At 32.5% G+C, this 57,671-nt stretch carries 63 protein-coding genes (1 of these 63 running past the window's edge); 41 read left to right on the top strand and 22 right to left on the bottom strand.

Features of this window, described 5'->3' with window-relative positions; translation table 11 throughout:
• The 5 genes in view from MK851_RS09855 to MK851_RS09835 are tightly spaced (at most 55 nt apart) and all read left to right on the top strand, a layout consistent with a single transcriptional unit that may run on beyond the window.
• Positions 1–193, top strand: partial view of a hypothetical protein gene (locus MK851_RS09855; RefSeq protein ID WP_320243545.1) — the 3' end only. It extends 419 nt beyond the left edge of the window; the window shows 193 of its 612 coding nt (coding positions 420–612); its start codon lies beyond the left edge, outside the window; it ends in the stop codon at positions 191–193.
• The gene (locus MK851_RS09850) at positions 166–915 is read left to right on the top strand and encodes a sensor histidine kinase (RefSeq protein WP_320243543.1); all 750 of its coding nucleotides are present in this window, start codon (positions 166–168) and stop codon (positions 913–915) included. The genes MK851_RS09855 and MK851_RS09850 overlap by 28 nt, the downstream gene beginning before the upstream one ends.
• A 55-nt stretch (positions 916–970) precedes the next feature.
• Entirely contained in the window at positions 971–1,615 is a 645-nt protein-coding gene (locus MK851_RS09845) for a response regulator transcription factor (RefSeq protein ID WP_320243541.1), read from the top strand.
• 21 nt (positions 1,616–1,636) lie between these two features.
• Positions 1,637–2,032 carry a 30S ribosome-binding factor RbfA gene (gene rbfA / locus MK851_RS09840; RefSeq protein ID WP_115899957.1) on the top strand — a complete coding sequence of 132 codons (396 nt, stop codon included), beginning with the start codon at positions 1,637–1,639 and terminating at the stop codon, positions 2,030–2,032.
• A gap of 38 nt (positions 2,033–2,070) precedes the next feature.
• A complete protein-coding gene (locus MK851_RS09835; protein ID WP_320243538.1) occupies positions 2,071–3,273 on the top strand; it encodes an ABC transporter permease in 1,203 nt (400 codons plus the stop codon).
• Positions 3,274–3,278: 5 nt separating this feature from the next.
• On the opposite strand, the gene dusB is transcribed toward MK851_RS09835, so the two are convergent.
• Complete coding sequence (gene dusB, locus MK851_RS09830; RefSeq protein ID WP_303507916.1) at positions 3,279–4,280, bottom strand: tRNA dihydrouridine synthase DusB; 1,002 nt, start codon at positions 4,278–4,280, stop codon at positions 3,279–3,281.
• Positions 4,281–4,345: 65 nt separating this feature from the next.
• Here dusB and MK851_RS09825 point away from each other — a divergent pair, with 65 nt between their 5' ends.
• The 4 genes from MK851_RS09825 to lepA all read left to right on the top strand — a co-directional run bounded on the left by MK851_RS09825 (position 4,346) and on the right by lepA (position 8,649).
• Positions 4,346–5,098 (top strand): prolipoprotein diacylglyceryl transferase, encoded by a 753-nt coding sequence (locus tag MK851_RS09825; protein WP_303507915.1) that lies wholly within the window; start codon positions 4,346–4,348, stop codon positions 5,096–5,098.
• A complete protein-coding gene (locus MK851_RS09820) occupies positions 5,079–6,470 on the top strand; it encodes a radical SAM protein (RefSeq protein WP_320243536.1) in 1,392 nt (463 codons plus the stop codon). Before MK851_RS09825 ends, MK851_RS09820 begins: the two co-directional genes overlap by 20 nt.
• Positions 6,471–6,479: 9 nt before the next feature.
• On the top strand, positions 6,480–6,677 hold the full coding sequence (locus MK851_RS09815; RefSeq protein ID WP_303507913.1) for a hypothetical protein: 198 nt from the start codon (positions 6,480–6,482) through the stop codon (positions 6,675–6,677).
• 175 nt (positions 6,678–6,852) lie between these two features.
• Positions 6,853–8,649: a translation elongation factor 4 gene (gene lepA / locus MK851_RS09810; RefSeq protein ID WP_320243533.1), complete on the top strand. Its 1,797-nt coding sequence runs from the start codon at positions 6,853–6,855 to the stop codon at positions 8,647–8,649.
• Positions 8,650–8,750: 101 nt separating this feature from the next.
• Here lepA and MK851_RS09805 read toward each other — a convergent pair whose 3' ends face one another.
• Positions 8,751–9,449, bottom strand: coding sequence for a zinc metallopeptidase (locus tag MK851_RS09805; protein WP_320243531.1), 699 nt, complete (start codon positions 9,447–9,449; stop codon positions 8,751–8,753).
• A gap of 94 nt (positions 9,450–9,543) precedes the next feature.
• Between MK851_RS09805 and MK851_RS09800 the strand changes: the two genes are divergently transcribed.
• The 6 genes from MK851_RS09800 to MK851_RS09775 all read left to right on the top strand — a co-directional run bounded on the left by MK851_RS09800 (position 9,544) and on the right by MK851_RS09775 (position 13,865).
• Complete coding sequence (locus MK851_RS09800; RefSeq protein ID WP_320243528.1) at positions 9,544–10,575, top strand: asparaginase; 1,032 nt, start codon at positions 9,544–9,546, stop codon at positions 10,573–10,575.
• Positions 10,576–10,827: 252 nt separating this feature from the next.
• Positions 10,828–11,541: a MotA/TolQ/ExbB proton channel family protein gene (locus MK851_RS09795; RefSeq protein WP_115899965.1), complete on the top strand. Its 714-nt coding sequence runs from the start codon at positions 10,828–10,830 to the stop codon at positions 11,539–11,541.
• 9 nt (positions 11,542–11,550) lie between these two features.
• A complete protein-coding gene (locus MK851_RS09790) occupies positions 11,551–11,988 on the top strand; it encodes a hypothetical protein (protein WP_303507908.1) in 438 nt (145 codons plus the stop codon).
• Positions 11,989–11,994: 6 nt separating this feature from the next.
• Positions 11,995–12,621 (top strand): ExbD/TolR family protein, encoded by a 627-nt coding sequence (locus MK851_RS09785; protein ID WP_115899967.1) that lies wholly within the window; start codon positions 11,995–11,997, stop codon positions 12,619–12,621.
• A 17-nt stretch (positions 12,622–12,638) separates the two neighbouring features.
• Positions 12,639–13,109 (top strand): ExbD/TolR family protein, encoded by a 471-nt coding sequence (locus tag MK851_RS09780; RefSeq protein WP_115899968.1) that lies wholly within the window; start codon positions 12,639–12,641, stop codon positions 13,107–13,109.
• An 87-nt stretch (positions 13,110–13,196) separates the two neighbouring features.
• Positions 13,197–13,865: a porin family protein gene (locus MK851_RS09775; RefSeq protein ID WP_320243524.1), complete on the top strand. Its 669-nt coding sequence runs from the start codon at positions 13,197–13,199 to the stop codon at positions 13,863–13,865.
• Here MK851_RS09775 and MK851_RS09770 read toward each other — a convergent pair.
• From MK851_RS09770 to MK851_RS09720, 11 genes are all read right to left on the bottom strand, one after another.
• On the bottom strand, positions 13,860–14,459 hold the full coding sequence (locus MK851_RS09770; RefSeq protein WP_303507906.1) for a hypothetical protein: 600 nt from the start codon (positions 14,457–14,459) through the stop codon (positions 13,860–13,862). The genes MK851_RS09775 and MK851_RS09770 overlap by 6 nt on opposite strands.
• Positions 14,459–15,922: an RNA polymerase factor sigma-54 gene (rpoN, locus tag MK851_RS09765; RefSeq protein ID WP_320243522.1), complete on the bottom strand. Its 1,464-nt coding sequence runs from the start codon at positions 15,920–15,922 to the stop codon at positions 14,459–14,461. The genes MK851_RS09770 and rpoN overlap by 1 nt, the downstream gene beginning before the upstream one ends.
• 83 nt (positions 15,923–16,005) lie before the next feature.
• Complete coding sequence (gene asnS / locus MK851_RS09760; protein WP_303507904.1) at positions 16,006–17,439, bottom strand: asparagine--tRNA ligase; 1,434 nt, start codon at positions 17,437–17,439, stop codon at positions 16,006–16,008.
• A 153-nt stretch (positions 17,440–17,592) separates the two neighbouring features.
• Entirely contained in the window at positions 17,593–19,956 is a 2,364-nt protein-coding gene (locus tag MK851_RS09755) for an efflux RND transporter permease subunit (protein WP_320243520.1), read from the bottom strand.
• Positions 19,957–20,054: 98 nt separating this feature from the next.
• A complete protein-coding gene (frr, locus tag MK851_RS09750; RefSeq protein ID WP_320243518.1) occupies positions 20,055–20,609 on the bottom strand; it encodes a ribosome recycling factor in 555 nt (184 codons plus the stop codon).
• 47 nt (positions 20,610–20,656) lie between these two features.
• Positions 20,657–21,367 carry a UMP kinase gene (gene pyrH / locus MK851_RS09745; RefSeq protein WP_115899975.1) on the bottom strand — a complete coding sequence of 237 codons (711 nt, stop codon included), beginning with the start codon at positions 21,365–21,367 and terminating at the stop codon, positions 20,657–20,659.
• A gap of 110 nt (positions 21,368–21,477) precedes the next feature.
• Positions 21,478–22,446, bottom strand: a complete 969-nt coding sequence (gene tsf / locus MK851_RS09740; protein ID WP_320243515.1) for a translation elongation factor Ts — start codon at positions 22,444–22,446, stop codon at positions 21,478–21,480.
• 91 nt (positions 22,447–22,537) lie between these two features.
• Positions 22,538–23,290, bottom strand: a complete 753-nt coding sequence (gene rpsB, locus MK851_RS09735; protein WP_115899977.1) for a 30S ribosomal protein S2 — start codon at positions 23,288–23,290, stop codon at positions 22,538–22,540.
• A 144-nt stretch (positions 23,291–23,434) separates the two neighbouring features.
• Entirely contained in the window at positions 23,435–23,821 is a 387-nt protein-coding gene (gene rpsI / locus MK851_RS09730; protein ID WP_115899978.1) for a 30S ribosomal protein S9, read from the bottom strand.
• Between the two features lie 2 nt (positions 23,822–23,823).
• Positions 23,824–24,279: a 50S ribosomal protein L13 gene (rplM, locus tag MK851_RS09725; RefSeq protein ID WP_303507899.1), complete on the bottom strand. Its 456-nt coding sequence runs from the start codon at positions 24,277–24,279 to the stop codon at positions 23,824–23,826.
• A gap of 192 nt (positions 24,280–24,471) precedes the next feature.
• Positions 24,472–25,320: a flagellar motor protein MotB gene (locus MK851_RS09720; RefSeq protein WP_303507898.1), complete on the bottom strand. Its 849-nt coding sequence runs from the start codon at positions 25,318–25,320 to the stop codon at positions 24,472–24,474.
• Between the two features lie 131 nt (positions 25,321–25,451).
• Between MK851_RS09720 and MK851_RS09715 the strand changes: the two genes are divergently transcribed.
• Entirely contained in the window at positions 25,452–26,423 is a 972-nt protein-coding gene (locus MK851_RS09715; RefSeq protein ID WP_320243512.1) for an FAD:protein FMN transferase, read from the top strand.
• Here MK851_RS09715 and MK851_RS09710 read toward each other — a convergent pair.
• The 6 genes from MK851_RS09710 to MK851_RS09685 form a co-directional block, all read right to left on the bottom strand.
• Positions 26,420–27,190 carry a class I SAM-dependent methyltransferase gene (locus tag MK851_RS09710; protein WP_320243510.1) on the bottom strand — a complete coding sequence of 257 codons (771 nt, stop codon included), beginning with the start codon at positions 27,188–27,190 and terminating at the stop codon, positions 26,420–26,422. The two genes, MK851_RS09715 and MK851_RS09710, sit on opposite strands and share 4 nt — an antisense overlap.
• Before the next feature lie 3 nt (positions 27,191–27,193).
• Positions 27,194–28,012, bottom strand: coding sequence for a type I methionyl aminopeptidase (map, locus tag MK851_RS09705; RefSeq protein WP_320243508.1), 819 nt, complete (start codon positions 28,010–28,012; stop codon positions 27,194–27,196).
• A 29-nt stretch (positions 28,013–28,041) separates the two neighbouring features.
• Positions 28,042–28,572, bottom strand: coding sequence for a thioredoxin family protein (locus MK851_RS09700; protein ID WP_303507894.1), 531 nt, complete (start codon positions 28,570–28,572; stop codon positions 28,042–28,044).
• 16 nt (positions 28,573–28,588) lie between these two features.
• Positions 28,589–30,106, bottom strand: a complete 1,518-nt coding sequence (gene gpmI / locus MK851_RS09695; protein ID WP_320243505.1) for a 2,3-bisphosphoglycerate-independent phosphoglycerate mutase — start codon at positions 30,104–30,106, stop codon at positions 28,589–28,591.
• Positions 30,107–30,154: 48 nt separating this feature from the next.
• Positions 30,155–30,424 (bottom strand): hypothetical protein, encoded by a 270-nt coding sequence (locus MK851_RS09690; protein WP_320243503.1) that lies wholly within the window; start codon positions 30,422–30,424, stop codon positions 30,155–30,157.
• A gap of 64 nt (positions 30,425–30,488) precedes the next feature.
• Positions 30,489–31,256: a M48 family metalloprotease gene (locus MK851_RS09685; protein WP_320243501.1), complete on the bottom strand. Its 768-nt coding sequence runs from the start codon at positions 31,254–31,256 to the stop codon at positions 30,489–30,491.
• A 115-nt stretch (positions 31,257–31,371) separates the two neighbouring features.
• Between MK851_RS09685 and MK851_RS09680 the strand changes: the two genes are divergently transcribed.
• Positions 31,372–33,129, top strand: a complete 1,758-nt coding sequence (locus tag MK851_RS09680) for an aromatic amino acid hydroxylase (protein WP_320243499.1) — start codon at positions 31,372–31,374, stop codon at positions 33,127–33,129.
• Between the two features lie 34 nt (positions 33,130–33,163).
• Entirely contained in the window at positions 33,164–33,445 is a 282-nt protein-coding gene (locus MK851_RS09675; protein ID WP_320243497.1) for a rhodanese-like domain-containing protein, read from the top strand.
• A gap of 11 nt (positions 33,446–33,456) precedes the next feature.
• On the opposite strand, the gene MK851_RS09670 is transcribed toward MK851_RS09675, so the two are convergent.
• On the bottom strand, positions 33,457–34,407 hold the full coding sequence (locus MK851_RS09670) for a GSCFA domain-containing protein (protein ID WP_320243495.1): 951 nt from the start codon (positions 34,405–34,407) through the stop codon (positions 33,457–33,459).
• Between the two features lie 111 nt (positions 34,408–34,518).
• Between MK851_RS09670 and MK851_RS09665 the strand changes: the two genes are divergently transcribed.
• The 17 genes from MK851_RS09665 (at position 34,519) to MK851_RS09585 (ending at position 48,540) form a co-directional block, all read left to right on the top strand.
• Positions 34,519–35,412, top strand: coding sequence for a MerR family transcriptional regulator (locus tag MK851_RS09665; protein ID WP_320243493.1), 894 nt, complete (start codon positions 34,519–34,521; stop codon positions 35,410–35,412).
• 214 nt (positions 35,413–35,626) lie between these two features.
• A complete protein-coding gene (locus tag MK851_RS09660) occupies positions 35,627–36,586 on the top strand; it encodes a fasciclin domain-containing protein (RefSeq protein ID WP_320243491.1) in 960 nt (319 codons plus the stop codon).
• Positions 36,587–36,665: 79 nt separating this feature from the next.
• Complete coding sequence (locus MK851_RS09655) at positions 36,666–38,147, top strand: phytoene desaturase family protein (RefSeq protein ID WP_320243488.1); 1,482 nt, start codon at positions 36,666–36,668, stop codon at positions 38,145–38,147.
• On the top strand, positions 38,131–38,973 hold the full coding sequence (locus tag MK851_RS09650) for a phytoene/squalene synthase family protein (RefSeq protein ID WP_303507883.1): 843 nt from the start codon (positions 38,131–38,133) through the stop codon (positions 38,971–38,973). The genes MK851_RS09655 and MK851_RS09650 overlap by 17 nt, the downstream gene beginning before the upstream one ends.
• Positions 38,970–39,416, top strand: a complete 447-nt coding sequence (locus MK851_RS09645) for a hypothetical protein (RefSeq protein WP_320243486.1) — start codon at positions 38,970–38,972, stop codon at positions 39,414–39,416. The genes MK851_RS09650 and MK851_RS09645 overlap by 4 nt, the downstream gene beginning before the upstream one ends.
• Positions 39,413–39,868: a sterol desaturase family protein gene (locus tag MK851_RS09640; RefSeq protein WP_320243484.1), complete on the top strand. Its 456-nt coding sequence runs from the start codon at positions 39,413–39,415 to the stop codon at positions 39,866–39,868. Before MK851_RS09645 ends, MK851_RS09640 begins: the two co-directional genes overlap by 4 nt.
• A complete protein-coding gene (locus MK851_RS09635) occupies positions 39,865–40,566 on the top strand; it encodes a lycopene cyclase domain-containing protein (RefSeq protein WP_303507880.1) in 702 nt (233 codons plus the stop codon). Before MK851_RS09640 ends, MK851_RS09635 begins: the two co-directional genes overlap by 4 nt.
• The gene (locus tag MK851_RS09630) at positions 40,553–41,026 is read left to right on the top strand and encodes a TspO/MBR family protein (protein ID WP_303507879.1); all 474 of its coding nucleotides are present in this window, start codon (positions 40,553–40,555) and stop codon (positions 41,024–41,026) included. Before MK851_RS09635 ends, MK851_RS09630 begins: the two co-directional genes overlap by 14 nt.
• Positions 41,027–41,029: 3 nt before the next feature.
• The gene (locus MK851_RS09625; RefSeq protein WP_303507878.1) at positions 41,030–41,683 is read left to right on the top strand and encodes a TetR family transcriptional regulator C-terminal domain-containing protein; all 654 of its coding nucleotides are present in this window, start codon (positions 41,030–41,032) and stop codon (positions 41,681–41,683) included.
• On the top strand, positions 41,680–42,990 hold the full coding sequence (locus MK851_RS09620; protein WP_303507877.1) for an ABC1 kinase family protein: 1,311 nt from the start codon (positions 41,680–41,682) through the stop codon (positions 42,988–42,990). The genes MK851_RS09625 and MK851_RS09620 overlap by 4 nt, the downstream gene beginning before the upstream one ends.
• Positions 42,990–43,604: a flavin reductase family protein gene (locus tag MK851_RS09615; protein ID WP_320243481.1), complete on the top strand. Its 615-nt coding sequence runs from the start codon at positions 42,990–42,992 to the stop codon at positions 43,602–43,604. The genes MK851_RS09620 and MK851_RS09615 overlap by 1 nt, the downstream gene beginning before the upstream one ends.
• The gene (locus MK851_RS09610; RefSeq protein ID WP_320243479.1) at positions 43,601–45,019 is read left to right on the top strand and encodes an SDR family oxidoreductase; all 1,419 of its coding nucleotides are present in this window, start codon (positions 43,601–43,603) and stop codon (positions 45,017–45,019) included. Before MK851_RS09615 ends, MK851_RS09610 begins: the two co-directional genes overlap by 4 nt.
• 2 nt (positions 45,020–45,021) lie before the next feature.
• Positions 45,022–45,699, top strand: a complete 678-nt coding sequence (locus tag MK851_RS09605; RefSeq protein WP_320243476.1) for an SDR family oxidoreductase — start codon at positions 45,022–45,024, stop codon at positions 45,697–45,699.
• An 11-nt stretch (positions 45,700–45,710) separates the two neighbouring features.
• Positions 45,711–46,235 carry a CIA30 family protein gene (locus tag MK851_RS09600; protein WP_320243474.1) on the top strand — a complete coding sequence of 175 codons (525 nt, stop codon included), beginning with the start codon at positions 45,711–45,713 and terminating at the stop codon, positions 46,233–46,235.
• A 1-nt stretch (position 46,236) separates the two neighbouring features.
• On the top strand, positions 46,237–46,779 hold the full coding sequence (locus MK851_RS09595) for a glutathione peroxidase (protein ID WP_408034051.1): 543 nt from the start codon (positions 46,237–46,239) through the stop codon (positions 46,777–46,779).
• Positions 46,779–47,264, top strand: coding sequence for an SRPBCC family protein (locus MK851_RS09590; protein ID WP_303507872.1), 486 nt, complete (start codon positions 46,779–46,781; stop codon positions 47,262–47,264). The genes MK851_RS09595 and MK851_RS09590 overlap by 1 nt, the downstream gene beginning before the upstream one ends.
• A complete protein-coding gene (locus MK851_RS09585) occupies positions 47,254–48,540 on the top strand; it encodes a deoxyribodipyrimidine photo-lyase (RefSeq protein ID WP_320243471.1) in 1,287 nt (428 codons plus the stop codon). Before MK851_RS09590 ends, MK851_RS09585 begins: the two co-directional genes overlap by 11 nt.
• Positions 48,541–48,578: 38 nt before the next feature.
• Here the strand turns inward: MK851_RS09585 and alaS are convergent, their stop codons facing one another.
• Positions 48,579–51,194, bottom strand: coding sequence for an alanine--tRNA ligase (gene alaS / locus MK851_RS09580; protein WP_320243469.1), 2,616 nt, complete (start codon positions 51,192–51,194; stop codon positions 48,579–48,581).
• A 153-nt stretch (positions 51,195–51,347) separates the two neighbouring features.
• Here alaS and MK851_RS09575 point away from each other — a divergent pair, with 153 nt between their 5' ends.
• The 6 genes from MK851_RS09575 (at position 51,348) to MK851_RS09550 (ending at position 56,388) form a co-directional block, all read left to right on the top strand.
• Positions 51,348–52,316, top strand: coding sequence for a M23 family metallopeptidase (locus tag MK851_RS09575; protein WP_303507869.1), 969 nt, complete (start codon positions 51,348–51,350; stop codon positions 52,314–52,316).
• A gap of 21 nt (positions 52,317–52,337) precedes the next feature.
• The gene (locus MK851_RS09570; RefSeq protein WP_115900005.1) at positions 52,338–52,667 is read left to right on the top strand and encodes a MerR family transcriptional regulator; all 330 of its coding nucleotides are present in this window, start codon (positions 52,338–52,340) and stop codon (positions 52,665–52,667) included.
• Between the two features lie 19 nt (positions 52,668–52,686).
• Complete coding sequence (locus tag MK851_RS09565) at positions 52,687–53,283, top strand: LemA family protein (protein WP_320243466.1); 597 nt, start codon at positions 52,687–52,689, stop codon at positions 53,281–53,283.
• Between the two features lie 6 nt (positions 53,284–53,289).
• A complete protein-coding gene (locus MK851_RS09560) occupies positions 53,290–53,727 on the top strand; it encodes a TPM domain-containing protein (RefSeq protein ID WP_303507867.1) in 438 nt (145 codons plus the stop codon).
• Between the two features lie 22 nt (positions 53,728–53,749).
• On the top strand, positions 53,750–54,598 hold the full coding sequence (locus MK851_RS09555) for a TPM domain-containing protein (RefSeq protein ID WP_320243464.1): 849 nt from the start codon (positions 53,750–53,752) through the stop codon (positions 54,596–54,598).
• 86 nt (positions 54,599–54,684) lie between these two features.
• Positions 54,685–56,388 (top strand): alkaline phosphatase D family protein, encoded by a 1,704-nt coding sequence (locus MK851_RS09550; protein ID WP_320243462.1) that lies wholly within the window; start codon positions 54,685–54,687, stop codon positions 56,386–56,388.
• A gap of 275 nt (positions 56,389–56,663) precedes the next feature.
• Here the strand turns inward: MK851_RS09550 and MK851_RS09545 are convergent, their stop codons facing one another.
• Positions 56,664–57,389: a DUF6261 family protein gene (locus MK851_RS09545; protein WP_303507864.1), complete on the bottom strand. Its 726-nt coding sequence runs from the start codon at positions 57,387–57,389 to the stop codon at positions 56,664–56,666.
• Positions 57,390–57,671: the final 282 nt, after the last annotated feature.

Below are 57,671 nucleotides of genomic sequence, written 5' to 3'. Positions count from 1 at the left end.
TTATAAAAAGTTATTGCCCTTTTGGGTGTCAGTAGGGCTGCTTGTTTTTCATTTACCAGCGATTCCGTTTTTTAGTTTTTTTAGCTATATGAAAAATAGGAATTTGTTTCCCATTTTACATTCGTTAATTTTTTTAATGAATATTATTATATCTTTTGGATTATTATGGAGCAACAAGAAGGCAGAATATTAATAGTTACCACAATAGTAATTGTTATTATTATTGTTTTTTTGGTGACATTGTTTACGGTGTTTCAACGCCGTAAGAATAAATTGTTGCAAGAGCGAGATAAAAATAAAAAACGTTACGAACGTGAAATTGCTGAGACTCAAATAGAAATAAGAGAAGAAACTTTAAGAAATATTAGTTGGGAGTTGCATGATAATATAGGGCAACTCCTAACTTTAGCTAAAATACAGCTACAACATGCTTCTCCTGAAAGTATGGAAGAAATCTCTGAAATTATAGCAAAAAGTTTAACAGAAGTAAGAGCATTGTCAAAAATAATTAACCCTGATTTTATAAATAATATAAAACTAAAAGATGCATTAAATTTAGAAGTAGAACGATTTAATAGGTTAAACTATATTGATGCTAGATTAACAATTACAGGAGAAGAACAAGAGATAAATCAAAAACATGGAATAATTATTTTTAGAATTCTTCAAGAGTTTTTTTCTAACACGATAAAGCACTCTAAAGCATCTAAATTGGAAGTTTTTTTAAGCTATAAAGAAGATTCAATAGAGGTAAAAGCTCAAGATAATGGGGTAGGTTTTGACATGGAAAGAGCCAGGTTAAAAGGTTTAGGACTACAAAATATAAAAGCAAGAGCGAAGCTAATTAATGCAGAGGCAAAGTTTACGTCAGAGCCCCAAAAAGGCACGAGTTTAATAATAAATTACTATATTTAAAGAACCTTAGTGTATTTCCCCAACAACTAATTAACTAAATATAACCCAAGAAATCATGAAATACTCAGTTGTTGTTGTAGATGATCATACGTTATTGTCACAAGCTATCGAAGGTATGGTAAACACTTTTGATAAATTTAAGGTGCTTTATACTTGCAAAAATGGTAAAGAAGTCGAAGAAAAGTTTTTAGCATCGCCTAAAAATATACCAGATTTAGTTTTAGTAGATGTAAATATGCCGGTGATGAATGGTATTGAAACTACAGAATGGATAGTGAATAATTATCCACAAGTTCATGTTATGGCATTGTCTGTAGAAGATACAGATGGAACTATTTTAAAAATGTTAAAAGCAGGTGCTGTAGGGTACTTGTTAAAAGATACCAAAAAAGAAATTCTAGAGAAAGCACTGTTAGAAATGATGGATAGTGGATTTTATCATACTAGGAATGTTACCACTCTTTTGTTAGATTCAGTTTCAGGGAAAAATTCAAGAAATAACTTTGCGTTTAAGGATAATGAAATAACTTTTATGAAGTTAGCGTGTTCTGAATTGACGTATAAAGAAATTGCAGAAAAAATGTTTTTAAGTCCAAAAACTATTGATGGCTATCGAGATAGTTTGTTTACGAAACTAAACGTAAGAAACAGAGTTGGCTTAGTTATGTACGCCATAAAAAATAAAATTTACACTCCGTAATTTTATCCTTAAATTTGCAGTATGGAAGAAACAAATAGACAACGAAAAATAGCAGGAGTGTTGCAACAGGATTTGGTAGACGTTTTACAACGTGCTGCTCAAGATGGAATGAAGGGGGTGATTATATCGGTTTCTAAAGTTTCGGTTACTGCAGATTTAGGGGTGGCGAAAGTATACTTAAGTGTTTTCCCTTCTGATAAAAGAGACGAAATTATTAAAGGAGTGGTATCAAATACACCTTTAATTCGTCATGAATTAGCACAACGAACAAAAAATCAATTACGAAGAATGCCAGAACTGTTGTTCTTTGGAGATGATAGTTTGGATTATATTGAAGATATTGATAAGTCTTTAAAAGGAAAAGATGTAGATCCGATAAAAAATCCAGATGTTTTACCTCGTCGTCAAAAACGTTAATAATTTTTGTTACATTGGCTAGCTAAATTTATTAATGCTTGAACTTCTCTTTATACATAGCTAAACGATACCTGTTTTCAAAAACAAGTACTAATGCAATTAATATTATTACAGCAATAGCTGTTTTTGGTGTTGTGGTTGGTACCTTAGCCTTGTTTGTTGTATTGTCTGGTTTTTCAGGGTTAAAAACGTTTAGTGATTCGTTACTAAATGCATCTGGTCCAGATATAAAAATTACAGCATCTAAAGGAAAAACTTTTCAATATTCACAAGAATTAGATAGTGTCTTGCAACAAAATAAAGAGCTAGAAGTAGCTTCAAAAGTTGTTGAAGAACGTGTTTTCTTAAAGTATAAAGACAAGGAGCATATTGCCCAAATAAAAGGGGTAGATTCAAATTATTCAAAAATTATTCCAACAGACTCTTTGTTAACAGTAGGTACTTGGATTGATGAAAAATATAAGAATACAGCAGTAGTAGGGTACGGAATATCGTATAAATTATCGTTAGGGATTTTTAATTTTGGTGAAGCACTTCAAGTTTTAGTTCCAAAACCAGGAAAAGGATTTATCAATGCAAATAATGCTTTTCGATCGGTTTCAACACAAATAGTAGGTGTGTATACGGGATCAGAAGAATTTCAGAACAAATATGTGTTTACTGAAACTTCACTTGCTCAAGAATTGTTAGGATACGACGATAATCAAATTACGGGTGTTGAACTTCGCTTAAAAGAAGGGGTAAATCTTGATACATTCCAAAAGAACTTACAAAATGTTTTAGGAGATGAATTAAAAGTGCAAACCCGTGCACAGTTAAATACGTTATATTATAAAGTGATTAATACTGAAAACTTCATTTCGTATTTAATCTTTACGTTAATTGTTGCTATTGCTTTGTTTAATGTGATAGGGTCAATTATTATGATGATTATCGATAAACGTCAAAACCTAAAAACGCTGTTTAATTTAGGAAGTAGTATAAACGATATAAAAAAAATATTCGTACTACAAGGTTTTTTATTAACATTGGTAGGAATGAGTATAGGAATTGTTTTAGGGGTAATTATTGTGCTAATCCAACAACGATTTGAATTGTTAATGATTACACAAAATTTAGCATATCCAGTAGAGTTTAAATGGTTAAACCTGCTGATAGTAGTCATCACAATCTCAGTTCTAGGTTATTTAGCTGCAAAGATAGCAAGTTCTAGAATTTCAAAAAATTTTATTGAGCGATAGAATATTTATCCTATTTCAGGAATTGTTGCATTTCCAAATTTAGTTTGTACTTCATCAAAAGCAGCAAAAACATCTTTAGGATCATCAGAAGTAACCATTTTCATTCTGTATTCTTTAAAATGTGGAATTCCTTTAAAATAATTTGTGTAGTGTCTTCTTGTTTCTACAACACCTAAATGTTCACCTTTCCAGTCAATAGCCATTTCTAAATGACGACGAGCCATATCAACACGTTCAGAAATGGTTGGTTTAGATAAATGTTCACCAGTTTTAAAAAAATGTTTTACCTCATTAAAAAACCAAGGATATCCAATAGAAGCACGACCAATCATACAGCCATCTAATCCGTATTTGTCACGCATTTCCATGGCTTTTTCAGGAGAATCAACATCCCCATTTCCAAATACAGGAATATGCATTCTCGGATTGTTCTTTACTTCAGCAATTGGAGCCCAATCAGCGCTACCTTTGTACATTTGAGCACGTGTACGTCCGTGAATTGAAATAGCTTTACAGCCAACATCTTGTAAACGTTCGGCAACTTCAATAATTCGGATAGAATCATGATCCCAACCCAAACGAGTTTTTACAGTAATAGGTAAGTTGGAGTGTTTAACCATGGCTTCGGTAAGAGAAACCATTAAATCAATATCTTTTAAAATTCCAGCACCAGCCCCTTTAGAAACTACTTTTTTTACAGGACACCCAAAATTGATATCGATAATATCTGGATTCGTTTTTTCAACAATCTCAACCGAACGTAACATAGAATCTAAATTTGCGCCAAAAATTTGAATCCCCACAGGGCGCTCCTTTTCGTAAATATCTAGCTTCATTACACTCTTTGCTGCATCGCGAATCAATCCTTCCGAAGAAATAAATTCAGTATACACCACATCAGCACCGTTTTCTTTACATAAAGCTCTAAATGGTGGATCACTCACATCTTCCATTGGCGCTAATAATAGCGGAAAATCAGGAAGTTCTATGTTACCTATTTTTACCATGCTGCAAAGTTACTTTTTTTTGAGTAATTACGTATATTTCGCTTTTTAACTCACAAACTTTTTTATTGGAACTACCTTTTGAACCTATTTTATTTGGTTATACACTTAATATTCATCTTATTTTAGAATATTTAGCATTTTTTTTAGCCTTTCGTTATTATGTTTTCTTGCGTAAGAAAAAAGAAGATTATATTTCTTCTCATAATAGGTTGTCTATTATTTTAGGTGCAGCAGCTGGGGCTTTGATAGGTTCTCGGTTAGTGGGAGTGTTAGAAAATCCTTTAGTCACTTTTTCTACAGAAAACATGCTTCAAATTTTGAATACTAAAACAATCATGGGAGGTTTGTTCGGTGGTTTGTTAGGTGTTGAAATTGCGAAAAAAATAATAGGAGAAACAAAATCGTCTGGTGATTTGTTTGTGCTCCCAATAATTGTAGGGATTTTCATAGGAAGAATTGGATGCTTTCTTTCAGGAATAAATGAATTTACCTACGGAATAGAAACTAAGTTCTTTTTTGGAATGAATTTAGGTGACGGTATTTTAAGACATCCGGTAGCGTTATATGAGTTGGTGTTTTTAATAATATTATTCATCAGCTTAAAATACCTAAAGAAAGAATACATTTTACAATCAGGAGAACTTTTTAAGTTTTTTATGTTAGCCTACTTTGGTTTTCGCTTTTTCATAGAATTCTTAAAACCAAATACTTTCTTTATACTTAGTTTAAGTACTATTCAAATATTATGTATAGTTTGTTATGTATATTACACGAAATTTATAATTCTAAAAATAAAAAATGCCAGAAAGAAAATATAACTACTACGATTTTACATTGAGTTTATGTCCTGAATGTTTAAAAAGAGTAGATGCCAAAATTGTATTTGAAGACGACAAGGTTTACATGCTTAAACGTTGCAGAGAACATGGAAACTCAAAAGTGTTAATAGCAGATGATGTTGAATATTATAAAAATATCAGAAACTATAACAAACCTAGTGAAATGCCCTATACGTTTAATACAAAAACAGATTATGGATGTCCTTACGATTGCGGGTTATGTCCAGATCATGAACAGCATTCATGTTTAACCGTTGTTGAGGTTACTGATAGGTGTAATTTAACGTGCCCTACCTGTTATGCTGGGTCATCACCTACTTATGGTCGCCATCGGACGTTAGAAGAGGTAAAAGCAATGTTAGATGCTGTGGTAAAAAATGAAAAAGAACCCGATGTGGTACAAATTAGTGGAGGAGAACCAACGATACATCCACAATTTTGGGAAATTTTAGACTATGCAAAATCACTTCCCATCCGGCATTTAATGTTGAATACTAACGGGGTTAAAATAGCGAAAGACGTTGCTTTTGCTGAACGATTGAAAACCTATACACCAGATTTTGAAATTTACTTACAGTTTGATTCTTTTGAAGATAGTGTATTGAGAGAGTTGAGAGGAGCAGAATTGAATAGTATTCGCAAGCAAGCACTTGATAACTTGAATAAGTTAAATTTATCAACAACTTTAGTGGTTACGCTTCAAAAAGGATTAAATGATCATGAAATAGGTAAAGTAATCGATTACGCTTTGCAGCAAAAATGTGTGAGAGGAGTTACGTTTCAGCCAACACAAATAGCAGGAAGGTTAGAAAGTTTTAATCCAGAAACAGATAGAATGACGCTTACAGAAGTTAGAAGAAAAATCATGGAACAAACTGATGTTTTTAACGCAGATGATTTAATACCTGTACCCTGTAATCCTGATGCTTTGGTAATGGGATATGCGCTTAAATTAGGAGGAGAAGTGTTTCCGCTAACACGTTATATTAATCCAAATGATTTATTAGATAATAGTAAAAATACCATTATTTATGAGCAAGATGAAGCGTTACATGGAAAAATGGTAGAGCTATTCAGTACAGGAAATTCTGTTGAAGTGGCAGAAGAGAATTTAAAATCAATAATGTGTTGTCTGCCTAATATTGATGCACCAGAGTTAGGTTATGATAACTTATTTAGAATTATAATCATGCAGTTTATTGATGCTTATAATTTTGATGTAAGAGCAGTAAAAAAATCATGCGTGCATATTGTAAATAAAGATAATAAAATTATTCCTTTTGAAACAATGAATCTATTTTACAGGGATGATAAAAAAGAATATTTAGAAGAGTTAAGAAAAGAAATATAAGAAAAAGATATGATATTTTTAGAAGTAGGTGACCTTTCAGGTTTATTTATAATTATTGGATTAATCATGTTTGGTCCACCAGTATTACTTGCTATTATTGGAGCAGCTATTAGGAAAAAAAGTAAAACAGCCTCAAAAATATTTTATATACTAGCTGTTTTATACTTGATAATTGGATTAGGTATATGTGGTAGTATGCTTACTTAAACAAGTTAAAGAAGCTGTTTGATTTCGCTATTTATTTTGTTTGCAGTAGCCTACAAATAAAGTATCTTTGCAAATTAGAAGTAGTTAGAATTACGACGAATGAATCCATGCTAGATATCAAGTAAACAAAAATTTATGTTACATGTCTAGAAATGGCTTGAGAAACTTTAGATGAATGAAAAATATCAGAAACTTTTGCATTATTGCACATATTGATCACGGTAAAAGTACCCTTGCCGATAGGTTGTTAGATTATACAGGTTCGGTTACAGAACGTGAAAAGCAAAACCAACTGTTAGATAGCATGGATTTAGAGCGAGAACGTGGAATTACCATTAAATCGCATGCAATCCAAATGGATTATGTTTATGAGGGAGAGCAGTATGTTTTAAACTTAATAGATACTCCAGGTCACGTAGATTTTTCATACGAAGTTTCTCGTTCAATCGCAGCTTGTGAAGGAGCTTTGTTAATTGTTGATGCAGCACAAAGTATTCAAGCACAAACGATTTCGAACTTATATTTAGCCTTAGAAAATGACTTGGAAATTATTCCAGTATTAAATAAAGTAGATTTACCTTCAGCTAACCCAGAAGAAGTAACTGATGATATTGTTGATTTATTAGGATGCGAACCAGAAGATGTGATACATGCTAGTGGAAAAACAGGTTTTGGTGTTGATAATATTTTAGAAGCTATTATAAAGAAAATATCAGCTCCAAAAGGTAACCCAGACGCTCCATTGAAAGCTTTAATTTTTGACTCGGTGTATAATTCGTATCGAGGGATTGAAACCTATTTTAGAGTGATTGATGGATCTATTAAAAAGAACCAACAAATAAAATTCATGGCAACCGGAAAACAATATGGTGCCGATGAAGTAGGAACGCTAAAGTTAAGTCAGGTTGTAAAGCAAGAAATAAAAACAGGTGATGTTGGTTATTTAATCACAGGAATTAAAGCAGCAAAAGAAGTAAAAGTAGGTGATACCATTACAGATTTTGCAAATCCAACAGGTGAAAGAATAGAAGGGTTTGAAGATGTAAAACCAATGGTGTTTGCAGGAATTTATCCTGTAGATACAGAGGACTATGAAGAATTACGTGCTTCTATGGAAAAGCTTCAGTTAAACGATGCTTCGTTAGTGTTTCAACCAGAAAGTTCAGCTGCACTTGGTTTTGGATTCCGATGTGGATTCTTAGGAATGCTACACATGGAAATTATTCAAGAACGTTTAGAGCGTGAGTTTAATATGACAGTAATTACTACCGTTCCTAACGTAAGTTATCACGCATTTACGCATAAAAACCGAGATGAAATTATCATCGTTAATAACCCAACAGATTTACCGGACCCATCTAAACTAGATAGAGTAGAAGAACCCTTTATTAAGGCTTCAATTATTACAAAATCTGACTTTGTTGGTCAAGTAATGTCGCTTTGTATTGAGAAACGAGGACAAATTGTAAATCAAACCTATTTAACTCCAGAGCGAGTTGAGTTGATCTTTGATATGCCATTGGCAGAAATTGTTTTCGATTTTTATGACAGGTTAAAAACAGTTTCAAAAGGATATGCGTCATTTGACTATCATCCGATAGGAATGCAAAAATCGAAGTTAGTTCGTGTAGATATGTTGTTAAATGGGCAGCCGGTTGATGCGCTTTCTGCGTTATTACATGCTGATAATGCCTATTCAATAGGAAAGCGTATTTGTGAGAAGTTAAAAGAATTAATTCCACGTCAACAGTTCGATATTCCTATTCAGGCAGCGATTGGAGCAAAAATCATCGCTCGTGAAACAGTTAAAGCTTTACGTAAAGATGTAACTGCAAAATGTTATGGAGGAGATATTTCTCGTAAACGTAAGTTGTTAGAAAAGCAGAAGAAAGGAAAAAAACGTATGCGTCAAGTTGGTAATGTAGAAATTCCACAGCAAGCGTTTATGGCAGTTTTGAAGTTGAATGACTAGTTTTTTTTAGAAACTTGAATAGAGAAACAAGAACATAGAAAAATCCCCATTTTGATGAAATCAAAACGGGGATTTTAATTGTCAAATTGTTGCATTGAGTTTTAATCTCTATTTCCTAAAATTTGCAAGCCCCAATATAATAACATTGCTAAAGAACCGAGAGCAGCAACTAAATAGGTTCTTGCAGCCCATTTTAAAGCATCTTTAGAACCTGCTAGCTCTTCACGAGTTACCATGTTTTTCTTTTCTAACCAAGCCAATGCTCTATTACTCGCATCATACTCAACAGGTAAAGTAACAAAACTAAAAATAGTACCTAAAGCCATAAAAGCTAAACCAGCTAATGCAATATAAAAACCAATACCTGTGCTACCTGAAGCTGCACCAAAAGCAATACCTCCAATCACCATCCATTGAGAAAAACGAGAAGTAATACTTACCATAGGTACTAGTTTAGATCGCATTTGTAAGTATTGGTAAGCTCTAGCGTGTTGTACAGCATGTCCTACCTCGTGAGCAGCGACCGCAGCAGCAGCAGCATTTCGTTGGTTATATACAGCTTCACTTAGGTTTACAGTTTTGTTTTGCGGATTGTAGTGGTCGGTTAACATACCTGGTGTAGAAATTACCTGAACATCGGAAATGCCGTGATCAGCTAGCATTTTTTGAGCAATTTCAGCACCACTCATCCCATTACGTAAGTGAACCTGAGAGTATTTTTTAAACTTACGTTTTAACGTATTGCTCACTAACCAACTGAATAGCGATATAATACCAATTAGAATATAAAATCCTATCATAATCTATATAGTTTTAAATTTTTGTATCATTTTTGTTGGTTAAATTTACAACATAAATTATTCCAAATTATTAACGGTATAAAAAAATGTCAAAATGACAAATCAACCTAAAATTTTAACAGTCTACACTGGAGGAACTATTGGTATGGTTAAAGACTACAACACAGGAGCGTTAAAAGCTTTTGATTTCAGTCAAATATCAAGTAAAATACCAGAGTTACAGCAGCTAAATTGCGAAATAGAAACTATTTCGTTTGTTGAACCAATTGATTCATCAAACATGAGTGTAGCTTACTATATTCAAATTGCTGAAATAATCGCAGAAAATTATGACAAGTTTGATGGGTTTGTTGTGTTAACAGGGTCAGATACGATGTCGTATACATCATCAGCAATAAGTTTTATGTTTGAAAACTTACAAAAGCCTGTGATTTTTACAGGCTCACAATTACCTATTGGAGATTTACGTACAGATGCTAAAGAAAACTTAATTACATCCATACAAGTTGCATCAGCTTATGAAAATGGAAAGCCAGTAATTCAAGAAGTAGGGTTGTATTTTGAATATAAGTTATACAGAGCGAATAGAACTACAAAAATAAATGCCGAACAATTTGAAGCGTTTGCTTCTATGAATTACCCACCATTAGCTGAAAGCGGAGTACATCTAAACTTTAATTATCCATTATTACTTAAGCCGAAAGAAAATCAAAATGATTTAGTAGTAAGAAAGAATTTAGATAATCACGTAGCTATTTTAAAGTTATTTCCAGGTATTACAGAATCAGTAGTTAGAAGTTTTATGAATATTCCAAATTTAAAAGGAATTATTTTAGAAACTTACGGATCAGGTAATGCGCCAACCGAAAAATGGTTTGTTGATTTGTTAGAAGAATCAGTAAATAAAGGAATTTATATTGTTAATGTAACTCAATGTAAAGGAGGAAGCGTAATTTTAGGACATTACGAAACAAGTTCAGAATTAAAACGCATTGGTATTGTTGATGGTAAGGATATTACAACAGAAACAGCCATTGCAAAAATGATGTATTTATTGGGAGAAAAGCTTTCAAAAGAAGAATTTACACATTATTTTCAAACACCACTTAGAGGAGAAATGGTTTAGTTTGTAAATAAATCGTTAATTTTGTGCTTGTAACTGCTTGAAATAGTATAGAAAAGAGTTAAAAAAGGGATGTTTAATAGAAATCATATAGATTTTTTTTAATGTACCAACATTTTTTTGTTACTTGCCACTCTGTAAAATTAAAAGCGTAATAAGTACAAGTAAAGAATTACTTATTTGTAAAAAATTAAGTTATTCATAGTAAAATTTGTATTTTTAACCCGTTAACTATTTAAAATTAATTATAACAAAATGAAAAAAGTAGTAAATATCCTAACGATTACAGGATTTATGTTTTTAGGAGCTATTCAATCAACTTATGCTCAAGAAGCTGAGAAAACTTTTCACCAAGAGTTAAAGCAACGTTTTATTGAAGGAGACCCTAAGTTTATGGGAATTGTATTGGTAGCCTTAATTTTAGGTTTAGCTATTGCAATTGAAAGAATTATTTATTTAAACATGGCTACAACAAATACTAAAAAATTAGTAGCTAGCGTTGACGAAGCATTAAGTTCAGGTGGTGTAGAAGCTGCTAAAGAAGTTTGTAGAAATACAAAAGGTCCTGTTGCCTCTATCTTTTTCCAAGGTTTAGAGAGAGCTGATGAAGGATTAGATGCTGCTGAAAAAGCTGTTGTAGGATACGGTGGAGTACAAATGGGATTATTAGAGAAAAACGTTTCTTGGTTATCTTTATTTATCGCGTTAGCACCAATGTTAGGGTTCATGGGAACTGTAATTGGTATGATTGATGCATTTGATAGAATTGCTGTAGCAAATGATATTTCTCCAGCGGTAGTTGCAGGGGGTATTAAAATTGCGTTATTAACAACAGTATTTGGTCTTATTGTAGCAATTATTTTACAAATTTTCTATAACTACATTATTTCGAAGATTGATAGTATCGTTAACAACATGGAAGATGCATCTATCTCTTTAATCGACTTATTAGCTAAGTATAAAAAATAATCAATCAATATGAATAGTAAAATATTAACATTACTAGTAGCTGCAATTTCACTTATCGGTGCTGCATTATTTTTAAATGTAGCAAGAATAGATAAAGAAGATTTAGAGGCAGTGTCAAGTGCTGTTTCTCCTTTAGTAACCTATTCTTTCTGGTTGTTAATTGGGGTAGTAGTAACAGCAGTTGTAGCCTCTATGTGGGGGATGCTTAAAAACCCTGCAGCATTAAAAAAAGTATTATTAGGTGTTTTAGCATTAGCAGTTCTTTTTGCAGTGTCTTATTTCTTATCTTCAGATGCACAAGTAATTGGAGCAGATGGAGCAGAATTAGCAGCGCAAGGGAGTACATCTAAATGGGTAGGAACAGGAATTACTTACAGCGTTTTCTTAGGAGTAATAGCTAGTGCATTCTTTGTTTGGGATTTATTAAAAGGAATCGTTAAATCATAAGTTAATATGGCAAGAAGAGAAAACCCAGAAATTAATGCAGGTTCGATGGCAGATATTGCCTTCTTGCTACTTATCTTTTTCCTTGTAACAACAACGATGGATGTAGATTCAGGTATCCCTAAAAAGTTAGCTGAAAAAACTGATGTAAAACCACCAATTATTAAAGAAAAAAATATTTTTCAAGTTAGTATCAACCGTAATAATCAACTTTTAGTTGAGGATCAAGTAATGGAGTTGAAAGACTTAAAAGATGCAGCTATAAAATTTATTGATAATGGTGGAGGTATTGGTAACCCAATGCCAGGAAAAGAAGCAGGAGCTACTTGTAATTACTGTAAAGGTGAAAAAGACCCTGAATCATCAGATCATCCAAATAAAGCAGTAATCTCTGTTGAAAGTGATAGAGGTACTGAGTATGGTACTTATGTTGCTGTACAAAATGAGTTGTTAAGAGCTTATACAGAATTACGTAATAGATTGTGCCAAGAGAAATATGGTATGAGCTTTACTGAATTAGAACAAGCTTTTAAAGACAGCGCAAGAAAAGATGAGTCATTAAGAAGAAAAGTAGAAGATATCAAGTCAAGTTATCCTCAAATTATTTCTGATACAGACCCAACAAACGTTCAATAATAGTAAAACAATAGAGTATGTCTAAATTTAAAAAGAAGAAAAAAGGATTGCCAGCTGTATCTACGGCATCTTTACCAGATATTGTTTTTATGTTATTATTCTTTTTTATGGTAACTACTACCATGAGAGAAACAGATTTACAGGTTGAATCACCTCGTTTACCTAGTGCAAGTGAAGTAAAAAAACTTGAACGTAAAAGTTTGGTGAGTACAATTTATGTTGGTAAAGCAAAGGATCCAAAATATGGTACAGGATATAACAGAATTCAGTTAAACGACAAAATAGCTACTCCAGATGAGGTGCCGTCGTTTATCTATCTTGAAAGAGATAATGTTTCTGAAGCAGAAGTACCTTTTATGACAACTTCAATAAAGGCAGATAGAGAATCGAGTGTAGGTACATTAGCCGATATTCGTGAGAAGTTAAGAGATGTTAACGCTCTTAAATTAAGTTTATCTACTCACAAAGGAGATGTTATTAAGAAGTAATTACTTTTAAATAAAACAAAAAGAGCAATCTAATGATTGCTCTTTTTTTATACAAAAAAAGGTATATTTATCGTTAGATAATTATCTATGAAGTACATCGTAAGTTTTTTAATGTTTTTTCTGTCTTTACAACTTTTTAGTCAGAAAGACTCTCTACAGTTAGGTGATAAATATTGGGAAGATCAATTATATATTGATATTACTTATAATTTATTACAAGATCAACCTGATGAAATAGGTAGAACAGGTTTTTCATACGGGTTAGCAGCCGGATATATGAAAGATATACCCTTTAACAGAAAAGGAAAAACAGCTATCGCTCTTGGTTTAGGTTATAACTATGATTCATTTAGTCACGGATTAAAAGTGTTAGAAGGTAGTGTTGAAGAGTATGAAACAGAGGCTGATATTACATCTAATAAAATAAAACTTCATAATTTAGAGCTTCCAATTCAGTTTAGATGGCGATCTTCTGATGCAAATACCTACTCGTTTTGGCGTTTTTATGCAGGGTTTAAAGTTTCTTATAACATAAGTAATAACTTTCGATACGATTTACCATCAGGACAAGTTAGTTTTTCAAATGCAGAAAAGTATAATAAATGGCAAACAGGTGTAACGTTATCTGCAGGTTACGGTACATTTAACTTTCACGTGTATTATGGACTGTCTCCAATGTTTAAAGATGTAAGTCTTAATGGAAAATCAATAGATAGTAAAATAGTTAAACTTGGTTTAAGTTTTTATCTTTTATAATATGTAATAAGCTATAAAAGGGCTAAATAAGCCAATAAAAAAACCTAAGTACACTTCTCTTACATTGTGAGCTTTTAAGCGCAACCTAGAGCTTGCAAGAATTCCAGACAAGAAAATAAAAGTTACAATTATAGGAAGTACATAAACAGCCTGTATCTGTTGAAATAATAAGAAATATCCAATAGCAACCCCCATAGATAACAAATGAAGGCTTCCTTTAATCTTAAAAGGAAAAAGTAAGTAAATAAAGCCTAAACCAAATACAGTCCCGTAAAATAGATAGCTAATATCTTTTACAACACTCATACTAGCGAACATTTTTCCTAGAATTAAAAACAAAGTCATCATAAAGAAAATAGGAAACTTTCGTTCGTTAATACTGTGTACGCGAAAAGATTTTATATAACCAATAGACTTTAAAAAAACTAACAAAAGCATTGGTATAAGATAAGTAGCAACAAAAACTATTGATAATATTGTATATTTTTGTTGCTTGTTTAAGCTTATTGGTGAAAGTATAAAATATAAAATTATACCTATAGTAGGCATTACAATAGGGTGCAGAATAGTTGATATGAATTTATGCAAACGCATTAAATTTCTTTGCGCAATCTAGCGACAGGAATGTCTAATTGTTCACGGTATTTGGCAACTGTTCTTCTTGCAATAGGATATCCTTTCTCTTTCAAAATCTTTGATAATTTTTCATCAGTAAGAGGTTTTCGCTTGTCTTCCTCTTTAATTACAGTTTCTAGAATTTTCTTAATTTCTTTAGTAGAAACATCTTCTCCTTGGTCATTTTTCATCGATTCAGAAAAGAACTCTTTAATTAACTTTGTACCATAAGGTGTAGAAACATATTTGCTACTAGCAACACGAGAAACAGTTGATACATCCATACCAATTTCATCGGCAATATCCTTTAGAATCATAGGTTTTAACTTACGCTCATCGCCTGTTAAAAAATATGCTGTCTGACGATGCATAATTGCACTCATAGTTATTAAAAGTGTCTGTTGACGTTGCTTTATAGCGTCTATAAACCACTTTGCGGCATCTAATTTTTGTTTTATAAAAAGTACTGCATCTTTTTGTGATTTAGTCTTCTCTTTAGCATCTTGATACCCTTTTAACATATTGTTATACTCTCTAGAAACATGTAATTCTGGAGCATTACGGGCATTTAAAGTTAGGTCTAAATTACCATCAATAATTTTAATTGAAAAATCAGGAACTATTTGCTCTGCTATTTTATTGTTTCCAGCGTAAGAACTTCCAGGCTTTGGGTTTAGTTTGCTTATTTCGTTTATAACCTCTTTTAATTGCTCTTCAGAAATACTGAATTTTTCTAGAAGTTTCTTGTAATGCTTTTTAACAAAATGATCAAAAGCTTCTTCTAAAATTCTTATTGCTAAAACTCTACTTTCATTTTCAGATTTAGCTTTTAATTGAATAATTAAACACTCTTTTAAATTTAAAGCACCAACACCTGTAGGATCTAACTTTTGAACAACATTTACCAAAACATCTTGTACTTTTTCCTCAGCAGTAAAAACATTTTGAGTAAAAGCTAAGTCATCCACTAAATCTATAATATCTCTACGAATATACCCGCTATCATCAATACTACCCACTAAAAACTCAGCAATAGCACGCTCTTCTTCGTTAATTCTAAAAGTATTTAATTGATTTTTTAAAGATTGATGGAAGCTAGTACCTGCTGCATAAGGAATTTGTCTATCTTCATCGTCTGAAGAATAGTTGTTAGTTTGTGTTTTATAACTTGGGTATTCATCGTCACTTAAATACTCATCAATATTTATATCGTCTGCATCTATCTTTTCATTACCCGAATCGTCATAATCAACATCATTGGCTAAAGTGTCTTCAAAATTATCAGGCTCATCTTTACCCGTGTCTAATGCAGGGTTTTCTTCAATTTCTTGTTTCAAACGTTCTTCAAAAGCTTGCGTAGGCAGTTGAATTAACTTCATCAACTGTATTTGTTGTGGAGATAATTTTTGAAGTAACTTCTGATGTAAACTTTGTTTTAGCATATATACAAAGATATGAAATAGGACAAAAAAAATCGTCATTCGTAAAGGAATGACGATTGTTATTTATAAGTTTTATGATTTTTTTAGAAATCAGCGTTTTGTGGCGTTCTTGGAAATGGAATTACATCACGAATATTGCTCATTCCAGTAGCAAATAAAACTAAACGCTCAAAACCTAAACCAAAACCAGAGTGTACGGCTGTACCGAACTTACGAGTGTCTAAATACCACCATAATTCTTCTTCAGGAATATCTAATTCCGCCATTTTTTCTTTTAAAACATCTAAACGTTCTTCTCTTTCTGAACCTCCTACCATTTCTCCAATGCCAGGGAATAAAACATCCATGGCACGAACTGTTTTACCATCTTCATTCAAACGCATGTAAAACGCTTTAATATTTGCTGGATAATCAAATAAAATTACAGGACACTTAAAGTGTTTTTCAACTAAATAGCGTTCGTGCTCAGATTGTAAATCAACTCCCCATTCGTTAACAGGAAATTGAAATTTTTTCTTTTTGTTAGGTTTAGAGTTTCTTAAAATATCAATGGCCTCTGTATAGCTTACACGCTTAAAGTTGTTGTCTACAACAAACTTTAATTTTTCAATTAAGCCCATTTCACTACGTTGTGCTTGAGGTTTAGTTTTTTCCTCTTGCGCTAAACGATTGTCTAAGAAAGCTAAATCATCCTTACAGTTATCTAATACATATTGTAACACGTACTTGATAAAGTCTTCAGATAAATCCATGTTAGCATCTAAATCGTTAAAGGCTACCTCTGGTTCAATCATCCAAAATTCTGCTAAGTGACGTGTAGTATTAGAGTTTTCAGCTCTAAAAGTAGGGCCGAAAGTATATATTTTACCTAATGCCATAGCATAGGTCTCACCTTCTAATTGACCAGAAACCGTTAAGTTGGTCTCTTTTCCAAAGAAATCTTGAGAATAATCAATTTTACCTTCTTCGTTTACAGGAGCTTTGTTTGCCTCAAATTGAGTTACTTTAAACATTTCTCCAGCACCTTCAGCATCAGAACCCGTAATAATTGGAGTGTTTACATAGTAAAATCCGTTTTGTTGGAAATATTGATGTACTGCAAATGATAATGCAGAACGCAAACGCATTACAGCACTAAAAGTGTTAGTTCTTACACGTAAATGAGCATTTTCGCGTAAGAATTCTAAACTATGTTTTTTAGGCTGAATTGGATACTCGTCAGGATTTGAATCTCCTAAAATTTCTAAATTAGTTACTTTAACTTCTACTGTTTGTCCTTTACCTTGACTTTCAACTAAAGTACCCTGTATGCTAACAGCAGCTCCAGTATTTATTCTTTTTAATAAAGTTTCGTCGGTATTTTCAAAATCTACAACACACTGAATATTATTAATAGTAGAGCCATCATTTAAAGCAATAAAACGATTGCTTCTAAAAGTTCTTACCCACCCTTTTACGTGTACTTCTTGTAAAAAATTGTCAGATTGTAATAAATCTTTAACGCTACTTCTTTTCATGTCTTTATATCTTCAATAAAATCAAGCAAAGATACTTTTTTGCTGTTAATTAGCAATAATAGAAATCGAAGAATAAAGAGTTAACTTTTAGATGCTAAGTTTAATAGAAAAAACAAGTATTTATGAGTAAAATATGACTCCTTGATGCTAACCTTATTTATCTTCTTTTGGAGGTAATATTTTAAACTTAGTTTCTTTTAAAACTTTCTTGTTTGCTATTTTCTTCTCAAATGAAAGTAGGAGAGAAGGTAACAATAATAAGTTTGAAACCATAGCTAACAATAATGTTATTGAAACTAAACCTCCTAAGGCGATAGTACCTCCAAAACTTGAAACAGTAAATACTAAAAACCCGAAGAATAGTACAATAGATGTATAGAACATACTTACTCCTGTTTCTCTTAAAGCTGAATATACAGCAGGCTTTATCTTCCAATTATTAGCCAGTAGTTCTTGTCGATATTTAGCAAGGAAGTGAATAGTGTCATCTACCGAAATACCGAAGGCAATACTAAAAACTAAAATTGTGGAGGGTTTTATAGGAATGCCAAAGAATCCCATTAATCCACCAGTAATTAGTAGTGGGAGCATATTGGGAATCAATGAGATTAATATCATTTGAGGCGAACGGAACATCCATGCCATAAATATTGAAATTAATATGATTGCTAACGATAGTGAAATAACTAAGTTTTTAATCAGGTAATTGGTTCCTTTCAAGAAAACTAGTGCTTTACCTGTTAGTGAAACATTAAACTTTTCATCTGGAAATTGTTTATTGATTACAGCCTGTAGTCGTTCTTGGATGATGTCCATTTTATCAGTACCAATATCTTTCATAAAGGTAGTTATACGTGCGTAACGTCCGGTACTGTCCACAAAGTTTTTCAGCATTCCTGAATTACTATCTGAGTTTTTAGTGTACGAAAAAATGTAGCTTTTCTCCTGACTTGTTGGTAGTTGATAGTACTTAGGGTTTCCATTATAGTAGGCCTGTTTAGAGTACTTTACTAGGTTGGTGACAGAGATAGGTTTAGACAATTCAGGGAAAGTTTCAATGGTTTCATTGAGTTTTTCCATCTTTTTCAGTGTAGAAAGTTTCATAACACCTTTTTCTCTCTTGGTGTCAATTAAAATTTCTAGGGGCATAATCCCTCCAAATTCATATTCAAAAAACTTAATGTCTTTATAAAACTGTTTCCCTTTAGGCATGTCTTCAATCAAACTACCTGATACACGAATCATATATAGCCCAATCATACTTAAAATAATCACAGAAACTGTAGTAATATAAATGGCTATTCGTTGTTTTTTTACCATGCGTTCCATCCAAGAAACAACATTACCCATCCATTTTTTTTCTAAATGGTTTAAATGTTTTTTCTCTGGAAGAGGCATAAAACTGTATATAATCGGAATGATTAATAATGCTAAAACAAAAATACTAATAATGTTTACTGAAGCTAAAACACCAAACTCTCGCATTAGTCTACTTTTAACAAATATAAAAGTAGCAAAACCTGAAGCAGTAGTAATGTTGGTCATCAATGTTGCATTTCCAACTTTTGAAATTACACGTTGTAATGATTTTGCTTGGTTTCCGTGTTTTTTTACTTCTTGTTGGTATTTATTAATCAGAAAAACTGCATTAGGTACTCCAATTACAATAATTAAAGGCGGGATTAAAGCTGATAATACTGTAATTTCATAACGGAATAAACCCATAAAACCAAAAGCCCAAGTTACTCCAATACTTACTACTAGTAAAGTAATAAATGTAGCTCTAAATGAACGAAAGAAAAAGAAGAAGATAATAGCTGTTATTAGTAAAGCACCAATTACAAAAATTCCCATTTCATCGGTTATATTCTGAGAATTTAAGGTTCTAATGTAGGGCATACCAGAAACACGAACATCTATTTTATGATCTTTTTCAAAAGAGTCTATAGTTGGAATAAGGATGTCAAAAACAAAATCTCTACGGATGGGGGTGTTTACAATATCTTTATTTAAATAAATAGCTGTTTGTAAAGTGCCTTTATCGTTGTATAGTAAATTATTATAAAATGGAAGTTTTTCAAAAAGTTGCTTCTTTATATTTTTTATCTCTTCATCGGTTGAAGGAGCTTCTTCAAAAAGAGGTTCAACAACAAATTTTCTTTGTTTTCTATCAGCTTTTAATTGCTGAACATCTGCAACAGAAACAGTAAAATCTACTTGTGGTAAACTATCTAAATCTTTAACAAGCTTATTCCATGCGTTAAATTTAGCAGGTGTAAATATTGTAGAGTCTTTTACGCCTAAAATAATAAGGTTACCTTCTTCTCCAAAGATTTCTAAAAATTTGTTGTACTCAACATTAACCTCATGATCGGTAGGAAGTAAATTGGCTTCTGTATAGGAGAAGCGCATATATTTCATCTGAGTGACTAAAAGTCCTGTAATTATAGCAATAGTAATTAAAACTAAGTAACGATTTCGCAACAAGAAGCCTGCGATTTTAGTCCAAAAAGTCATCCAAAAAAAATTTCAGCAAAGTTATGCTAAATGAATGAATTAAACGAAAAAAAGAGCGTCATATGACGCTCTTTTTTAACTATTCTATAATAAAGAAGTTATACAGTCATAATCTCTTTTTCTTTTATGATATACTTTTCGTCGATTATTTTTACATAATCGTCAGTTAATGTTTGAACTTCAGCCTCAGCATTTTTTTTCATATCATCAGAAATGTCCACTTTTTTAATTTCGTTATTAGCATCTTTACGTGCATTACGAATTCCGACTTTAGCGTGTTCTGCTTCAGATTTAGCTTGTTTTGCTAATCCTTTACGACGCTCTTCTGTTAATGGAGGAACGCTGATTATAATATTTTCTCCATTATTCATTGGATTGAAACCGATGTTAGCAAGCATGATAGCTTTTTCAATTTCTTGTAACATATTCTTTTCCCAAGGCTGAACAGAAATAGTTCTAGCATCAGGAGTATTTACGTTTGCTACTTGTGATAATGGTGTTTGAGAACCGTAGTAATCTACCATAATAGTACTTAACATAGCAGGAGTGGCTCTACCGGCTCTAATTCCTGCCAATTCTTTTTCTAAGTGGCTAATAGCTTTATCCATTGCCTCTTTTGTCGAATCTAAAATAAAATCAATCTCTTCGTTCATTTTGTTCGTATTTAAAAACCTCAAATAGTCTGAGGATAATTTTCGATTTATTCGTTATCAACTATTGTTCCAATATTTTCTCCAGAAACTAGTTTTAATAGGTTTCCTTGTTTGTTCATGTCAAAAACAATAATTGGTAATTTGTTTTCTTCACTTAAGGTAAAAGCTGTCATATCCATTACTTTTAAACCTTTTTCAATAACGTCTTTAAAGGTAATGTTTTCATACTTAACCGCATCTTTATCTTTTTCAGGATCTGCTGTATAAATACCATCAACACGTGTGCCTTTTAAAATAGCATCAGCATTAACTTCAATAGCTCTTAATACAGCTGCTGTATCGGTTGTAAAATACGGATTTCCTGTTCCTCCACCAAAAATTACCACACGCCCTTTTTCTAAATGACGGTTTGCACGACGTTTTATATACGGCTCTGCAATTTCTTTAATTTCAATAGCAGTTTGTAAACGCGTATGAATTCCTTCATCTTCTAAAGCGCTTTGTAATGCTAATCCGTTAATACAAGTAGCTAACATTCCCATGTGGTCACCTTGTACACGATCCATACCTTGACTAGCACCAGCAACTCCTCTAAAAATATTTCCACCACCAATAACAATGGCTACTTCTACGCCTTTATTTATAACTTGTTTTATCTCTTGGGCATACTCTTTAAGTCTATTTGGGTCAATTCCATATTGACGCTCTCCCATCAGTGCTTCACCACTTAATTTTAAAAGGATTCTTTTATATTGCATTTGTTTTATTGAAAGTTGTGCAAAGCTACATATTTTTTTTATTCTAATTTTAACACATAAAAAAAAACCATCCAAAAATGGATGGTTTCGTATAAAATTGTTGTTGAGAATTATCCTAAAGTAACTCTTACGAAGTTTTTAACTTCAACGTCACCGTAAGTAGAAACGTATTCTGCAACAGTTTTCTTTTCGTCTTTAATAAACTTTTGATCTAATAAACATTGTTCTTGATCTAAAGTTGTATTGTCAGAGATAAATCTTTCCATTTTACCTGGTAAGATTTTGTCCCAGATTTGTTCTGGTTTACCTTCAGCTTTTAATTGCTCTTTAGCTTCTTCTTCAGCTTTAGCGATAGCTTCATCAGTTAACTGTAAACGAGAAACAAACTGAGGAACGTTCTTTAAAGTTTTACCTAAACGTACTAACTCTTCGTTGTCTTTTTTAATTGCAGCAATTCTAGCTTCAGTTTCAGAAGCTACATAAGCAGGATCAAAATCTTTGTAAGATAAAGAAGTTGCTCCCATTGAAGCAGCTTGCATAGCTAAGTCTTTAGTTAACTCAGCAGCATTATCTACAACAGCAGTTAAACCAACTATAGCAGCAATTTTACCAACGTGAGTATAGGCTCCTACATACGGTGCTTCGATTTTTTCAAAAGCAGTAATATCGATTTTCTCACCGATAACTCCTGTTTGCTCGATTAATTTTTCAGCAACAGTTACTCCATCAAAATCAGCAGCCAAGAACTCCTCTTTTGTGTTGTAGTTAAAAGCGATGTTTACAAATTCTTGCGCCAATTCTTTGAAAGAATCGTTTTTTGATACGAAATCTGTTTCACATGCTAATACGATAGCAACACCGTAAGTGTTATCATCGCTAATTTTTGTAATAGCTACACCTTCAGTAGACTCTCTATCGGCTCTTTTAGCAGCGATTTTTTGTCCTTTTTTACGTAAAATTTCAATAGCTTTATCAAAATTACCTTCAGCTTCTACTAATGCATTTTTACAATCCATCATACCAGCTCCGGTAGTTTCTCTTAATTTTTTTACGTCTGCAGCGCTAATTTTTACTGACATTTCTATCGTTATTTTTTAGTTGTAAATATATTGTTGTACAAAGTTGTAAAAATTTAAAGGTTCCAATGTAATGAAACCTTTAAATTAAAAATTATTTTGCTTCTTCTTTTGCTGGTGCTTCAGCTGTTTTTTCTTTATCAGCTTTAGCTTTTTCTTTGTCAGCTTTTCTTTCAGTTAAGCCTTCAGCAATTGAGTCTGTTACATACGATAATACTTTATCGATAGATTTAGAAGCATCATCATTTGCAGGAATTACAAAATCAATCGGTCTAGGATCAGAGTTTGTATCAACCATTGCAAAGATTGGAATGTTTAATTTTTGTGCTTCAGCAATAGCAATGTGCTCTTTCTTTACATCAATTACAAATAAAGCTCCTGGTAAACGAGTCATATCAGAAATTGAACCTAAATTCTTTTCTAATTTCTCACGTTGACGAGTGATTTGTAATTTTTCTCTTTTAGATAATGCATCAAAAGAACCATCAGTCTTCATTCTATCAATAGCAGTCATTTTTTTAACGGCTTTACGAATAGTAACGAAGTTTGTTAACATACCACCTGGCCAACGCTCAGTAATGTAAGGCATGTTTACAGCTTTAGCTTTTTCAGCAACGATATCTTTAGCTTGCTTTTTAGTTGCAACGAATAAGATTTTACGTCCTGAGTTAGCTATTTTTTGTAACGCAGCAGAAGCTTCGTCAATTTTAGCTGAAGTTTTGTACAAATCGATGATGTGAACACCATTACGCTCTGTATAAATGTATGGAGCCATGTTAGGGTTCCATTTTCTTGTTAAGTGACCAAAGTGTACGCCACTTTCTAATAATTCTTGAATGTTTGCCATTTTGATAAATGTGTTTACGTTCTGTTTTCGCAATATTTCAGTAGTTATTAAGTCTGAAATATTTAGATACTAAACTGTTAAAAATTGATTTATAAATAACAGTCTCAAAACATTTGAATACTGAAACAAGTTCAGTGTAAAATATTAACGTTTAGAGAACTGGAATTTCTTACGTGCTTTCTTCTGACCGAATTTCTTACGTTCAACCATTCTTGGATCACGAGTTAATAGTCCTTCTGGTTTTAATACAGCTTTGTTTTCTTCGTTAATAGCTACTAATGCTCTAGTAATCGCTAAACGAATAGCTTCAGCTTGACCAGTAACACCACCACCATATACATTTACTTTAACGTCGTAAGCCTCTAAGTTTTCAGTTAACATTAAAGGTTGTTGAACTTTGTATTGTAAAGTTGGTGTAGTGAAATAGTTTTTAAACTCTCTTTTGTTGACAGTGATGTTTCCACTTCCTTGAGAAACATAAACACGAGCAACAGCTGTTTTTCTTCTACCTATTTTGTGTACAGTTTCCATAATTATTTAAGATCGTTAAGGTTAATAGTTTTAGGTTTTTGAGCTTCTTGATCATGCTCTGTACCTGCGTAAACATATAAATTTCTGAATAACGCACTACCTAATTTGTTTTTAGGTAACATTCCTTTTACTGCTTTTTCGATTAATCTTGTAGGATCTTTTTCGAACATTTCTGTAGCAGTTAATGATCTTTGACCTCCTGGGTATCCTGTGTGACGGATATAAGATTTATCAGTCCACTTTTTACCAGTTAGGTTGATTTTCTCAGCGTTGATAATAACAACGTTGTCTCCACAATCCACGTGAGGAGTATAATTAGTCTTGTACTTACCTCTAATAAGTTTTGCAACTTTAGAAGCTAGACGACCCAATGTTTGCCCGTCCGCATCAACTAAAACCCACTCTTTGTTTACGGTAGCTTTATTAGCTGATACTGTTTTGTAACTTAATGTGTTCATAATTACACGATTAGTTTTTGTCTATTAATAATGATTTTTTCTCCTTTAAAAAGGTCTGCAAATGTACGATTAATTATTTGATTGACAAATAGCGTGTTAGTTTAATTTTTAAGCTGCTTACTTTAGCTAAAATGAACTTCATAAAAAAAAGCGTGCTTCAAGCACGCTTTTTTGAAATTGTATGTTTAAAAACTATTCTACTTTTTGATCTAATAAATCAAAGAATTGATTTAACCTTGGTAAGATAATAATTTTTGTACGTCTGTTTTTAGCTTTGTTAGCAGGACTGTTATTCTCCACTAAAGGAACATAACTACTTCTACCAGCAGCAATCAACCTTTGAGGAGCTACATTGTATTTTCCTTGTAATTCACGAACAATAGCTGTAGAACGTAATACACTTAATCCCCAGTTATCTTTTAATGATGAGCCAGCACTTACAGGAGTATTATCAGTATGTCCTTCAACCATAACGTCCATTTGAGGTTGTCCGTTAACAACAGTTGCAACTTTCTCTAACACTTTAGAAGCTTTGTCGTTAATAGTATAGCTTCCGCTTTTAAATAATAACTTATCAGAAATTGAAATAAAAACTACAGTTTTTTCAACATTTACTTCAATGTCTTCGTCATCAATACCATCTTGTAGTTCTCTCTTTAAATGGAAAGCAACAACTAAATTTAATGAATCTTTTTTAGAAGCAGCTTCTCTAATTTTGTTGATGTACTTATCTTTTTTGCTTAATTGAGATAGTGTTTCTTTAATATTGTCATTAGCACCCTTAGTTAACACTGTTAAGTTTTCAACTTGTTGTAAAGTGTTTTCTTTATCTCTTTTTAGTTCTGTAACTCTAGATTCTAAAGAAAAAGCTTTGTCTTCACAGTTTTCTTTTTCAACTAAACATTTTGTTAAGTTAGCTTTTACAGCTAGTAACTCTTCTTTTGTTTGTTCGTGTTTAGCTTTTATTGCTTCTAATTCTTTTGTAGAAGCACAAGATGCTAGTAAAATTGAAGCGGTAAGGAATAAAAATACTTTTCTCATTTTATTCTGATTTTTTTTTAGATGTATTTATTAATAGTTAAGCAAATTTATAAAAATGAAGACACAAAAAAGAGAATTAACAATCTTTTATGAAGTGTGAATACATTATTTTTGTGACTAAATTTTTAAAGATGATTAAAAGGATAACGCTTTTAGTAGTTTCATTATTGTTGGTAATAGCTTGTAAGGAAGAAAAAAGACAACATATAACTAAATTGCAAGGAGCCGTTTTTGGTACTACTTATCACATAACTTATTTGAATAAGGCTGATTATCAAGAATCTATTGATAGCTTGTTTAACTTGGTCAATAAATCGTTATCAACATATATACCTACTTCTGATATCTCAAAAATTAATCAAGGAGATACAACTGTAGTAGTTGATGATATGTTTGTAGAAGTGTTTGAGAAGGCTAAAAGAATTTATAAGGAAACTGATGGTTATTTTGATCCGACTATTGGTAGATTGATAGATGCTTACGGATTTGGCTCAGGAAAAGAAAAGAAGAACTTAACATCAGAAGAAATTTCAGTTTTAATGCAAAATGTAGGGTTTGATAAAGTTGTGTTAAAAGATAGAAAAATTCATAGAGAAAGTAAAAATATTGAATTTAATGTAAATGCTTTTGCAAAAGGGTATGGAGTAGATGTAGTTGGGTGGTTTTTAGAATCGAAAAACATTCATAATTATCTAGTAGAAATAGGCGGAGAGATTAGAGCAAGGGGAACAAAGAATGGTGAACTATGGAAAGTTGCCATTGAAAAACCAAATATTGACGGAACTAGATCGGTTCAAAAAATAATAGAGTTGGATAATGAATCTATGGCAACTTCAGGTAACTATAGAAAATTTAAAGTGAATAGCGAAGGGAAAAAGATTGTACATACTATAAATGCAAAAACAGGATTGGCAGAAGAGAGTAACCTACTAAGTGTGTCAGTTCGATTAAAAGGAGACTGTGCTGATGTAGATGCGTATGCAACTGCTTTTTTAGCTATGGGATTAGAAAAAACCAAAGCATTCTTACAAGAGCATCCAGAGTTAAAAGTAGTATTACTATATCATAGTGATGCGGATGAGCTAGCGGAGTATACTAACTAGTTTTTATAACATACAGGCAAAATTTCACCTTTCATTAACGCAAATCGTTCTAGTTTTTCTGGAGCGATTTTTTTTGTGTAGTCAATTTCATCAACTGTAAATCCGATAGAACGTAGTTTGTCGAAATAATCACGACCATACACACGAACATGGTCGTACTGACCAAATATTTTTGCACGCTCTTTAGGTTCGGTAATAGAATCGTCTTCAAAAGTAACTTCCCTCGATAAATCCTGCGGAATTTGAAAAATACCAAATCCACCAACTTTCATTACTCGATACAATTCTTGCATCGCTTTGGTGTCATCAGAAATATGTTCTAAGACATGGTTACAAAAAACAACATCGAAAGAATTGTCTTCAAAAGGAAGATCACAAATATCTGCTTTTACATCTGCAATAGGTGACTCTAAATCGGATGTTGTGTATTCTAAGTTTTGTTGCTTTCTAAAAAGGTCTAAAAAACACTGTTCAGGAGCAATGTGTAATACTTTTAATCTTTTATCAGAAGAAAAAAAGTTGCTTTCTCGCTGTAAAAAAAGCCACATCAAACGATGTCTCTCTAACGACAGTGTTGAAGGAGAAAGGGCATTTCCACGTTGAGTTCCATACCCGTAAGGTAAAAACTTCTTAAATGATTTTCCATCAATAGGGTCTGTAAAGTTATCACCCTTTAACCACCAAGCGATAATAGGCCTTGCTAGGTAGCTGGCCTTAATTAAAATTGGTCTAGGAATAGTATTAAGTATCGTTTTGAATAAAGACACGAATTATATAACTAAAGGTTGCTGTCTAAACTCATCTTCCTCAGTACTTTCAATGCCTAAAGCTTCGTATATGTATTTAAAGGTAGATAATAATTCAGGTTTACCATTAACAATAGCTACATCGTGCTCAAAGTGAGCAGATGGTTTACCATCTAAGGTAGTAATTGTCCAACCATCACTGTGTTGACGAATTTTGTGAGTTCCCATATTAGTCATAGGCTCAATAGCAACGACCATACCTTCTATAAACTTTTTACCACGACCTCTACGTCCGTAGTTAGGCATTTCTGGATCTTCGTGCATCTTGCGCCCTAATCCGTGTCCTACCAACTCACGAACAACACCATAACCATGTTTTTCAGTAAAGTTTTGAATAGCAAAACCTACATCACCTACACGATTTCCTGTTTTAAGTTCACGAATACCTATGTATAAACTTTCTTTAGTGATGTCTAGTAATTTTTGTGTTTCAGGTTCAATTTCACCCACAGCAAACGTATAAGCATGATCTCCGTAAAAATCATTTTTTACAGCACCACAGTCAATGGAAATAATATCACCTTCTTGCAAAGGAGTGTTATTGGGAATTCCGTGAACTACTTGTGAGTTTGGGCTCATACAAAGTGTATTTGGAAAATCGTACAAGCCTAAAAAACCAGGAATAGCTCCTTGCTCACGAATAAAATCTTCGGCAAGTTTATCAAGTTGCAATGTAGTAACTCCAGGTTTTACTTCTTTGGCAAGCATACCTAAGGTTTTTGATACTACTAAAGCACTTTCGCGCATTAATTCAATTTCTTCTCTAGTTTTTGGTTTAATCATGGTAAAAATATTGAGGCGCAAATTTACAGTTATTTTTGATATGGATGTTTGTATTCTTGACCAGATAGTATTTTTAAAAAATCTTCTTCAACAGAGTTATCTTCAATAGCATGTTCTACAAAACGACCAATTTCTTTTCCGTGTTTATAAAAAATGAAGGTTGGAACACGAGTGATGTTGAATCCTTTTTCTAATCCGTCTGCTTTTTTTTGGCGATTAACCGTAACCAATTCAAGGTTTTTGTACTCGAATTCAGCTTCGTCTAAAATTTTATAAAAATTAGGGATCTCTCTTTTACTATCTCCACACCAAGTTCCCATAAAACCTTTTATTTTTATGTCTTTTAAATATGGTTTTAGCTTTTCTACGGTGCCTTTATCAGTTTCGTAATATGAATAAAAATCGTTGAACCACTCACTTCCGTAAGGTTCTTGTTGAAAATCTTTTTTGGTAGCAATACCAACTAAATTTCCATTCTTATTTTTAGTGGCAAGGTTTTTTGGTGTTGATGCGCAAGAAACAATTAATAAGGCTACAAAAAGGTATATGATTTTTTTCATCTGTTTGATTTTATTTTTAAATAAGCGAATGTTGTGTCATTTCTTTAGGTTGTTCAATACCCATTAATTTTAAAATTGTTGGAGCGACATCGCCTAAAATACCACTTTTTATTGATTTTAATTCGTTGTCAATTAAAATCATAGGAACCGGATTAGTGGTGTGTGCTGTATGTGGTGTTCCGTCTGGGTTAATCATGGTTTCACAGTTTCCGTGGTCAGCAATCAGAATAGTGGTGTAGTCGTTATCTAGTGCTGTGGTTACTACATCTTTTACACAATTATCAACAGCTTCACAAGCTTTAATAGCAGCTTCAAAAACACCTGTATGTCCTACCATATCACCATTTGCAAAGTTTAAGCAGACAAAATCTACATTTCCTTTTTGTAATTCAGGAACAATTGCACCTCGAATTTCATAGGCACTCATTTCAGGTTTCAAATCATAAGTAGCTACTTTTGGAGATGGACAAAGCAAACGTTTTTCTCCTGTAAACTCTTTTTCTCTTCCCCCAGAAAAAAAGAAAGTTACGTGCGGATACTTTTCTGTTTCTGCAATTCTTATTTGTGCTTTTCCAGCTGATTCTAACACTTCACCTAAGGTGTTTTCAATATTTTTCCCGTCGTAAATAACATGAATGTTTTTAAAAGTATCGTCATAGCTTGTCATGGTAACAAAATATAACGGTAGTTTTTTTATGTTTAATTCAGGAAAATCTTTTTGGCTTAAAGCTTCTGTTAACTGACGACCTCTATCGGTTCTAAAATTGAAGAAAATAACAACGTCATCTTCTTTAATTATGGTTTTTGGTTGTTGATTTTCATCAACCATTACTATTGGTTTGATAAACTCATCAGTAACATTTGAATCATAGCTTTGTTGAATACTCGCTAAAGCATCTGAAGAAAAAGTTCCTTTTCCATTCACTAAAGCTTCGTAAGCAAGTTGCACACGTTCCCAACGGTTATCACGATCCATTGCATAGTAACGACCAGTAATTGTTGCCAATTTACCCGTAGTTTTTTGCATGTGTTCTTGAATATCGTTGATGAAATACTTTCCTGATTTAGGATCACAATCACGACCGTCAGTAAAAGCATGTAAATACACTTTCTTTAAATCATAGTTGTCTGCTGCTGTTAGCAAGCCTTTTAAATGTTCTATGTGCGAATGAATTCCTCCGTTAGATACCAATCCTAAAAAGTGGATGTTTTTATTGTTCGTTTTTGCGTATTCAAAAGCGTTTAGAAGTTCTTTTTCTTGTGCTAAAGTGCCTTCTTTTACAGCCTTGTTTATTTTTGCCAAGTTTTGATATACAATTCTACCAGCACCTAAATTCATGTGTCCAACTTCCGAATTCCCCATTTGCCCTTCAGGTAAACCAACATGTGTACCATCAGTTCTTAACTGAGCATGCGGAAATTTATCGTATAACGAATTTATAAATGGAGTTTTTGCGTTGTATATAGCCGATACTTTTGGATCTTGAGTAATTCCCCATCCATCCAAAATCATTAAAATTACTTTCTTGTTCATTTATTGTGTGTTGCACTGCAAAAGTAAGAAAGATTTTTGGGGAATATTTTAGGAATTCACGAAAACAAACGCAATATATAGTAGTAGAGAGAAGATTATGAGAAAAGCAATACTGTTTTTAATAAATCGGTTTGTATTTCCTTTTAGAATTTGTAGACGAATCTTCTCTAGCTCTTTTTTATTTGCGGATTTATTAAAATATAATTTATCACTGTTTTCTTTTTGAAAACGCTCTAGCTTGTCAAAAGCACTAACTCTTTTCCTTTTATTGTTTTTTAAACTGGTAATCATTGCTGATACCGCACCTCCGAAGCTCATAGCAAACTAATTTTAAGATACAGCTATTAGTGTCTTTAATTAGTCAAACGTTACAAAAACAACATTACTTTTTATATTTACGAATAGCTTCTTTAATCTTTTTAATTCTGTTTTCAGGGTCAGGGTGTGTGCTTTGAAATTCAGGAACTCTATTAGGGCCTGCAGCTGCTTTTAAAATTTCCATGACCCCAATTAAGCTTTCAGGGTTATAACCGGCATCAATCATTAATTTAACACCTAATTCATCACTTTCTAGTTCATCACCACGGCCATTTTTTAATAAAGTTTGTTGTCCGATGTTATTGGCTAATTGTCCCAAATCAGCACCTACAGAAGCACCCATGGTTAGTAATTTCCAAAAGTTAGCATCTGTAATTCGTTCATTGGAGTGTTTTCCTAATACATGGCCTATTTCGTGTCCTAAAACTCCTGCTAATTGATCTTCGTTTTTTAATTGAGAAAACAGGGCATGAGTAATAAAAATTTGCCCTCCTGGTAAAGCAAAAGCATTAATAGTTTTTTCATCTCTTAATAAATGAAAATCGAACTGATAGTCAGATTTTTTAGCTATCGTGTTGTTTACAAGTTTTGTGCCAACTTTGTCTACCAATACTTGAGCATTTTCATTAGGATACAAGCCTCCGTGTTGCTGAGTCATTATAGGAGCTTGTTGTAGTCCGATAGCAATTTCTTGTTCTGGAGATAAGCTAACTGCTTGTGTTTTTCCTGTATAAGGGTTTACTTCTTGTTGGCTGCATTTACGTAAATAAGCAAAAGCAACAATGGCTATACCTATGAGTAAACGAGTTTTTAAGCCTCCTTTAATTTTCATTAATAAGTTGTTTTATTAGTCCCGAAAGTAAAAATACAAAATATATAATTTAACGGATATCAATTTTTTGTGAACTATAAAAAACTTAAATTTACACAGCAAAACAAACAACATTATGGAGCCTCACTTTGAGTTAAATGAAGTTACTAAGAAGTTACCCAAGCACTTACATAAATTTGTGGTACAACAGCCATATGATGAATATACGGCTCAAAACCAAGCTGTATGGCGTTATGTGATGCGTATGAATGTAGATTATTTAGGAAAAGTAGCATATGATTCGTATTTAGAAGGGCTGAAAAAAACAGGTATTTCAGTAGAAAAAATTCCTTATATGCAAGGGATGAACCGTATTTTGAAAGAAATTGGTTGGGCAGCAGTGTCTGTAGATGGATTTATACCGCCAAATGCTTTTATGGAATTCCAAGCATACAACGTGTTAGTGATTGCGTCTGACATGCGTACTATAGATCATATTGAATATACGCCTGCACCAGATATTATTCATGAGGCAGCAGGACACGCACCAATTATTGCAAACCCAGAATATGCTGAGTATTTACGTCGTTTTGGAGAAATTGGAGCAAAAGCGATTTCTTCAGCTAAAGATTACGAAATGTATGAAGCCATTCGTTTATTATCTATTCTAAAAGAAGATCCAAATTCTACTCAAAAAGAAATTGATGAAGCGCAAGAAAAAGTGGAGTGGTTGCAAGATAATATGGGAGAACTTTCAGAAATGGCTCAAATTAGAAACTTACATTGGTGGACGGTTGAGTATGGATTGATAGGAACTCTTGATGATCCGAAAATTTATGGAGCTGGATTGTTATCTTCTATAGGAGAGAGTAAATGGTGTATGAAAGATGAAGTAAAAAAAGTTCCATATACATTAGATGCTGCAAATGTAAGCTTTGATATTACAAAACCTCAACCTCAATTATTTGTTACGCCAGATTTTGCTCATTTAAGTTTGGTGTTGGAACAGTTTGCTAATAAAATGGCAATACGAACAGGGGGATTAAAAGGGATAGAAAAACTAATAGACTCTAAAAATTTAGGAACTATTGAGTTGAGTACTGGTATTCAGATATCGGGTGTTTTTACAAATGTAATAACAGAAGAGAATAACAAAGCTATATATGTACAAACGACAGGGCCTACTGCCTTAGCAAATAGAGATAAAGAGTTAATAGGTCACGGTATAAATTATCATGCTGAAGGTTTTGGTAGTCCAATAGGAAAGTTAAAAGGAATTAATATTCCGATAGAAAACATGAGTCCACGTGATTTGAAAGCTTATGGAATTTACGAAGGAGAACAAGTTACGTTGGAATTTGAAGGAGGGGTAAAAGTAGTAGGAGAAGTAATAACAGGAACAAGGGATTTAAGAGGTAGGATTTTACTAATTTCTTTTAAAAACTGTACGGTTACTCATGGTGACACATTATTATTTCACCCAGATTGGGGAGTGTATGATATGGCAGTTGGTGTTGAGGTAGTGTCGGCTTTTGCTGGATCAGCAGATGTGGTTTCTTTTGGAGATGTAGGAAAAGTATCGGAAACTAAAACACACAAAATTCAATATTCTGAATCAGATAAAAAGTTATATAATTTATATGATAAAGTAAGAGAGATGAAAGAAGGTGGCACGGTTTCTGAGGAAAAAATTCAGGAAATTTTTAAAGAAGTAAACACGCAGTTTAAAAACGATTGGTTATTGCCATTAGAATTGTTGGAATTGGCAGAGCTAAACAATTTTTCAATAAAAGAAACGTTACGTGAATACATTGAAAACATGAAAAGTAACAAGAGTTACACTACGTTAATTGAAAACGGTTTATTTTTGTTGGAAAATTACCAAGAAGTATAAAATGGGATTATTTAATTTATTTAGAAAGAAAAATATGAGTAACGAAATACAGGAATATTTAGCTAAAGGAGCGGTTGTGTTAGATGTGAGAACTTTAGCAGAATGGAATGAAGGGCATAGCGAAGGAGCTAAGCATATCGTGTTAGCTACAATTCCTACAAATGTAGAGGAAATTAAATCGTGGAACAAACCAGTAATTGCAGTATGTAGAAGTGGTGGTAGAAGCGGACAAGCAACTGAGTTTTTGCAAAGTCATGGAGTAGATATAATTAATGGAGGTCCTTGGCAAAATGTAGATCAATTTTTAGTAAAGTAAATACGTAAAGATTAAAAATTTATAAAAGGAAATGCTTGTAAAAGTGTTTCCTTTTTTTGTTGCAGCTTTTTTAAAAATAACTGATGTGCTTCAGAATTAGGATTAAAAGGCTTATGATTTAAGCCTCTTTGAATAGTTTCAACTTCTTGCATAGTTTGGTTAGACTTTTCTGCAATCCAAACCTCTTTAAACTTTCTCCAGATATAATTTATAGCAGTTTTGTTTGGGTGAATCATATCTTCATTGTAAAAACGATAGTCACGTAATTCATCCATCATAATCTCATACGAAGGAAAATAATAAAAATTGTTTCTAGGGGCTACTACTTGGTGTATGGCAGAAACTAAATGTGCTTTACTACGTTGATTTTCTATAAAGCCATCTTTTAAATGTCGTACAGGTGATACTGTGTAAATAATAGTAATATTTTTATTTATTGACTTAACTAAAGAATTAATAGCTTTCATACTCTCTGAGATTTCTTCAACAGTTAATAATTCTTTTGAAAATTTTTTTTGCGGAATTTTATGACAATTGGCAACTAAAATATCTGAAGTAATTTCTCGATAAACCCAAGCAGTACCTAAAGTGATAATAAGATGTGTGGCGTTTCTTAGTTGCTGAAAAGTTTGTTGGATTAATGAGTTTAAGTTGTTTAATAACTCATCCTTGTCAGAAGTACTTAAGCTAGAGTGTGCTTCAAAAGAATGCCAGCGTTCATTGTGAAAAAAAACATCTTTGTCAGTATATTCTTCTTTGTTCAATGTTTTTGTAATTAAGTTTTCAATTGCTTTAGGGTGGAATAAAATACCAAAAGGATTTTGTTTTGATTGAAGCTTATAATAGTTCAGTATGTTACCAATATTTTCAGAAAAACAAGAACCAAGCAAAAGTAGTTTTGACTGATAATTAATTTGATTATGCTTTTGTTTATTAAGTGGTATTTGCGTTTGAAGATTCATAAATTTTAAGAAAAAGAACAATCAAAAATAAGTATAAAATCTTCATAAGAAGTGATGTAGATTTGTAATTCGTTAAAATTTGTATCTTTGTTCAAAAGAATTTAAAATAAATTGAACAATATTAAATCGACATTCACGATTAAAGACCTTGAAAATATTTCAGGAATAAAAGCTCATACGATACGAATTTGGGAAAAACGCTATAATTTGTTATCGCCAGAGAGAACGGATACCAATATTCGTTATTATTCTTCAGAGAATTTACAAAAATTGCTAAATGTTGTACTGTTGAATAAAAACAATATTAAGATTTCTAAAATAGCAGAAATGTCTGATGATACAGTTGTTTTAAAAGCTAGAGAGCTAGCTTTTAAAATGGCTGTAAATGATGAAGCAATAAATTCTTTTAAGTTAGCAATGTTTCAATTTGATAAAACATTATTTAACAATGCTTATAATAGATTGCTTAAAAGAAAAACGTTTAGAGAGATCTTTAAGGATGTTTTTGTGCCTTTTTTAAATCATATAGGTCTGTTGTGGCAAACAGATACATTGTTGCCTGCTCATGAGCACTTTATTTCTAACTTAATAGTGCAGAAAATTCAAATTAATATAGAGAAATTAGAGTATTCTAATAGTAATTCAGAAGTGAGCTATGTGTTGTTTTTGCCTGAAAATGAAATTCATGAACTAGGGTTGATGTATTTGAATTACGAGCTCATATTAAGAGGGTATAATACAATTTATTTAGGACAAAGCTTACCTTTAGATAACTTAGATTGTTTTTTTAAAAGTAAAGAGAAGGTCTGTTTCATTACTTCTATGACTGTTCAACCGTATGATGATAAGGTAGAGGAATATTTTTCAGAAATTGAGGAGGTGCTTGAAAATACAAATCACGAATTGATAGCAATAGGGAATAAAGCTATGGCAGTTGATAATGTTGATTTTAAAGCGAAAATAACAGTGTATTCTTCGTTAAAAGTATTCCTAAATAAATTCTAATTTTTTTTGAATTATTTTATTTTGTTTATTTTTTATTTGTTTTTGTTAAACAGAAAATGTAATTTTGACTAATGTTTTGATTTTCAAGACATATTTTTTTAGTAAAACTTATTTTGTTTAATGTTTTTTGTTTAAAAATAAACAAAGTCTATCGAGGCTGAAAAATAGACTATAAAAATAAAAAGAGTAAGCATTAATTTTAAAGTGTATAATTATGAAAGTAAAAAATTTAACTTCTGTGTTTTTTTTGGGGCTGTTTTTAAGTTTTGGTTTGTTAACATCGTGTAGTGATGATGACGATCCAGTGGTAGAAAAGCCCAAAACCATAGTTGATGTGGCAGTTGCAGATTCCAACTTAAGTATTCTTGTTTCTGCTTTACAAAAGGCTGATTTAGTATCCGCTTTACAAGCCGAAGGATCTTTTACGGTTTTTGCGCCTACAAACGCAGCGTTTCAAGTGTTGTTAGATAGTAATGACTCATGGAGTTCTTTATATGATATTCCGGTAGAAACATTAAAATCAGTGTTGTTATTTCATGTGATAAGTGGAGAAGTAAAAGCAGCTGATTTATCCAATACGTATGTAAATACGTTGTCTACAGGTCCAAACGATGAGATGTTGTCATTGCAAGTGGAAGTTGATGGAGCTGTAGAATTTAATGGAGATTCAAAACCAATAGCAACAGATATTATGGCTTCAAATGGGGTTATACATACAATAGATAAAGTAATGTTGCCAGCTAATGTAGTGACTTTAGCATTAAATAACAGTGGTTTTACTTCTTTGGTTGCAGCTTTGACAGATGATCGTCATACTTCTGACTTTGTTTCTTTATTAAGTCAAGAAGGACCATATACAATATTTGCTCCGACAAATGCAGCATTTCAAGCATTGTTAGATAGTAACGATTCTTGGAATTCGTTAGCAGATATTCCGATAGGAACCATAGAAGCGGTTTTAAAATATCATGTATTTGCAGGAGGGAATGTGCAGTCAGACGAATTAAGTGATAATCAAGAAATCACAATGTTTGATGGTAATGTGGTTACAGTTGATTTATCAAGTGGAGCAAAATTAGATACAAGTTCAGGACAGTCTGTTGTAATTTCATTGACCGATGTACAAGGAACGAATGGGGTAATTCATGTAGTAGATAGTGTTCTTTTGCCTTAGTTAAGGTGTTAAGTTGTTGACTATAAACGAGAAATATTTCTCGTTTATAGTTAATTTAATTATATTTATAAGAAATAATTTGAAAAAAAAAGTATACATAATAGGTTCAGGATTCTCATCTTTATCAGCTTCATGTTATTTAGCTAAGGCTGGATATGAAGTAGTAGTAGTGGAAAAAAATGCTACAATTGGAGGTAGAGCGAGACAATTGTTAAAAAACGGTTTTACTTTTGATATTGGTCCTACATGGTATTGGATGCCAGATGTTTTTGAAAAGTTTTTTGCAGACTTTGGAAAGCTGCCTTCAGATTACTACGAGTTAGAAAGGTTAAGTCCTGCTTATGAAGTGTACTTTGAAAAAAAAGATTCAATTATAATTCCAGGAACATTAGATGAGATTTATGAGGTTTTTGAAAAAGAAGAAAAAGGAAGTTCAAAACACCTGAAGTCTTTTCTAAAATCAGCAAAATATAATTATGATGTTTCTATAAACGACTTAGTTTATAAACCAGGAATTTCTCCTCTAGAGCTGGTGACTCCTGTTACTATGGGAAAAATATTTCAGTTTTTTTCTACTATCAGACATGAAGTAAGAAAGAAAATTAAGAGTAAAAAGCTAATTCAAATTTTAGAGTTCCCAGTATTGTTTTTAGGAGCAAAACCTAGTAATACACCTGCTTTTTATAATTTTATGAATTATGCCGATTTTGGCTTAGGTACATGGCATCCAAAAGGAGGAATGTACAAAGTTGTTGAGGCTATGACAACTCTAGCTACTAGCTTAGGAGTAGAGTTTCAAACCAATGCAAATGTTGAAGAAATTGTAGTAAATGATAAAGGAGAAGCGATTGGGGTTGTGGTTGATGGAAAATTAATGGAATCTGATATAGTGTTAAGTGGAGCAGATTATCATCATACAGAAACTTTACTGCCTAAATATCTAAGACAGTATTCAGAAAGTTATTGGGATAAAAAAACATTTGCACCTTCATCATTACTCTTTTATGTAGGGTTTGATAAGAGATTAAAAAATGTATGTCATCATACACTGTTTTTTGATACAGATTTTGATGTGCATGCAAAAACAATATATGATGTTCCTAGTTGGCCAAAAGAACCATTATTTTATGCGAGCTTTCCCTCTATTACAGATGGTTCTTTTGCGCCAAATGGAAAAGAAGCAGCCACTTTTTTAATTCCGTTAGCTCCAGGTTTAGAAGATACACGAGAGTTGAGAGAACACTATTTTGATGTTATAATAGAGAGGTTAGAAAAGTTAACAGGGCAATCAGTAAAAGAACATGTATTGTTTAAAGAAAGTTTTTGTGTTAATGATTTTGTGAAAGAGTATAATTCGTACAAAGGAAATGCTTATGGGTTAGCCAATATTTTAACACAAACAGCATTTTTAAGACCAAAGATAAAGAGTAAAAAAGTAAAGAGTTTATTTTTTACAGGACAATTAACGGTGCCAGGACCAGGAGTTCCTCCGTCTTTAATTTCAGGAAAAATAGCTTCAGATTTAATTTTAAAAACGTACAAAGATGAAACAATTATTTGATGAGGTTTCTTATGCATGTAGTAAGTTAGTAACTCAAAAATACAGCACTTCATTTTCGTTAGCCACGAAGATGTTATCACCAAAAATACGTACAGATATTTATAATATTTATGGTTTTGTACGCTTTGCGGATGAAATAGTTGATTCTTTTCATCAGTACGATAAGAAACAATTATTATTAAAGTTTGAAAGAGATTATTACGAATCTAAGAATAGAGGAATTAGTTTAAACCCTATTTTAAATTCGTTTATACACACTGTAAATAAGTACAAAATTTCTGATGAGCAGGTTCAGGCTTTTTTAAAAAGTATGAAAGCAGATTTGTACAAAACAGTATATACAACTACAGAAGAGTATAATAAATATATCTATGGTTCTGCTGATGTTGTTGGGTTAATGTGTTTAAAGGTTTTTGTAAATGGGAATCAGCAAAAATATGAGGAACTAAAAGAGCCTGCAATGCGTTTAGGGTCAGCGTTTCAAAAAGTAAATTTTTTAAGAGACTTAAAAGAAGATTTTAACGAATTGAATAGGTCTTACTTTCCAAATATCAATTTTGGGGATTTAAGTACAGAAGGAAAAAATACAATTATTAAAGAAATAGAAGATGATTTTGATATTGCTTACAAAAACGGAATTTTAAAGTTGCCTGTTGAAGCAAAATTTGGGGTGTATATGGCATACAGATATTACAAAAAACTATTAAAAAAGCTAAAAAATACACCTTCAACAAAAATCATGGATACAAGAATTCGAATTTCAAACCCGATGAAAATTAATCTTCTAGCAAGAAGTTATGTAAGGTATAAATTAAACTTTCTATGATAAAAAGTGGTATCTTAGGAGTGCTGTTCTTTATGTCGATTATAGGCTTCAATAATGCACCTAATTTTGTTATAGAATACCATGAATTAACTACTAAAGAAGCAGAGTTATCTTACATAAAAAAATATAAAAACAGTAAAGAAGTAAGTATTCAGGGGTATGTAATTTCTCTTGAAATGAAGCAGGCAAAATATAAAACAATGCCTTGGAGTAAACTAAAAGTTTTTAACACTAATAAAAACAAATTAGAAGAATTAATTTTAAAGAACCCTAACAATATCCATCTAAGGTATATAAGATTAGTAATACAAGAAAATACACCAGGTATTTTAGGATATACATCTTCTATTAAAAAAGACAAGCAGTTTTTAAAAGAGGTGCTTCAAAAAAAAGACAGTGTAAGTTATTTACACACATATATAATTAACAATACATCATTATGAATATAACAATATATATAGCAGTAACTATACTAACGTTTATTGTTATGGAAGGTGTTACTTGGTGCACACATAAATATGTGATGCACGGTTTTGGTTGGTATTTACATGAAGACCACCATCAATCAGGATATCCACATGTTTTTGAAAAAAACGATGCTTTTTTCGTGGTCTTTGCAATTCCTAGTATCTTATTATTTTACTTCGGAATTCGACCAGAGTTAAATTTTTTGTTTTTTATAGGATTAGGTATTCTGTTGTATGGTATTGCTTATTTCTTGGTACATGATGTGTTAATTCATAGAAGATTTAAGTGGTTTGACAAAACACATAACCAATACTTAAAAGGATTACGAAAAGCACATAAAATTCATCACAAACATATGGGAAAACACGACGGAGAATGTTTCGGAATGTTGTTTGTACCCTTTAAATATTTTAATAAAAGACAGTGAGTCAGTATTTATATCTAATATTAAACCTAGGCAGTTTAAGTATTCCGCTATTGTATAGTGTTTTTGAAAAAAAACTACACTTTATACAATATTTCAAACAAGCAGCGCTTAGTATTTTGTTAGTTGCCTTGTTTTTTTTGATTTGGGACAGTTGGTTTACGCAAATAGGAGTGTGGGGCTTTAACCCTGATTACTATTTATCCTTAAAATTACTGCACATGCCAATAGAAGAATGGATGTTCTTCTTTTGTATACCTTATGCATGTTTATTTACACATGAAGCATTAAAATTTTTATTTCCAAAGTTTAAAATGTCAAAGTCAATGACAGTAATCATAAGCTTTTTACTCATAGTTTTAGTGAGTTTATTATTGGTTTTTAACTTCGGAAAGTGGTATACAACAGTTAACTTTATGCTATTCCTATTGCTGTTGGCTTATGCGTTAAAATATCATTTGAATACGTTACAAGAATATTATCCAAGCTTCTTGGTAATATTAGTTCCTTTTTTAATCGTCAACGGAATTTTAACAGGAAGTTTTATAGAAGAACCAGTTGTTTGGTATAACAACTCAGAAAACTTAGGATTTAGAATTTTCACCATACCCTTTGAAGACATTTTTTATGCATTTACAATGTTGTTTTCAGTACAATTAATCTTCAATTCTTTAAAAAGAAAAAAACTTGAAAGAAAATAAATACATACGATTTTTAATATTCCTAATAGCTAATTTTTCAGCTTTAGCTATTGGAGCTTGGTTAATGAACGAAGGGCCAAGAACAGATTGGTACTTATCTTTAAACAAAGCTCCATGGACACCGGCAGGTTGGGTTTTTGGAGCAGCATGGACAACCATTATGGTATTGTTTTCTGTATATATGACTAAAGTGAGTTTTCAACATGAATTTTTAAACAAAAAAGTACTCATTTTATATATAGACCAATGGATTTTAAACGTAAGTTGGAACTATATTTTCTTTAATCAACATTTAACAAAACTAGGTTTAGTAGTAATCGCTTTATTGTGGATACTCGTAGGTTATTTCACTTTTGAGTATGTAAAAAAAGTAAAATGGTATACACTATTTATTCTTCCGTATTTAATATGGATGACGATTGCAACTAGTCTCAACGCATACATTGTATTAAACAATTAAATCATGGCAAAAAAAAAGAATATAACTCAAGAAAAAATAATAGAATGGTATATGAACGCTGTACTATCAGCAGGTAAACCAAACTCCATATTTTCTTTCGCGCAAGAAAACAACTTTGAAGAGGCAGACTTTTACAAACATTTTTCAAGTTTTGAAAGTTTAGAAAAAGCTATTTTCGGAGTTTTTGCAAAAGAAACTATTCACTTATTGCATAAAACAGAAGCATACAAAGACTATTCATCAAAAGATAAACTATTAAGTTTTTACTTTACTTTTTTTGAACTGTTAACAGCTAACAGATCGTACGTATTGTTGCAATTCAAGGAAATGAAAACCGACTTTTCAAGATTATCTATATTGAAAGAGTTGCGAGTAGAATTTATTGATTTTGTAAACGGATTAGATCTTGAAAAAATTGACTTTAAAAATGAAAAAGTAAATAAAATTCAAGATAAAACTGTTACAGAAGGATATTGGATGCAGTTACTAATGATCTTAAAATTTTGGATTGATGACGAATCTCTTAATTTTGAAAAAACAGATCTTTTTATAGAGAAGTCAGTAAAGGCTAGTTTTGATATTCAACAAATAGGACCTGTAAAAAGTGTGATTGATTTAGCGAAATTTTTGTGGAAAGAAAAATCACCAATGACATGAAAACCTTAAACAAAATACCTACGTCAAAAATAGAACGAGCTACGAAGTTAGTTTCAACAGGAGTAAAAGTTGGTGTAAATTATGCTAAATACTACGGAAATAAAATCACCAAATCAGAAGAGGAAGCAAAAAAACAGCTCAACGAAGATAATGCTACTGATATTTACGATGGATTAAAAGAACTAAAAGGGTCCGCATTAAAAGTAGCACAAATGTTAAGTATGGAAAAAAATATTTTACCCAATGCTTATGTAGAAAAGTTTTCATTATCACAGTTTTCGGTTCCGCCATTGTCGGGGCCTTTAGTAACCAAAACGTTTAAAAAAAACTTCAACAAAACACCGGATGAAGTTTTTGATACGTTTGTAGCAGAATCTGTAAATGCAGCAAGCATAGGACAAGTTCATAAAGCTACAAAAGATGGAAAAGAACTAGCTGTAAAAATTCAATATCCTGGAGTTGCTGATAGTATTTCGACAGATTTGGCAATGGTTAAACCTATTGCGATGAAAATGTTTAACATTAAGGGAGAAGGTTCAGATGAGTACTTTAAAGAAGTTGAAGAAAAGCTTTTGGAAGAAACTAATTACGAATTAGAACTTGCACAGAGTAATGAAATCGCTGATGCCTGTAAACATATTCCAAACTTAAAATTCCCAAAATACTATCCAGACTTGTCATCAGATAGAATTTTAACAATGGATTGGATGTATGGAGTACACCTGTCAGAATTTACTAAAGAAGAACAAACTGAAGACGTTGCAAATAAACTAGGACAAGCTTTGTGGGACTTTTACATGTATCAAATGCACAAGCTAAAAAAAGTACATGCAGATCCGCATCCAGGGAATTTTTTAGTATCCAAATCAAATGAATTGATTGTTATAGATTTTGGATGTATGAAAGAAGTTCCTGAAAGTTTTTATGTGCCTTATTTCGAACTAGCGAAAAGAGATAATATAGATAATCCAGCTTTTTTTGAAAGTAAACTCTATGAATTAGAAATCTTAAGAAAAGACGATACGCCTGAAGAAATTACATTTTTTAAAGCATTGTTTTATGAAATGTTATCGCTTTTTACACAACCTTTTCAGCAAGAAGAATTTGATTTTTCAGACGAGGAGTTCTTCGGGAAGATAGCAGATTTAGGTCAGAAATATGCTAAAAGTACCGAGCTTAAAAAGATGAATGGAAATAGAGGTTCAAAACACTTTATTTATATCAACCGAACATTTTTTGGTTTGTATAACTTAATGCATGACTTAAAAGCAAATAAGGTAAAAATCAATAATTTTAACACGATATAATGCACATCACACGTCAACAAATAGACGAGTTTTCTCATTTGTATAAAATAAATTTGATGAATAGCATTTCTGGTTATAAACCAGCAAACCTTATTGCAACAAAATCTAACGACAACATAACCAATGTTGCAGTTTTTAGTTCGGTAGTGCATTATGGTTCAAGCCCAGCAATTTTAGGGTTTGTATTACGTCCTACAACCGTTGTTAGGAATACGTATAACAATATAAAAGAAACAGGATATTATACAATCAATGCTATTAATGAAGCAATAATTGAAGAAGCGCATCATACCTCGGCTAAATATCCTTCGGAAATTTCTGAATTTGATAAAACAAGACTATCAGAAGAATTTAAAAGTAACTTTCACGCTCCATTTGTAGCAGAATCCCCTTTACAAATAGGAATGAAGTTCTTAGAAGAATATCATATTAAAGCTAACGGAACTATTTTAGTTCTGGGAGAAGTAACTGATTTATTTTTTAAAGACAATATGCTTTCAGAAGATGGTTTTTTAAATCTATCCGAAGAAAAAATAGCAGCCATTAATGGATTAGATACTTATGTGGTTGCAGAAAACTATACAAGATTATCATATCAAAGACCAAAGAAATGAAAATTTTAGTTACAGGCACAACAGGTTATATAGGAAAACGGTTAATTGTAAGGTTGCTAGAAAGCAATCACCAATTGGTTTGTTGTGTCCGTGATTTAGATAGAATACCAGATGAGTTTGAAAATAATTCGAATATTACTTTTATAAAAGTAGATTTTTTAAATACAGAAAACACAAGTTTTCCAAAAGATATCAATGCAGCGTATTATTTAATACATTCGATGGCTACAACATCAGAAAACTTTGAAAACTTAGAGTTAACCTGTGCAGAGAACTTTAAAAGTTTGATAGAGCCTACCAACTGTAAACAAGTTGTATACTTAAGCGGAATTGTAAATGATAATTCATTATCTAAACATTTGCAGTCAAGATACGAAGTAGAAAAAAAGCTACAATCAAACAGTTATGCATTAACAACCTTTAGAGCAGGAATTATTGTAGGAAGCGGAAGTGCTTCTTTTGAAATTATAAGAGATATTGTAGAAAAACTTCCAGTAATGGTAACTCCTAAATGGCTAAAAACAAAAACACAACCTATTGCGGTTAGAGACGTATTAGCTTTTTTAGAAAATAGTTTACAGGTTAAAGAAACCAATAATAAATCTTTTGATATCTGCGGTCCTGAAATATTAACCTATAAAGAAATGTTATTACAGTTTGCTGAGGTAAGAGGTTTTAAAAGATATATTTACACACTCCCAGTTTTAACACCAAAGCTGTCTTCTTATTGGTTATATTTTGTAACATCAACCTCTTTTAACCTGGCGCAAGCCCTAGTGGATAGTATGAAGGTTGAAGTAATAGCAAAACCAAGTGCTATTAATACGTTACTTAATGTAGCGCCAATAACCTATAAAGAAGCGGTAGCATTAGCTTTTCAAAAAATAGAACAAAACGAAGTAATTTCTAGTTGGAAAGATGCTATGAGTAGTGGTGTTTTTCATGACCAATTAGCAAAACATATTCAAATACCTCAATACGGATGTTTTAAAGACATTAGAGTTAGAGAAGTGCAAAATGAAACAGAGACACTACATAAAATTTGGAGTATAGGAGGAGAAACAGGATGGTATAAATTCAATTTTCTTTGGAAGATAAGAGGATATGTAGATAAATTTTTTGGAGGTGTAGGTTTAAGAAGAGGAAGAAGGCACCCAGCAGAATTAGAGCCAGGAGACCCACTCGATTTTTGGAGAGTGTTATTGGCAGATAAAAAGAATAAGCGGTTGATTTTATTTGCTGAAATGAAATTACCTGGAGAAGCATGGTTAGAGTTTAAAATAGTAAAAGACAAATTATATCAAAGAGCAGTTTTTAGACCTAAAGGAATTTGGGGAAGAATGTATTGGTATGCTGTTTTACCTTTTCACGCATTTGTATTTAAAGGAATGATTAATCATTTGGTAAAAGCGTAATTATGAAAACAATTGTAGTAGTAGGAGGGAGTAGCGGTATAGGAAAAGCTATTGTTAATAAGTTAAAAGACTCATACACCATTATAAACATTAGTAGAACAGTACCAGAAACTCATGAAAATATAAAACATTACACATGTGATGTTACCAAAGATGAACTTCCAGAATTAGAAGAAGTTCACGGATTAGTTTATTGTCCTGGTAGTATCAATCTAAAATCCTTTTCAAGATTAAAATTAGAAGACTTTCAATCCGATTTAGATATCAACGTTCTTGGAGCAATTAAAACATTGAAAACTTATGAAAGCTCGCTGGCTCAAAATAATGGAAGTGTAGTGTTGTTTAGCACTGTAGCTTCGTTTTTAGGAATGCCTTTTCATGCAAGCATTGCAACAAGTAAATCGGCAATAGAAGGACTTACAAAATCACTAGCGGCAGAATATGCGACTAAAGTTAGATTCAATGCAATTGCTCCTACGGTAACAGATACACCTTTGGCAGCTCGTTTGTTGCGAAATGAAAAGCAACAAGAGAGTATGCAGGACAGACATCCGTTAAAAAAATATTTAAAAGCAGAAGAAGTGGCAAGTTTAGCCGCTTATTTATTGTCTGACGAAGCATCAGCAATTACTGGGCAAATAATTCCTATAGATGCAGGAATTGTAAGTGTAAAAATTTAAAAAAGTAAAGAATGAAATGGCTTTTAATTCTAAGTTTTCTTATGTTTTTGAATGATGAAATTATATTTTTTGATAAAGATAATAACGCTCAAAGATGGTATATCGTTAACGATACTGTAATGGGAGGTATTTCTAGCTCTTCTGTAAAAATTAATGAGAAAGGACGTTTAGCTTTTTCAGGAAGAGTTTCTACTGAAAATAATGGTGGATTTGCTATGACGAGAATGCCAACAGACATAAATTTAAACAAACAACACTCAAAGATTATATTAAGAGTAAAAGGAGATGGAAAACAGTATCAACTACGATTAAAATCAAATGAGTCTCAGCGTTACTCTTATGTACAAGTATTTAGAACAAATACACAAGAACAAGAAATTATATTACCACTAACAGGGTTTTATCCTGCTTTTAGAGGTAGAAAGTTAAACTTTGGTAATTTTTCTGCTAACCAAATAAAAGAAGTAGCAATTTTAATAGGAAATAAAAAAGACGAAGATTTTTCGTTAGAAATCATAAAAATAGCAATTCAATAAAATGAACACAGTAAAAATATTTTTAATCATGGCATTATTTAGTTTTTCAGGCAAAGCACAAACCGTGGAGCCTAAAGAATCGTTATACGATATAAAAATTGAAGGTATTAATGGAGATAACCTAGATCTTCATCAATTCAAAGGGAAGAAAATATTATTTGTAAACGTAGCTTCAAAATGTGGTTTTACAAATCAGTATGAAGGTTTACAAGAACTATACACAAAACATAAGGATAAATTAGTAATTGTAGGATTGCCATGTAATCAATTTGGAGGCCAAGAACCAGGAACAATAAAAGAAATTCAATCGTTTTGTAGTGTAACCTATGGAATAGGTTTTCCTATGACAGAAAAAATTGAGGTTAAAGGAGAAAATCAACATCCGTTATACCAATGGCTAACACAAAAAGAGAAAAACGGAAAAATGAGTTCTTCGGTAAAATGGAATTTTCAAAAATATTTGGTAGATGAAGAAGGAAGGTTAGTTGATGTTTTTTATTCAATAACCAAGCCAATGAGTAAGAAAATCACCAAACTGTTATAATGATTCATTTCAAAAAACATTCAGGAATTTATACTTTATCAACAGAGCAGATTTTAAACGTTCCGTTGAAGCAAGCATGGAAATTTTTCAGTGCTCCAGGAAATTTGCAAAAAATAACCCCTTCACACATGGGGTTTCAAATTACTTCAGAGGTTGATAAAAAAGCCTATGCAGGACAAATAATTACCTACAAAGTAGGAATTTTACCAGGTATTAAGTCTAGTTGGGTTACTGAAATTACACAAGTAAAAGAACAACAATTTTTTATAGATGAACAGCGATTTGGTCCTTATAGCATGTGGCATCACGAACATTGGTTTGAAGGGTTGTCAGAAGGAAAAACGTTAATGAAAGACAAAATTTCATACAAAATACCTTTTGGTTTTTTAGGGCATATCGCCCAATCAATCTTTATAAAAAGGCAGTTAAAAGGAATTTTTAAACACCGTTATAGTACGTTAGAAAAATTATTTAATGGAAGATAAAGTATCGATTTTTTGGTTTCGTCGAGATTTACGTTTAGAAGATAATAAAGGTTTGTATGAAGCACTGCAATCAGGAAATAAGATAATTCCGTTATTTATTTTTGATGAAGATATTTTAGAAAGTCTAGCTAAAAATGATGCGCGTGTAACGCTTATTTATGAAACGCTAGAAAAACTCAATGAGGAGTTAAAAACCCATCAATCATCTCTTATCCTTAAAAAAGGAAAACCTTTAGCAATTTGGAAAGAACTAGCCAAAGAGTATAGAATTGAAGCAGTTTATACCAACAAAGATTACGAGCCTTATGCAATTAAAAGAGATAAAGAAGTAGCTGACTTTTTAGCATCAAAAGGAATAAGATTTAATGCTTTTAAAGATCAAGTAATTTTTGAAGAGAACGAAGTTTTAAAAAACGATGGAACTCCATATACAGTTTTCACACCTTATAAAAACAAGTGGTTGCAAAACTTCTCCGAAAAGAAAGATACGCAAGATTTTACGATCGACTTTGCTAACTTTTATCATTTTTCATCTGAATTTCCATCATTAGCTTCCATAGGTTTTGAAGAAAGTACAATTAAAGTAAAACCATACAACTTATCTAATTTGGATTTGTATGATGAGGTGAGGGATTTTCCTGCTGAAGATAAAACTTCGTATTTGTCACCTTATTTACGTTTTGGGTTGGTAAGTACTCGAAAAATGGTTCGTTTTGCTTTAAAAACTAACCAAACTTTTTTAAGTGAACTGATTTGGCGTGAGTTTTTTATGCAGATTTTATATCACTTTCCAAAAGTAGTTACCCAGAACTTCAAACAAAAGTACGATGCAGTTCCTTGGAGGAACAACGAAGAAGAATTTAAAAAATGGTGTGAAGGTAAAACTGGGTATCCGATGGTAGATGCAGGTATGCGAGAGCTAAACAAAACAGGATACATGCACAACAGAGTACGAATGATAACCGCAGGGTTTTTATGCAAGCATTTATTAATTGATTGGCGTTGGGGAGAAGCATACTTTGCCGAAAAATTGTTAGATTATGATTTGTCGGCAAACAATGGGAATTGGCAATGGGCAGCAGGTACAGGTTGCGATGCAGCTCCGTATTTTAGAGTGTTTAACCCAGAATCTCAGTTAAAAAAGTTTGATAAAAATTTACACTATGTTAAAAAATGGGTAAAAGACTTTGATGAGTTAACCTATCCGAAACCAATGGTAGAACACAAATTTGCGAGAGAACGAGCGATAAGTACCTATAAAAAAGCATTACAATAAAAAAAGGTTCAGAATTTTCTGAACCTTTTTTGTATGTATTAAGCAATATAGTCTTTTGCTCTTTCTAATGCTTTTGGAATTCCTCCAGGGTTTTTACCTCCTGCAGTAGCAAAGAAGTTTTGTCCACCACCACCACCGTGGATTAGTTTTCCTAATTCTCTAACAACCTTTCCAGCATCGTATCCTTTTTCGTTAGCTAAGTCTTTAGAAATATAACAAGTTAACATAGCCTTTTCAGCAGAAGGAGCAGTAGCAAATACCACAAATAAATTGTTAACTTCTCCTCCTAACTCAAATAATAAATTTTTAATGCTATTAGGATCTAAATCTACTTTAGTTGCTAAAAACTGAACCCCATTTACTTCTTGTAACTGGTTTTTAAGTTCACCTTTCATGTTTTTAGCTTTATCTTTTAATAGTTGCTCAACTTGCTTTTTTAAAGCAGCATTTTCATCTTGTAAGCTATTTACCGATTTAGCAACATCTTTAGGGTTTTTTAATAATTGTTTTACCGCATCGTAGTTACGCTCAACGCCTTCAAAGTAATCACCAACAGCTACATTCGTAATCGCTTCAATTCTTCTGATTCCAGCAGCAACAGCACCTTCCGATTTTATTTTAAAATACCAAATATCACCTGTTTGTTGTACATGTGTTCCACCACATAATTCCATTGATTGTCCAAAACGGATGGTACGAACACTATCACCATACTTTTCACCAAATAAAGCTACGGCACCTTCGTCAATAGCTTGTTGCATTGGTATATTTCTTTGCTCTTGTAACGGAAGGTTTTCACGAATACGAGCGTTCACAAATTCCTCAACAGCTTCTAATTGATCTTTGTCTACTTTAGAAAAGTGAGAAAAATCAAAACGTAAATGTTCTGGACTAACTAAAGAACCTTTTTGCTCCACATGCTCACCTAATATAGTGCGTAAAGCTTGGTGCAATAAATGTGTTGCAGAGTGGTTACTTGCTGCTAATTTTCTAAAATCATTACTAACAATTGCTTTGAAGGTCTCGTGTAAATTGTTAGGTAGGTGTTTGGTGTAATGAATAATTACATTATTCTCTTTCTTAGTGTCTAATACGTGAATAACATCCCCATTTGGAGACTCTATATGTCCTTTATCACCAACTTGTCCACCACCTTCAGGATAAAAAGGAGTCATGTTAAATACCAGTTGATATTGGTCTCCATCTTTTTTCGTGGTAACTTTTCTGTAACGAGTTAGTTTTACGTTGGCAGCCAACATATCGTAGCCAATAAACTCTTCTACATCATCTTCAATTAAAACAACCCAATCGCCAGTTTCGCTAGCAGAAGCAGCACGAGAACGCTCTTTTTGAGCTTTCATTCCAGCATTAAACTCTTCTTCATTGATTTCATATCCTTTTTCACGAGCAATTAACTGTGTTAAATCTAAAGGAAATCCATAGGTGTCATATAGTTCAAAAGCACGTTTACCAGAAACAACTTTACCATTAGTTGTCGTAATAATTTGGTCTAATAATAATAATCCTTGGTCTAGGGTACGTAAGAAAGAACTTTCCTCTTCTTTTATAACATTATGTACTAAGTTACTTTGTTTTTTAATTTCAGGAAAAGCATCACCCATTTGGTGGGCTAGAGTTTCTACCAATTTATAAATAAAAGGCTCTTTCTGGTTTAAGAAAGTAAATCCATAACGAATAGCACGACGTAAAATTCTACGAATTACATAACCTGCACCGTTATTACTTGGTAATTGACCATCGGCAATGGCAAATGCAACCGCACGAACATGGTCAGCAATCACACGAATAGCAATATCAATTTTTTCATCTTTACCGTATTTAGATCCAGTAATTGTTTCAACTTCACGAATTAAAGGAGTAAATACATCAGTATCGTAATTAGATTGAACCCCTTGTAAAACCATACATAAACGCTCAAACCCCATACCAGTATCAATATGTTTTGCAGGAAGATCTACCAAAGAACCATTAGCTTTACGGTTGTATTGCATAAAAACTAAGTTCCAAATCTCTACAACTTGAGGATGGTCTTCATTCACTAACGATTTTCCATCAACGTTAGCTTTTTCTTCAGCAGAACGAATATCAACATGAATTTCGGAACACGGACCACAAGGACCTTGTTCACCCATTTCCCAAAAGTTATCTTTTTTGTTCCCCATTAAAATACGCTCTTCAGCAATGTACTGTTTCCAAATATCGTATGCTTCTTGATCCATTTTTGTACCATCACTTTCATCACCTTCAAACACAGTTACGTACAAAATATCTTTATCTACTTTATAAACCTCAGTCAGCAATTCCCAAGCCCAAGCAATAGCTTCTTTCTTAAAATAATCACCAAAACTCCAGTTACCTAGCATCTCAAACATGGTGTGGTGGTAAGTATCGTAACCAACCTCTTCCAAATCGTTGTGTTTACCAGAAACACGTAAACACTTTTGACTATCAGAAATTCTGCCATTTTTAGGAGTAGAGTTTCCTAAGAAAAACTCCTTAAATGGCACCATACCAGCGTTGGTAAACATTAAAGTAGGGTCGTTCTTTAACACCATAGGTGCTGAAGGAACTATTTCGTGTTGTTTTGATTTAAAATAATCTAAAAATTTAGCTCTAATATCTTGAGATTTCATACAACTCTGGGTATCTGTATTTTGTTAAAATATATTTAAAAAACTGCTTGTAAAAAGAAGTTTTAAAAGATTTTGTAAATTTGTGGGTTTTCAAATTGTACATCCCCTTAGGATGCTTCATTTAAAAAGCACAAAAATAGTACATTTAGGATTATGGCAAAAGTAAAATATTATTATGACCCAGACACTTTATCGTATAGAAAGATAGAGGTTAGGAGAAGTGAAAAGTATAAAAAAACTTTTTTTGGAATACTTAGTTTTTTATTGATTGCTTTTTTTGGTTTTATAGGTTTTAGTCAGTTTTTAATGTCTCCAAAAGAGCGCGCTCAAAAAAGAGAATTAGAAAACTTAAAATTACATTATGAGTTGCTTTCAAAAAAGATGGAAGAAAGCGCTGAAATCTTAACTGATTTACAAAAAAGAGATAATAATATTTATAGAACATATTTTGAGGCAAGTCCAATACCAGAAGAGCAACGAAAAGCAGGTTTTGGAGGTGTAAATAGATATAAACATTTAGATGGTTTTGATAACAGCTCTATGGTAAAAAAGGTAACCAAAGAGCTAGATATTTTATCAAAGCAAATGGTAGTACAATCAAAATCGTTGGATGAGATTGTTGAATTAGCCAAAGAAAAAGAAAAAATGTTGGCTTCTATACCAGCTATTCAGCCTGTAAAAAATCAAGATTTAAAAAGAATGGCATCGGGGTATGGAATGCGTTTACACCCTATATTAAAGTCGTGGCGTATGCATAATGGAATGGATTTTACCGCACCAACAGGCACGCCAATCTTTGCATCAGGAAACGGTATTGTTAAAAAAGCACATAGAAGTTCTACTTTTGGTAAAGTGGTTTATATAAATCATGGATACGGATACCAAACCATTTATGCTCACATGAGTAAAATTATAGCAAAGAGAGGGCAGAAAATAAAGCGTGGTGATTTAATAGGGTATGTTGGAAACACAGGACGTTCTGCAGCACCACACTTACATTACGAAGTACATAAAAACGGTAGACCTGTAAATCCTATTTACTATTATTACGGAGATTTAACTCCAGAAGAATTTGCAGCCATGCAAAAAGCTTCACAACAAAAAGGTCAGTCGTATGACTAAACACATAACAAGCTGTGAAAAATGTATGTAGACTTACCTGATAAACGATATTATAGAATAGGTGAAGTCGCTAAAGCTTTTGGGGTAAATAGTTCACTCATTAGGTTTTGGGATAAAGAGTTTGAAATCATCAATCCTAAAAAAAATGCTAAAGGTGATCGGTTGTTTACACAAGAAGACGTAAAAAACTTTAAAATTATTTACAACCTTGTAAAAGAAAGAGGGTTTACTTTAGACGGCGCAAAACAAAAGCTAAAGAAAAACCCAGCAGGAGTCTTAAATAATCAGGAAATTATTAGTAGATTAGAAACTGTAAAAGCAGAGTTAATAAAAATCAAAAATCAATTATAATTACAAAAAATCAAAGATTATGAAAAAATGGTTAGTGCCTTTAATTATTATAGGAGTTCTAGTATTTGGAATTTATTCATGGGCAAAAGGATTTTATAATACCGCAGTAACATACCAAGAAGATGCTAAAACTACATGGTCTAATGTAGAGAGCTCTTACCAACGAAGAAACGACTTAATTGGTAACTTGGTAAAAACGGTACAAGGAGCAGCCGATTTTGAAAAGAGTACGTTAACAGAGGTAATCAACGCAAGAGCAAAAGCAACTTCTGTAAACATTAATGCTGGTGACTTAACACCAGATAAAATGGCACAATTTCAACAAGCACAAACAGGGTTAAGCGGAGCTTTATCTAAGTTATTAGTATCTGTAGAGCGTTATCCAGATATCAAAGCAAACAAAAACTTCTTAGAATTACAAAGTCAGTTAGAAGGAACAGAAAACAGAATTAATGTAGCACGTGACCGTTATAACGAAAGCGTTAATAAGTATAACAAGCATATTAAAATGTTTCCTGGTAACTTGTTAGCGGGGATGTTTAACTTAACTGAAATGGCACGTTACAAGGCTGATGCAGGTTCAGAGAATGCGCCTGATGTAGATTTTAAATTCTAAAAATATATGTCTAAAGTAGAAGATTTTCTTACAGCCAAAGAAGAAGAGGAAATCGTTCAGGCTATTAGAGAAGCAGAACGAAATACTTCTGGTGAAATTCGTGTACATATAGAGAGAACTACGGAAGGTTCTCACTATGACCGAGCACTAGAAGTATTTCAAATGCTTAAAATGTTTAATACCCAGCAACGAAACGGTGTGTTGTTGTACATCGCTGTTGACGATCATATATTTGTAATTTACGGTGATGAAGGTATTAACAACGTGGTTCCCGATAACTTTTGGGAAACAACCAAAGAAGCCATCCAAAACCAATTTAAACAAGGAGATTTTAAACAAGGAATTATAGATGGTGTGCTAAAAGCAGGAAAAGAATTACAAGCTCACTTTCCGTGGACTACAGATGATGAAGATGAGCTAAGCAACGAAATATCAAAAGGCTAAAACCTTCACAGAAGGAAGAAATATGATAAAGAATATAACGTCATTATATAAAAGAACAAGCAAGTTACAAAACGTAAAAGTTGTTCTTTTTTTTATTGCATTTTTATGCGGACACACTCTTTTTTCACAAGGATTTGAAATTCCAGAAACACCTAAAGAGCAAACAAGTGTTTACGATTATGTGAATCTTTTATCACCCAGTCAAAAAGCAAGCTTAGAAAATAAGCTAATTAAGTATTCTGATACCACTTCAACACAAGTAGTAGTAGCAATTATAAGCTCTACACAAGGAGAAGAAATAGGGTATTTAGCTACCAATTGGGCGCATGAATGGGGAATAGGACAAGAAAAGGAAGACAACGGAGTATTTATGTTGTTGGCAAAAGACGATCATAAAATAACCATCCGAACAGGTTATGGAACCGAGCACTTATTAACCGATTACGTTTCTCGACAAATTATAGAGTACGACATTATTCCTTATTTTAAACAAGGAGACTATTATGCTGGGTTAAATAGTGGAGTAGATGCTGTTTTTAAAGTAATGAGGGGTGAATACAAAGGGGCTAGAAAACAATCTAAAAAAACAGACTTTAGTTTTATTGTCTTTATCATCATTCTGGTAGTATTTTTTATCATTATCTCAAGCGGAAGTAAAGGAAACCGTGGAGGAGGAAGAGGCTACAGAAAATCAGATATTGCAAGAGGTATTTTAGAAACCATTATTTTAAGCAACGCTGGTAGAGGCGGTTTTGGCGGAGGAAGCTTCGGTGGAGGATCGTCAGGAGGAAGTTTTGGAGGCGGAGGCGGCTTCGGCGGAGGTTTCGGCGGCGGAGGCTTTGGTGGTGGTGGAGCCACAGGTGGCTGGTAGTAACTTCATTTATTTAGTAAAGGTTAGGTAACGTTAAAGCAACGTTGAAATAGTACTTATGCAGGGAAATTAAAAGACCCCTATGTATGAAGACTAACATTAAAAGAAGAAACTTTTTAAGAAACTCATTATTAGTAACTGGAGGACTACTTTTAGTCCCTAACTTTATTAGTTGCAAAGATGATGATATTGATGAATTACCTATTCCAGATAATTTAGGAGAGAAAAACTTTGAGCAAGGAGTTGCTAGTTTTGATCCTACAAACTCGCAAGTTATTATTTGGACTCGTTACACCACCCAAAACGCTTCAGCAACCTTAATTTGGCAACTGGCAAAAGATAAAAACTTTAAAGACGTTGTTCGTCAAGCAGAAATAACTACTGATGCTTCAAGAGATTTTACCGTAGCTATTGAAATTAAAGACTTAGATGCAGGACAAAAACTATACTACCGTTTTGTAAGTGTTGATGATAAAGCAACATCGCCAGTAGGAGAAACCTTAACGTTTAGCGAATCAATTAGTGAAGTAAAACTAGCAGTAGCATCTTGTGCAAACTTTGCCTACGGTTACTTTAACGTATATGAAGAAATAAAAAAATCGGATGCAGATGTTGTAATCCATCTAGGAGATTATATCTATGAATATGGAGAGAACACTTACGGTTCGTTTAGAACACCAGAACCAAAAGGAGAAATTATTTCGTTAGATGATTATCGTATCCGCTACCGCCAATACCGTTCAGACGAGCAATTAAAAGAATTGCACAGAACCAAACCTTTTATTTGTGTTTGGGATGACCATGAGGTAGCTAACGATACGTATAAAGACGGAGCGGAAAATCATCAAGAAAATGAAGGTAGTTTTACTTCAAGAAAACAAAGTGCCTTAAAAGCGTATAGCGAATACTTACCTAACATGACGAATTTGGTAGATAATTCAATTATTTACAGAAACTTGAAAATTGGAAGTTTGGTAGATTTAATTATGTTAGATACGCGTGTTGTTGGTAGAGATAAGCAGTTAGAATATTCAGCGTATTATGATGAAAAAGGAGCGTTTGACGCAACAGCTTTTCAGCAAGCATGGTTAAACCCGCAACGCACCCTTTTAGGAACTACCCAATTAGGATGGTTAGAAAGTGAGTTAGCAGCAAGCAATAGTACATGGCAACTAATAGGGCAGCAAGTATTAATGGGAAAAATGTTAATTCCTGCTGAACTACTAACACTGTTAGCAACAGTAGTGGCAGAAGCATCGGCAACAGGTGGGGCAAGTGAAGCAACTTTTAATCAATTTAAAAAGACGATAACAGAGTTAGTAACTATTAAAACAAGAGTTTTACAAAACGACCCTACGTTAACAGCAGAAGAAAAAGCAAGAGTACAAACCGTATTGCCATATAACTTAGATGCTTGGGATGGCTATTTTATGGAGAGAGAACGCATTTTAGCAAGCTTTAAAAATAAAAATGTAGTAGTGCTGGCAGGAGATACTCACAATGCGTGGTATAGCGATTTAAAAGATAATTCTGGAGAAAAAGTAGCCGTAGAGGTAGCTACAAGTTCAGTATCATCACCAGGATTAGAAACTTACTTAGGAGCATCTGCAACAGAATTAGAAGGCGCCTTAGGCTTGTTAATAGACGATTTACAATACAGTAATTTCTCTCAAAGAGGCTATATGAAACTTACAGTAACAGCAGCAGGTATACAAACTGACTGGAACTATGTAGATACTGTTACCAACAAAACCTACTCAAATAGTATAGGGAAAACGGTAACTTTATAATTATATAACTTGTTGTGCATTTTTGAAGTTTTTTGTCGAAAGAATGTCTGTTCGAGTGATTTTCGATAGAAAATCGTATCGAGAACAACAATCTAAGATGTAAAATTTTATTCTCGATACTAATTTTACGGGTTTTTACCCGCAAAATTCACTCGAATTGACAAATTTTACTCAAAATGTACAAGGTTTACATAGCATTACCAATACATTAAAAGGCTCCTGAATTATTCAGGAGCCTTTTGTATGCTATAAAAGAAATACGAAATCTTCTAATGTTATACTTCTTCGGTAGTTGGAGTACTAGATTTAGACCTATTATCCACTACTAAATTATATTGCTTAGCCAACACATCAATCTCATTAAGTAAGGTTGGGTAGGCTTCGTTTTCAGAAAGTGTTGTATGCGCTTCAATGTGTAATACAAGTTTTCTGTAAATAAGCGTAGCTTCAGTACGCAACTCTTCAATATTGTTTTCTGGTGAAGCCGCTGTTTCACCTACACGCTCAATATACTTGGCAGAAAACTCGGTATTGGCATTTTTTAATTCAGCAACCCAAGTAGCTATATCAAGCAAAGAAATAGCCTGAATAAGCTCAGGTTCAGTTTCAAAATCTTTACAAATACTATCTAAAATAGCGGTTTGTTCTTGGTAACTTTTGCGAATAATATTAGTACCATGTGCATTTATAGTAGCAAGTAGTGCTTTGGCGGCACTTACTATAGCTTCGTTAAAATGGTTCTCATAACCATTTAAAATCATTTTAATTCCAGAAATAGCTTTATCCCTTCTAGTGTCAAGAGTTATAATTTCTTGTGTTAGGGTGCTTCCCTGCACTTGTTGGTATAAAACATCAATACGATTAACAATAGTTGTTAATTCGTTAGTGGGGTTTGTTAATGCTAACGCATCAACGTCTTGTAAGTTTACAAGTTGTAGAATATCTTTCATGTATTGTAGATATTCACCATTACGGTACCGGTTTAAATACGGACTGTTCATAAGCTAATTTTTAAAATTAATATTAAATATTTGTAGAAAGTGATTTGATAACTTTCATAGCGATAGCAATTTAAGAGTATAAAAGTTTTTAAAAAAGTTAACATTTGTTAAAGTTTACTTACTAATCGAGGTTTACATACGGTTACTATAGTTAATAGGGTACACTGTAAGGAGACTTGTGGAGAATTTTGTTATTTAAAGGAACGTTCAGCGCGTCACGCTGATGGTTTTGTTGTGTTGAGGAATGTTCAGCGCGTCACGCTGATGGTTCCGTTGTGTTGA

The organism is Tenacibaculum sp. 1B UA, assembly GCF_033978845.1.
In the GTDB taxonomy this organism is placed as follows: Bacteria; Bacteroidota; Bacteroidia; order Flavobacteriales; family Flavobacteriaceae; genus Polaribacter.
This window is presented reverse-complemented; position numbering and strand designations above follow the sequence as displayed.

Excerpts from the sequence above, each read along its gene's own strand:
- MK851_RS09850 (WP_320243543.1), top strand. The coding sequence starts at position 166 with ATGGAGCAACAAGAAGGCAGAATATTAATAGTTACCACAATAGTAATT.
- MK851_RS09845 (WP_320243541.1), top strand. The coding sequence starts at position 971 with ATGAAATACTCAGTTGTTGTTGTAGATGATCATACGTTATTGTCACAA.
- rbfA (WP_115899957.1), top strand. The coding sequence starts at position 1,637 with ATGGAAGAAACAAATAGACAACGAAAAATAGCAGGAGTGTTGCAACAG.
- dusB (WP_303507916.1), bottom strand. The coding sequence starts at position 4,280 with ATGGTAAAAATAGGTAACATAGAACTTCCTGATTTTCCGCTATTATTA.
- MK851_RS09820 (WP_320243536.1), top strand. The coding sequence starts at position 5,079 with ATGCCAGAAAGAAAATATAACTACTACGATTTTACATTGAGTTTATGT.
- MK851_RS09815 (WP_303507913.1), top strand. The coding sequence starts at position 6,480 with ATGATATTTTTAGAAGTAGGTGACCTTTCAGGTTTATTTATAATTATT.
- lepA (WP_320243533.1), top strand. The coding sequence starts at position 6,853 with ATGAAAAATATCAGAAACTTTTGCATTATTGCACATATTGATCACGGT.
- MK851_RS09805 (WP_320243531.1), bottom strand. The coding sequence starts at position 9,449 with ATGATAGGATTTTATATTCTAATTGGTATTATATCGCTATTCAGTTGG.
- MK851_RS09800 (WP_320243528.1), top strand. The coding sequence starts at position 9,544 with ATGACAAATCAACCTAAAATTTTAACAGTCTACACTGGAGGAACTATT.
- MK851_RS09795 (WP_115899965.1), top strand. The coding sequence starts at position 10,828 with ATGAAAAAAGTAGTAAATATCCTAACGATTACAGGATTTATGTTTTTA.
- MK851_RS09790 (WP_303507908.1), top strand. The coding sequence starts at position 11,551 with ATGAATAGTAAAATATTAACATTACTAGTAGCTGCAATTTCACTTATC.
- MK851_RS09785 (WP_115899967.1), top strand. The coding sequence starts at position 11,995 with ATGGCAAGAAGAGAAAACCCAGAAATTAATGCAGGTTCGATGGCAGAT.
- MK851_RS09780 (WP_115899968.1), top strand. The coding sequence starts at position 12,639 with ATGTCTAAATTTAAAAAGAAGAAAAAAGGATTGCCAGCTGTATCTACG.
- MK851_RS09775 (WP_320243524.1), top strand. The coding sequence starts at position 13,197 with ATGAAGTACATCGTAAGTTTTTTAATGTTTTTTCTGTCTTTACAACTT.
- MK851_RS09770 (WP_303507906.1), bottom strand. The coding sequence starts at position 14,459 with ATGCGTTTGCATAAATTCATATCAACTATTCTGCACCCTATTGTAATG.
- rpoN (WP_320243522.1), bottom strand. The coding sequence starts at position 15,922 with ATGCTAAAACAAAGTTTACATCAGAAGTTACTTCAAAAATTATCTCCA.
- asnS (WP_303507904.1), bottom strand. The coding sequence starts at position 17,439 with ATGAAAAGAAGTAGCGTTAAAGATTTATTACAATCTGACAATTTTTTA.
- MK851_RS09755 (WP_320243520.1), bottom strand. The coding sequence starts at position 19,956 with ATGACTTTTTGGACTAAAATCGCAGGCTTCTTGTTGCGAAATCGTTAC.
- frr (WP_320243518.1), bottom strand. The coding sequence starts at position 20,609 with ATGAACGAAGAGATTGATTTTATTTTAGATTCGACAAAAGAGGCAATG.
- pyrH (WP_115899975.1), bottom strand. The coding sequence starts at position 21,367 with ATGCAATATAAAAGAATCCTTTTAAAATTAAGTGGTGAAGCACTGATG.
- tsf (WP_320243515.1), bottom strand. The coding sequence starts at position 22,446 with ATGTCAGTAAAAATTAGCGCTGCAGACGTAAAAAAATTAAGAGAAACT.
- rpsB (WP_115899977.1), bottom strand. The coding sequence starts at position 23,290 with ATGGCAAACATTCAAGAATTATTAGAAAGTGGCGTACACTTTGGTCAC.
- rpsI (WP_115899978.1), bottom strand. The coding sequence starts at position 23,821 with ATGGAAACTGTACACAAAATAGGTAGAAGAAAAACAGCTGTTGCTCGT.
- rplM (WP_303507899.1), bottom strand. The coding sequence starts at position 24,279 with ATGAACACATTAAGTTACAAAACAGTATCAGCTAATAAAGCTACCGTA.
- MK851_RS09720 (WP_303507898.1), bottom strand. The coding sequence starts at position 25,320 with ATGAGAAAAGTATTTTTATTCCTTACCGCTTCAATTTTACTAGCATCT.
- MK851_RS09715 (WP_320243512.1), top strand. The coding sequence starts at position 25,452 with ATGATTAAAAGGATAACGCTTTTAGTAGTTTCATTATTGTTGGTAATA.
- map (WP_320243508.1), bottom strand. The coding sequence starts at position 28,012 with ATGATTAAACCAAAAACTAGAGAAGAAATTGAATTAATGCGCGAAAGT.
- MK851_RS09700 (WP_303507894.1), bottom strand. The coding sequence starts at position 28,572 with ATGAAAAAAATCATATACCTTTTTGTAGCCTTATTAATTGTTTCTTGC.
- gpmI (WP_320243505.1), bottom strand. The coding sequence starts at position 30,106 with ATGAACAAGAAAGTAATTTTAATGATTTTGGATGGATGGGGAATTACT.
- MK851_RS09690 (WP_320243503.1), bottom strand. The coding sequence starts at position 30,424 with ATGAGCTTCGGAGGTGCGGTATCAGCAATGATTACCAGTTTAAAAAAC.
- MK851_RS09685 (WP_320243501.1), bottom strand. The coding sequence starts at position 31,256 with ATGAAAATTAAAGGAGGCTTAAAAACTCGTTTACTCATAGGTATAGCC.
- MK851_RS09680 (WP_320243499.1), top strand. The coding sequence starts at position 31,372 with ATGGAGCCTCACTTTGAGTTAAATGAAGTTACTAAGAAGTTACCCAAG.
- MK851_RS09675 (WP_320243497.1), top strand. The coding sequence starts at position 33,164 with ATGAGTAACGAAATACAGGAATATTTAGCTAAAGGAGCGGTTGTGTTA.
- MK851_RS09670 (WP_320243495.1), bottom strand. The coding sequence starts at position 34,407 with ATGAATCTTCAAACGCAAATACCACTTAATAAACAAAAGCATAATCAA.
- MK851_RS09660 (WP_320243491.1), top strand. The coding sequence starts at position 35,627 with ATGAAAGTAAAAAATTTAACTTCTGTGTTTTTTTTGGGGCTGTTTTTA.
- MK851_RS09650 (WP_303507883.1), top strand. The coding sequence starts at position 38,131 with ATGAAACAATTATTTGATGAGGTTTCTTATGCATGTAGTAAGTTAGTA.
- MK851_RS09645 (WP_320243486.1), top strand. The coding sequence starts at position 38,970 with ATGATAAAAAGTGGTATCTTAGGAGTGCTGTTCTTTATGTCGATTATA.
- MK851_RS09640 (WP_320243484.1), top strand. The coding sequence starts at position 39,413 with ATGAATATAACAATATATATAGCAGTAACTATACTAACGTTTATTGTT.
- MK851_RS09625 (WP_303507878.1), top strand. The coding sequence starts at position 41,030 with ATGGCAAAAAAAAAGAATATAACTCAAGAAAAAATAATAGAATGGTAT.
- MK851_RS09620 (WP_303507877.1), top strand. The coding sequence starts at position 41,680 with ATGAAAACCTTAAACAAAATACCTACGTCAAAAATAGAACGAGCTACG.
- MK851_RS09615 (WP_320243481.1), top strand. The coding sequence starts at position 42,990 with ATGCACATCACACGTCAACAAATAGACGAGTTTTCTCATTTGTATAAA.
- MK851_RS09610 (WP_320243479.1), top strand. The coding sequence starts at position 43,601 with ATGAAAATTTTAGTTACAGGCACAACAGGTTATATAGGAAAACGGTTA.
- MK851_RS09605 (WP_320243476.1), top strand. The coding sequence starts at position 45,022 with ATGAAAACAATTGTAGTAGTAGGAGGGAGTAGCGGTATAGGAAAAGCT.
- MK851_RS09600 (WP_320243474.1), top strand. The coding sequence starts at position 45,711 with ATGAAATGGCTTTTAATTCTAAGTTTTCTTATGTTTTTGAATGATGAA.
- MK851_RS09595 (WP_408034051.1), top strand. The coding sequence starts at position 46,237 with ATGAACACAGTAAAAATATTTTTAATCATGGCATTATTTAGTTTTTCA.
- MK851_RS09590 (WP_303507872.1), top strand. The coding sequence starts at position 46,779 with ATGATTCATTTCAAAAAACATTCAGGAATTTATACTTTATCAACAGAG.
- MK851_RS09585 (WP_320243471.1), top strand. The coding sequence starts at position 47,254 with ATGGAAGATAAAGTATCGATTTTTTGGTTTCGTCGAGATTTACGTTTA.
- alaS (WP_320243469.1), bottom strand. The coding sequence starts at position 51,194 with ATGAAATCTCAAGATATTAGAGCTAAATTTTTAGATTATTTTAAATCA.
- MK851_RS09575 (WP_303507869.1), top strand. The coding sequence starts at position 51,348 with ATGGCAAAAGTAAAATATTATTATGACCCAGACACTTTATCGTATAGA.
- MK851_RS09570 (WP_115900005.1), top strand. The coding sequence starts at position 52,338 with ATGTATGTAGACTTACCTGATAAACGATATTATAGAATAGGTGAAGTC.
- MK851_RS09565 (WP_320243466.1), top strand. The coding sequence starts at position 52,687 with ATGAAAAAATGGTTAGTGCCTTTAATTATTATAGGAGTTCTAGTATTT.
- MK851_RS09560 (WP_303507867.1), top strand. The coding sequence starts at position 53,290 with ATGTCTAAAGTAGAAGATTTTCTTACAGCCAAAGAAGAAGAGGAAATC.
- MK851_RS09555 (WP_320243464.1), top strand. The coding sequence starts at position 53,750 with ATGATAAAGAATATAACGTCATTATATAAAAGAACAAGCAAGTTACAA.
- MK851_RS09550 (WP_320243462.1), top strand. The coding sequence starts at position 54,685 with ATGAAGACTAACATTAAAAGAAGAAACTTTTTAAGAAACTCATTATTA.
- MK851_RS09545 (WP_303507864.1), bottom strand. The coding sequence starts at position 57,389 with ATGAACAGTCCGTATTTAAACCGGTACCGTAATGGTGAATATCTACAA.